Source organism: Enterobacter cloacae complex sp. ECL72, assembly GCF_019056635.1.
Taxonomy (GTDB): Bacteria; Pseudomonadota; Gammaproteobacteria; order Enterobacterales; family Enterobacteriaceae; genus Enterobacter; species Enterobacter hormaechei_C.
This window is the reverse complement of sequence record NZ_CP077659.1, coordinates 3788837-3845581: the sequence shown is the minus strand read 5'-3', so window position 1 is coordinate 3845581 and position 56745 is coordinate 3788837. Positions and strand designations below refer to the sequence as shown.

Here is a 56745-nt window from a genome sequence, read left to right as displayed (position 1 = left end):
CGTCGATCTTCGGATTGGCCGCCAGCAGGGAGGTCATGACCTCCAGTCCGCCTTCGCGGCTGCCTTTGGCGTTCTGATTATCCGAGAGCACTTTGATATCCGGGTGGCGCCTGAACTCGGTCTGGCAGCCCTCCACGCGGTTTTGTACCGCAGAAACCGGCGGCCCGTTGATGATCACCACGTTGCCTTTACCTTTCAGACGGTCGGTTATGTACTTACAGGCCATCTCCCCCGCCTGGGTGTTATCAGAGGTGATGGTGGCATCGGCCCCTTCCGCCGCCACGTCAACCGCCACGACCACGATCCCCGCCTCTTTGGCGCGTTTTACCGCCGGGCCGATCCCTTTAGAATCCGCGGCGTTGAGGATGATCATGTCCACTTTCGCGGCAATGAAGTTATCGATCTGCGATACCTGCTGGCCCAGATCGTACCCGCTGGAGACCAGCGTCACCTTGACGTTATCTCCCGCCAGCTTGCGCGCTTCCAGCTCGGCACCTTTGGTGATCTGCACGAAGAACGGGTTAGCTAGGTCGCCCACCGTCACGCCGATGGACTTCAGATCTTTTGCCTGCGCAAACGGGGTTGCGGCCAGCAGCGCGCCAGCACAGAGCGCGGTCACTAAGGGCTTCAATCTCATGCTGTATTCCTCACGTAGGGTATTGTTGTTATGCACTTTGATGGTGTCGGGTACGGTATTTGTCGATCAGCACCGCTATGATGATCACCGCCCCTTTGATCACCAGCTGCCAGAAGTAGGAGACGCCCATCAGCGTCATGCCGTTGTTGAGGGTGGCGATGATCAATGCACCGACCAGCGTGCCGGTGATCGTGCCGATCCCGCCGACGAAGCTGGTTCCGCCGAGGATCACCGCCGCAATCGCATCCAGCTCGTACCCCGTGCCGAGGTTGCCGTTGGCGCTGTAGAGGCGCGAGGCGCTCATCACGCCGCCTAATCCCGAGAGCAGGCCGCTCATGCCGTAGACAAACAGCAGCACCAGCCAGACCTTGATGCCGGTTAAGCGTGCCGCCTGCATATTGCCGCCGACCGCATAGATGTGAACGCCGAGGGTTGTGCGACGCAGAATAAACCAGCACACCACAATCACCGCCAGGGCGATCACCACCAGCCACGGAATCGGGCCGAGGTAGTTGTTGCCGATCCACTCGAAGTTAATGTTGGAGTTAATGACCGTCGTGCCGTCCGCCAGCAGATACGCCGCGCCGCGCAGTGCCGTATAGGTGCCGAGGGTGACGATAAACGGCGGCAGCCCGGCAAAGGCCACCAGCGCGCCGTTGAACAGCCCCAGCACCATACCGAGCATCAGCGCCGCCGGAATGGAGAGCATCGCAAATTCCGGGATAAGCGAGACCACCATCGCCGCTACCGCCGTAGTGCCCAGAATCGAGCCCACAGAGAGGTCAATCCCGCCGGTCAGGATGATGAAGGTCATCCCCGCCGCCAGCACGATGTTGATCGACGCCTGCCGGGTAATATTCAGCAGGTTGCTCTCGGTGAAAAAGTTCGGGGCGATAAAGCCAAATACCGCCACAATCAGGATTAAAATTGGCAAAATGCCGATCGTTTGCATCAGATCGCTCATCAGCATTTTTTTGGCGGAGGCGGATTTCGCCACCTGCTGCGGATGGGTTGGAGTTGTCATAATTACACCGCCTGATGATGTGTGTCGTTCACGCCGGTTGCCAGCGTCATAATGTTTTCCTGAGAGATGTCGCGTCCGTGGAGTTCACCCGCGATGCTGCCTTCCCGCATCACGTACACCCGGTCGCTCATGCCCACCACTTCCGGCAGCTCGCTGGAGATCATCAGAATCGCCACCCCTTTGCGCGCCATCTGGTTCATGATGCGGTAGATCTCGCTTTTCGCGCCGACGTCCACGCCGCGCGTAGGTTCGTCCAGAATCAGAATGCGCGGGCCAATCGCCACCCAGCGGGAGATCAGCAGCTTTTGCTGGTTGCCGCCGGAGAGCCCGCCCGCGCGCACCTGAGAATGCGGCACGCGGATATTGAGCAGGGCGATGGCGTCATCGGAAATAGACTGCGCTTTTTTGCGGTTCAGCCAGCCGAAGGTGGCGTCGCGCTCCAGCGTCGCCATGGTGATGTTCTCCTGCGCCGCCAGCTCCAGAAACAGCCCCTGCTCCTTGCGGTTCTCGGTAAGAAAACCGATGCCGTTTTCAATGGCCGCGCGCGGGGAGTGGATCACCACCGGTTCGCCGTCGACCTCGATCATGCCGCCGGTGGCTTTGCGCACGCCGAAGATCAGCTGCGCCAGCTCGGAGCGACCGGCCCCGACCAGCCCCGCCAGCCCGACGATTTCACCGGAGCGAACCTGCAAACTGCACGGCAGCACTTTTTTGCCATCTGTCAGGTGGTGCACGTTCAGACGCGGGCTGCCGAGCGGAATATCGCGCTCTTTGTTAAACAGATCGCTGAGCGGGCGGCCCACCATCATGCGCACCAACTCAGAGGCATTCAGCTTGTCGCGCGTCAGGCTGCCGACGTACTGCCCGTCGCGCAGGACGCTGACGCGATCGGAAAGCTCATACACTTCCGCCATGCGGTGGCTGATGTAGATAATCGCCATCCCTTCATCGCGCAGGCGCAAAATCAGTTCAAACAGGCGGTGCGTTTCGCGCGAAGAGAGGGCGGCGGTGGGTTCATCCATCACCAGAATGCGGCTGTTGCGGTGCAGCGCGCGGGCGATCTCCACCTGCTGCTGCTCGGCGATGGTCAGCTTCATCACCAGGTCGGTGGCGCTGAACTGCGCGCCGAGACGGTCAATCACCGCCTGCGCCTGGGCGGCCATCTCTTTGCGCTGCACCAGCCCGCCGCGCGACAGCTCGCTGCCGAGAAAAATGTTTTCCGCCACGGTCAGGTTAGGAGCAAGCTGCATCTCCTGATAAATCAGGGTAATGCCTGCGGCCAGCGCATCCTTCGGACCTTTGATGTGAAACGGCTGACCGTCGATGAGGATGTCGCCGCTGCTGGCGGTATAAGCGCCTGCGAGGATCTTCATCAGCGTGCTTTTTCCGGCGCCGTTTTCCCCCATCAGCGCGTGGATCTCACCGGGGAAAACCGTCAAATCCACACCCTTGAGCGCGTGGAAATTGCCAAAGGTTTTGGCAATGTGGCGCATCTCTAAAACCGGGGTTCTGCTCATGGCGGATCTCCTGTGAATGTCGATATCTGTACTTCATCACAGGCGCGTAAATGCAAAATGTCAGAAGCTGTTCATATTTGTCATAGTTATGAATAGCTAATCGCCATCACATTTTCCTTTTCCCTCTCCCGGCGGGAGAGGGTCAGGGTGAGGGCACCAAACCGCAGAGGAGCCCAAACCCATGTCTTCACGCCCCCCGTTCTTCACCAGCGCCCGCGGTCGCCTGCTGATATTTAACCTGCTGGTGGTGGCGGTAACGCTGATGGTAAGCGGCGTGGCGGTGCTCGGCTTTCGTCATGCCAGCCAGATCCAGGAGCAGGTGCAGCAGCAAACGCTGGATGATATGACTGGCAGCATGAACCTCGCGCGCGACACGGCCAACGTGGCAACGGCGGCGGTGCGGCTGTCGCAGGTGGTCGGTGCGCTGGAGTACAAAGGCGAAGCTGAACGGCTTAAACAGACGCAGATGGCGCTGCGCCACTCGCTGGAGCAGCTTGCCGATGCGCCGCTGGCGCAGCAGGAGCCCGCGCTGGTGGCGCGTATTATTCGCAGGAGCAATGAGTTACAGCAGAGCGTGACGGGAATGCTGGAGCGCGGGCAAAAACGGCATCTGGAGCGTAACGCGCTGCTCAGCGCGCTGTATCAAAGCCAAAGCTATCTGCGTCATTTGCAGGATATCAACCGCCGTTACGCGAGCAATGTGCCAGACGCCCGGCAGCTTGCAGAGATGGACAGGCTGATCGTTGCCGCCATTGATACCCCTTCACCGCGCGCCACGGTGCAGCAGCTGGATGCAGTAACCGTGATGTTACCCGCGAGCGCCCTGCAACCGGTGGTCAACCTGGTGCTCCCGGATTTTAATGATGAGCTGCGCAAGCTCGCGCCACTGTCAAAGCAGCTGGAGGAGAGCGATCTGTCCATCAGCTGGTACATGTTCCACATCAAGGCGCTGGTGGCGATATTAAACCGCGACATCAATCAGTACGTTGAACAGGTGGCGCAGGCCTCCCGGCTGCGTACCGCCCAAAGCCACCAGGAGCTGCGCTCCATCAGCGTGTTTATCAGCGTCTTCGCGGTGCTGGCGCTGATCATCACCGGCTGCGCCTGCTGGTATATTTACCGCAATCTGGGCTCCAACCTGACGGCTATCTCAAGGGCAATGTCGCGCCTCGCTCACGGCGAGCAGGATGTGTCGGTGCCCGCGCTACAGCGGCGTGATGAGCTGGGGGAACTGGCGCGCGCGTTTAACGTTTTTGCCCGCAATACCGCTTCGCTGGAGCACACCACGCGGCTACTGAAGGAGAAGACCTCGCAGATGGAGGTCGACCGCATCGAACGTCAGGGGCTGGAGGAGGCGCTGCTGCACAGCCAGAAAATGAAGGCGGTTGGGCAACTGACGGGCGGGCTGGCGCATGATTTTAATAACCTGCTGGCGGTGATTATCGGCAGTCTGGAGCTGACCGATTCAGCGTCACCGGACGCGCCGCGCATCACTCGTGCGCTCAAAGCCGCGGAACGCGGGGCCATGCTCACCCAGCGTCTGCTGGCCTTCTCGCGCAAGCAATCCCTGCAACCCCATGCGGTAGAGATGAAGCCGCTGCTGGAGAACCTGAGCGAGCTGATGCGGCACTCGCTTCCCGCCACGCTGACGCTGGATATTGAAGCGCAAACCCCGGCCTGGCCCGCATGGATTGACGTCAGCCAGCTGGAAAACGCCATTATCAACCTGGTGATGAACGCCCGTGATGCAATGGAGGGGCAAAATGGTGTGATCAAAATCCGCACCTGGAACCAGCGTGTGACCCGCAGCGACGGGCGCAGGCAGGATATGGTCGCGCTGGAGGTGATTGACCACGGCTGCGGGATGTCGCAGGAGGTGAAATCGCAGGTCTTTGAACCGTTCTTCACCACCAAACAGACCGGCAGCGGCAGCGGGTTAGGGCTGTCGATGGTGTACGGCTTTGTGCGTCAGTCCGGGGGGCGCGTTGAGATCGAAAGCGCGCCGGGGCAGGGAACCACCGTGCGGCTCCAGCTGCCGCGCTCGACGCTGCCCGCGTTCTCCGATGATGCCGCGCTGGCGACCACGGCCCCGGCAGAAAGTGAGCTGCTTGTGCTGGTCCTGGAAGATGAGGCGGGCGTGCGGCAGACCCTGTGCGAGCAACTGCACCAGCTTGGCTACCTGACGCTTGAAGCCGAAAACGGCGAGCAGGCGCTGAACATGCTGGACGCATCACCGGATATCGGCATGTTTATCAGCGACCTGATGTTGCCGGGCGGCCTGAGTGGTGCGGAGGTGATCGGCCATGTACGCAGCCACTATCCGCAGTTGCCGGTGCTGCTGATCAGCGGGCAGGATTTGCGCCCGGCGCATAACCCGCAGCTGCCGGACGTTCAGTTACTGCGAAAACCTTTCACCCGCGCACAGCTGGCGCAGGCGCTGCGCAAGGTGATGGTAGGAACCGGCAGCGAGCCAGGGTAGCGGCCCCCTGAGCGCCGTTAAAAGACGACGACGAGGCAGGGATAAATTTCACGGACTCATGCGGCAGCGGGCGGCGCAAATGCTGCTTTATCCCGACAATCAGCGCTTCGCGCGGAAAGCCAGGCATATCCATTACGCCGCCTCCGAGGATCACCGCATCCGGATCGAACAGATTTACACTGGTGGCAATGGCGCGGGCTGCATGATTCAGGAGTTGCTGTACGAAGGGGTCATCGGGTACGGCTGAAAAGATATCTCCCATCGCATACTCGCGGGGCTGCTGTTCGTACCACTGTTTCAATACGATACCGGAACAAACCGTTTCCAGACATCCCGGGTTGCCACAACCACAGTGCCGCGTCATATCCCCCTGTGGAATATGCCCGAGCTCGCCCGCTACGCCGTGCGCGCCCGTCCATGGAGCACCGTTTAGCCAGATGGCAAATCCCATGCCGGTGCCAAGGTAGGCCGCCAGAACCTCTTGCTGCTGGAGATTGTGTTGCACCACGTCAAACGAAAGCTGAAGGTTAACGTCGCGGGAAAATTCGACCGGGCAGCCTAGCGCATCTTCAAGTTTTCCCGCCAGATCGCGGAGCTCATTCGCCTGCAAAGGCAGATTTGGCGTCGAAATAATGGTGCGTTTGTCTTTGCCGACCAGTGCCGGAAAGCCCATGACCAGACCGCGACAGTGAACCTGTAAATGACGCAGCTGAGCCGTGATCATTTCCGTCACGCCGCACACCACACCAGAGCGGATAACCTCCGCGGTGCGCTGTTTTTCACAATGCAACACCGCACCGTCGGCCGTTTGCAGGCAAAAACGGATATGAGTGGCCCCCATATCCACTCCGGCGACGACATCAGGCTGTTTTTGCATGAGGAACAACCTCGTTTCGTGCCGACAGGATCTGCCCGGCCATAAGCTGCCATGCATTCCCGATATTCTCTGCATGGTTGAACAGACCAGACGTTCCGACGATAAAGACATCTGCGCCGGCGGCCATCAGTTTTTTATAGGTGGCCTGATTGCATGAGCCATCGATCTCAATCTCATAGCTCAGCCCTTCGCGTTCGCGCCAGGCTTTCAGCTCGGCAATTTTCTCCAGCATTTCCGGAATGAACGGCTGCCCGGCAAAGCCTGGATCGACGGTCATCACGGTGATTTTGTCCGCCTTATGAATATAGTATTTCATTGCCTCAACCGGGGTTTCCGGGTTGAGGATGAGTCCCACCTTCATACCGTGACGACGGATCTCTTCAATCAGGCGGAAAGCCTGACCGTTGATGGTCTCCGGGTGCAGTGTGATGAAGTCTGCTCCGGCCTGCGCCAGCTGGCTTATGTAGTCCTGCGGGCGAGTCACCATCAGGTGACAGTCCAGTGGTTTGGTGGCGAGCTTCTTCACCTGGCCGACAAAGAACGGAGACAGCGTCAGATTAGGCACAAAGTGGCCGTCCATGATGTCGATATGGAAGTAGTCCGCGTGCTGGTCAATAAATTCGATCTGTTCTTTGAATTTCAGCAGATCCATACACATCAGGGAGGGTGAAATTTTCATAGTGATTTCCTTACTTACTGATCAATCTGTCGAGGGCAACAGCGGCGATAATCAACCCGCCCATTACCACCAGCTGGTAGTAGGTTTGTACCTGTAAGATATTGAGTCCGTTATTGATGGTGCCGATGATGAGACCACCAATCACGACCGAGAAGATGCGGCCTTTACCGCCGAAGAAGCTGGTTCCGCCGATGATGGCGCTGGCGATGGCGTATGTTTCAAATCCCATCCCGGCCAGCGGCTCCGCTGCGCCCAGACGCGCAGTCGACACCACGCCCGCCAGCCCGGCGCATACGCCAGAAATAATGAACACCACCAGAATATGAAACTTCACGTCGATGCCGGAGTAGAACGCCGAGTTTTTGTTACCGCCCAGGGCGTAGATATTGCGCCCTAGCCGCATACGGGTGGTGAGGAACCAGAGGATCACCGCGACGATCAGCGAGAAGATGACCGGTACGGGTATCCCGAGGACGCTGGCAGCGAAGAAGTTTACAAAGTCGAACGAGAAGCCATAGACGGAATTAGCGTCGGAAATCACCAGCGTGATGCCGCGAAAAATGGCGTTAGTACCGAGAGTGATAATGAACGGATGTAGCCCGGTCCAGTTGACCAGACAGCCATTGATCGCCCCCAGCGCGCCGCCGACCAGTACGCCGCCAATCAGTGCTGCAAAAAACGGGTCGACACCAGCCAGCATCAGTTTGGCAGTCACCATGCCGGAGAGTGCCAGAATGGCTCCGACGGACAGATCAATACCCGCGACAAGGATGGCAAAGAATTCGCCCATCCCGATCAGCACCGTTACCGAGCTCTGGACAAAAATCTGCGTGATGTTGTTGGTGGTGAGGAAGTACTCCGATGACAGCGTGCCAAAGATGGCGACTATAATCGCGAGGATAAAAAAGGTACCGTACTTGTCCCAGAACAGCGCGAAGTTAAATGGCTTTTTCTCCGCCATATCGCCTTTCACTCTTGTGGTAATGCCCATGCCATGATCTCCTCTTCGCTCATGTCGTCGCGATTGGTCAGGATTTGCGTCAGCCGCCCTTCGCAGAACACGGCGATGCGGTCGCAGACGGCGATAATTTCAGGTAATTCAGATGACACCATCAGGATGACCTTGCCTTCGTCAGCCAGCTGGCGCATCACCTTGTAGATTTCGGCCTTTGCGCCGACGTCGATGCCTCGCGTGGGTTCATCAAAAATGATGACGTCCGGGTTGCAACACAGCCATTTAGAAATCAGCACCTTTTGCTGATTGCCGCCGGAGAGTTCGGTGATGTTTTGCTCTACGCTTTGGCACTTCAACGCCAGCAACTGGCGCTGTGCTTCGGCGGTCTTGCGTTCTTCATGCTCGCGAAAGAGCCCCATGGCCCCTTTATAGCCACCGTTTTTCAGGCTCTGGCTGACGGCCATGTTTTGGGCGATAGAGAAATTAGGGAAAAAGCCATTTTCGCGGCGGCTTTCGGTGATGTAGGCCATCCCTTTTTTCAACGCATCCAGAGGCGAATGCGGGGAGATGGTTTTGCCGTTGAGGCGAATTTCACCGCTCGCGCGTTTATCCACGCCGAAGAGACAGTCCATCAGTTCGGTACGTCCCGAGCCGACCAGACCCGCAAAACCCAGTATTTCGCCGCGGTTCACGCTGAACGAAATATCACGCACTTTTTTCTTGTCCCGGCTGGTGACGTTGTTCACCTCAAACACCGTGTCGCGTTCGATGTTGCCGGTGCTCTCTTTCATGGCGTTAAAGCTGTTTTGCAGTTCGCGGCCGACCATCAGGCGCACAATGTCGTCGTTTGAAACGTCACTCACCAGGCCACTGCATACGCTGGAACCGTCTTTCATTACCGTGTAGCGGTCGCAGATGCGGCGGATTTCCGCGAGCTTATGCGAGATATAGACAATGGCGGTGCCTTCTTTACGCAGCTGATTCATGATCAAGAAAAGATAATCCACCTCTTTATTGGTTAATGAAGATGTGGGTTCATCCATAATGATCACTTTGGCATCGAGCATTAAGGTTTTCGCGATTTCCAGCATCTGTTTATGGCTGATGGATAAATTCGCTACTTTTTCATCTAAATCGACTTTTAATCCGACGCGTAAGAGCATCATCGCACCGCGAATGCGCATCTCTTTCCAGTCAATAATCCTGATGCCACAAACCTTTTTAGTCAGGTGACGGCCTATATATAGATTTTCCAGCACGGTTAATTCATCAATAACGCTGAGTTCCTGATATATAATGCCGATGCCCAGTCTTGCTGCCAGTTTATGATCCAATTTGTCGTAATTCTTTTCATTAATAATAATGGAGCCTTTGGTCGGTTCATGAATTCCCGACAATACTTTCATTAAGGTTGATTTACCGGCACCATTTTCCCCTAATAACGCGTGGATCTCATGAGGGTATATAGTTAAATCAACCGATTTTAATGCGTGAACCGGACCAAAGGATTTGCCGATCCCCGCCATCGAGATATATGGCGTGACCATGTTTATTTCCTTCTCTGTTCACCCTCTCCCTGTGGGAGAGGGCCGGAGTGAGGGCATCAAGCCGCACAGTTCTGCGTTATTTTGTCACCAGAATCGAATCCACCAACTTGAATTCAGGCGTTTTTTCCAGCGGGATGACTTTCCCGGTTTTCGCGGCATCCACCATTAATTTCAGGCCGGTCGCCCCGATGTCCGCCGGGTTTTGTGCGACGGTTGCCGTCATCTGACCGGCTTCGACCATCTTACGCGCCTCTGGGATACCATCGGTGCCGACCACCAGCACTTTGCCGATTTTACCGGCGTTTGCCACCGCCTGTGCCACGCCCATTGCCATGGTATCGTTCGCGCAGTAGAAGGCTTTCAGATTCGGGTTTCGTTGCAGCACGTTGGTTGCCACATCCAGAGCTTTAATGCGATCCCAGTCAGCGGGCTGGCTGGCAACCAGCTTAATTTGGTTTGCTTTTTTGAAGGCTTCTGTTGCGCCATTGCGGCGCGCCTCGCCCGATGCGTTACCGGCTTTACCCTCAATGATTGCGACTTCGCCCCCCTCCGCACCAAGTTTATTGATAATAAAATCGGCCCCTTTTGCGCCGACGGCCACGTTGTCCGTTGTGACAAACCCCTCTACATTGCCACCTGCTTTTTTCAGGTTATCCATATCGATTTTTTCATCGAGATTCACCAGATAGAGACCTTTCTGCCAGGCGCGCGCGACGGGCATGACCAGATTCACGGAGGAGAGTGGGGCAAAAGCGATACCCTTGTATTTTTTATTACTCAGATCTTCGAACAGCTGTAGCTGGGACTGAAAATCCCCTTCTGACGGCGAGGCAAAAATATCAACGCTTACTCCCAGGGTTTTGGCTTCATCTTCAATCCCTTTCTTCATATCCACCCAGAATGGATTGGAGAGCGTTTTTAATACCACCGCATATTCCGCAGCAGCAAACGCGCTGGTGGATAACATTAAGCCCATAGCGGCGCCGCTGAAATATTTCAGATATTTATTCATAGCAGTGTTCTCAATGTAGGGTATGTTGTTGTTAATCCCGCCTGAGCAGGATTAACCTTTTAATTTACTTCAGTGCGCCAGGAGAGAAGAAATCCACAATAGCGCCGGTTTTTTGCATATTAAGTGTGGCCTGTTCGATGTTTTGTTGTGCAACGGAAACAAATAACGCATCTAATAATGTAAGCTGTAATATACGCGCGGAGGCGTTGCGCCCTAATAACGGGGTCTCTGGTGCTGGCGAACAAATAATATAATCAGCAAGTTTAGCAATCGGTGAATGGTAGCTATGAGTAATACAGATAATTTTGGCGCCGTTCTTTTTTGCTAACTCAACTGCTGCTTTCACATCACTGGTGCGGCCGGAATGGGAGACCACCAGTACCACATCCCCTTCCTTCAGCAGCGATGCCGACATCATCATAATGTGCGCGTCCTGATACGACTGGCAGCGCACGCCGATGCGTAGAAACTTATGCTGGATGTCGGCGCAAATAGCGTTAGAACCACCCACACCGTACAGATCGCGCTGGTTGGCCTGGGCGAAGAAACGTGCCGCGCGGTGAATTTCATCCACGTTCACTATCGACTGGCCTTCCATAATGGTGCGCAGCGTAATATTGAACACTTTGTTAACCACATCCTGTGGTGCTTCATCAAAAGCGAGTTCCGCAGGTAATACTTGTTCGGATTGCGAGAAGTAGTCGACCAGCGCCGCACGCAGGTTACGGAAACCGCTAAAGCCGAGCAGTTTGGCCACTTTCACGATCATCGCTTCCGACACCATCAGCGTTTCGGCAACGTCTTTAATCGCAGGCGCGCCGCTCAGGTTACCCGGCTGGAGCAGCCAGTCGACGATACGGCTTTCGTTGTCGGTCATGCCTTCCTGCTTCATGCGCAGGTACGGTGCAAGGCCAATGCCGTTAGGCAGCTCTTTTTTAAATTCTGACTGACTCATCGCTCTCTTTTGTCCTTAAAAATGAAGACGACACTATATCACCACACTCTGGCATGAAAATATGCTGGCAACTTCACAATGTTTGAAAATTCATAAAGTTTTATTGTCTGTGAAGTTTTGATGGGCGGTTGCTTTAGGATGACCTTAAAAATCAATAATATAATTATGACACGTTAACGGATTTTAATGCATGCCGTAAGAAATATACCGTCATGAGAGAGTTGAAATGTCAAAGTCAGGGGTGTAGAACACGCGCAGAACTCGATGGTTTTGAGGTTTTATTGCACAACTGACCGGTCTTAAATCACAACTCCATCGAGTTCGTAAAGTTAACCCACGATGAGGTTTATTATGAAAAAGATTGCATTTGGCTGCGATCACGTAGGTTTTATGCTGAAAGAGGATATTCTGGCCCATCTGCGCGCGCGTGGCATCGACGTGGTGGATAAAGGCACCTGTTCTCCGGAGCGTACTGACTACCCGTATTATGCCAGCGCGGTTGCACAGGCTATTATCGATAAGGAGGTGGATGGCGGCATCCTGATCTGCGGAACGGGGGTAGGGATCTCCATTACGGCCAATAAGTTCCCGGGCATCCGCGCAGTGGTCTGTAGCGAACCTTATTCAGCTCAGCTTTCAAGGCAGCATAACAACACGAATGTGCTGGCATTTGGTTCGCGCGTGGTCGGACTGGAGCTGGCAAAAATGATCGTCGATGCCTGGCTAAATGCACCGTTTGAAGGGGGACGACATCAGGCGCGAGTCGATGCGATAGGGGCGATTGAACAGGCCAGGAATTGAGATTCCTCCGCTACCCCGGTTCCCTGCCATTCATTACCGTAAGGCCAGTTCACCTGCGAGTCTGGCCTTATGAAACGTTACTCTACCGCTCTGTTATTGGGTCTGCTGACTTTAACCAGCCAACTGGCGCATGCCGATGTGATTGATGATGCCATTGGCAATATTCAGCAGGCGATCAACGACGCCTATAACCCCGGCAGCAGCCGTAATGATGACGACGACGATCGTTACGATCGCAGCCGTCAAACCGACAGCCGCCAGTACGACGATCGTCGTCGACAGTTAGAAGATCGACGCCAGCGTTTAGACGAGCGTCAGCGGCAGCTGGATGACGATCGGCGTCGGTTAGAAGAGGATGAGCGCCGGTTAGAGGATGATTACGATCGGTGGTAACCCTGGTATTGCAACGCGTAGGCCGGGTAAGGCGCAGCCGCCACCCGGCAAAATTTAATCCAACACCAGCACCATCCCGTCATACCCCGCTTCAATGCCGGACGGCAGCGGGTTATTCATCATCCACACGTCAAACTGATGGCTGATATGCGTCAGGATCACCTGCGGACAGCCAATCACCTCGTTCAGCGCAATCACCGTATTCAAGTCACAATGGTTGCGCGGCGTCTCCGGGCGCGGTTCATGGCTACAGTCGATAATCATCGCCTGCGGCTGATTGTTTAGCAGAAACGTCACCGTTTTATCCGGTAGCCCGGCGGTATCAGAAAGCCACGCCACGCGGCTGTGGGCGGACTCCAGCAGATAGCCAAACGTGAGTTTTGAATGGTTGAGCGGCAGCGGCGTGACCCGCAAGCCCTGAAGTTCAAACATCACAAACGGCTCCACCGTGTGGCTGAAATCGAGAAGGCCCGGATGCCTGAACAGGTCGTCACAGCCTGCGTCGTCCGGCGGACCGTAAACCGGAATGGTCGCTCCCACGCCCCAGCGCAGAGGAAAAAGCCCCTGAACGTGATCCATATGATAATGGGTAAGCAAAATCTGCCTGAAACTCCCCGCGGGCCAGTCGTCCATCAGGTGTGGAATACCCGCGTCCAGCAAGGTGACCGAATCGTTGAATTTCACCGCCGCGCTACAGGGGCGACGGCGATAATTTTCCTGTAAACGCGCCCGTCGGCACGCCGCGCAGTCGCAGCCAAACACCGGCACCAGCTGAGCCCCTCCGGTTCCTGTCAGCGTGATCGTCAGACTCATAACGCACCTCTACAGCGGTTTGGTGAAGCGGAAATGGCTTTGCGTATATCCTTCACGAACATAAAAACGGTGCGCGTCCACGCGCTTCACGCTGGTGGAAAGCTCGGTCAGCTCGGCGCCTGCCTGTCGCGCGACGTCCTCTGCCCAGGCCAGCAGCTGGCTGCCCACTTTTAATCCGCGCGCCTGCGGCATCACCACCAGCTCCTGGATCTCGCCGATCCAGCGGGCGTGATGCAGGTGAAACTGCATATGCAGGCCGATCATACCGATGATCTGCCCGTCCAGCTCGGCCAGCTGGTAACGCATATTGTGATCCTGCAAGTTGGCCAGATACCCGGCGTGAAACGCCTGATGATCGAACTCGGCCTGCTTAAGTTCGCAGATCAGCGCGTAAACGATCGGCGCATCGTCGGCGGTGGCGGGGCGAAGCTGGCAGTCAGGCATGCTGTTTCTCCTTCTGGCGAATAAGCGATAGCAAGGTCTCGACTGACTGTAGCAAACTTCCGTCGTTATTGAGGAGATGGCAACCCGACGGGGTGTAGCGCGCCGCCCGTTCCAGCCGCTGGTCGATCTCGCGCGCGTTTTCGCGCCCCCGCTTTTGCAGCCGGCTACGGAGAACGTCCGGGGAAACCTGCAAACAGACCGGGAGCAGCGCCGCTTCGTACCGGGCGCGAGCCTGCGGGAGATGCGCCCGCGAGCCGTTAACCAGTACGTCGAACCCCGCATGCAGCCAGAGGTCAATCTCAATACCGACGCCATAGTAGTAACCGTTGGCATGCCAGCTCAGCGCCAGCAGGTTTTGTCCGGCGCGGGTAAAAAACTCCTGCTCGCTCAGGGCGATATGGTTCTCGCTTCCGGCGTTGGCATCGCGCGTGATATAGCGGTGCGCGACCAGCAGCTGTGAATGTTCCCGCTGCCGTAACGCCGACAGCAGGCTGTCCTTCCCGGAGCCGGACGGGCCCATTAACCAGATGAGTCTTCCCATCAGAACACCCTTTTTCCCTGACGCCAGACGTGGTCGATATGAATGTGCTCGCCCTTACGGTGGGCGAGCACCAGATCGGCCCGTTTCCCCTCGGCAATTTCACCGCGATCGTGAAGATTAAGCGCGCTGGCCGGGTTTTTCGTCACCAGGCGAATCGCCTGTGGCAGCGTGAAGCTGTTGTTCTCGTCGTCCGCGACGCGGAAGGCCGCGTCCAGCAGGCTGGCGGGGTAATAGTCAGAGGAGAGGATATCCAGCAGGCCGAGCGAGGCGAGCCTGCTTGCCGCCACGTTGCCGGAGTGCGATCCGCCGCGCACGATATTTGGCGCGCCCATCAGGACGTTCATGCCGTGCTTACGCGATGCCTCTGCCGCTTCAAACGTGGTGGGAAATTCAGCTATCACGCTGCCAAGCTGGTGGGATTCGCGCACGTGATCGTGCGTGGCGTCGTCATGGCTGGCCAGGGCAATATTCCGGTCCCGGCACATCGCGGCAATGGAGAGGCGATTCGGCTGCGACCACTGGGCCGCAAGCTGGAGCTGCTCTTCTTCGTAGCGCGCCATCTCCGCGTCGTTGAGCGAATATTTGCCCTGATAGTATTCGCGATACTTTTCAATGTTGGCGAACTGGCGCTGCCCCGGCGAGTGATCCATCAGGGAAACCAGCGAGACCGGCTCGCGGCCCACCAGCTTCTCAAACAGCGGCAGGGTGGTGTGGTGCGGCAGCTCGCAGCGCAGGTGCAGGCGGTGCTCGGCGCGGTTGAGGCCGCGCTTTTGCGTCTCCTCCACGGCGTTGATCATCTTCTCCAGGTTCTCCAGGCGATCGCCGCCGTCGCGCACGTCGCCAATCGCCACCGCGTCCAGCACCGTGGTGATGCCGCTGGCGACCATCAGCGCGTCGTGGCTGCTCATCGCTGAATGAGCAGGCCAGTCCACCTTTGGGCGCGGGGTGAAGAATTTATCGAGATTATCGGTATGCAGCTCAATCAGCCCCGGCAGCAGCCAGCCGCCTTCGCCGTCCATCGCTTCAGGAGTGCGGCTCCGGGTTTCGGCAAAGGCGCGGATGACACCGTCCCGCACCTCAACCGAGCCGTTCACGACCTCATTTTCCAGCACCAGCCTGACATTATTGATAATCATACGTTTGTCCCCATCGGGTGCAGTCTGTCCGCCACGCGTTGGCGTACGGCGTCGTCGTGGAAGATCCCGACGATCGCCGCGCCGCGCGCTTTGGCCTGTTCGATCAGTTCCATCACCGCTGCGCTGTTCTTACTGTCGAGCGAGGCGGTGGGTTCATCCAGGAGTAAAATCGGGTAATCGACGATAAAGCCGCGGGCGATGTTGACGCGCTGCTGCTCGCCGCCGGAAAAGGTCGACGGGGCGAGGTGCCACAGACGCTCCGGTACGTTGAGGCGCGTCAGCAGGCTGGCGGCTTTAGCGGCGCAGGTTTCGCGCGGCACGCCGAGATCCAGCAGGGGTTGCATGACCACGTCCAGGGCGGAGATCCGCGGGATCACCCGCAGGAACTGGCTGACCCAGCCGATCGTCGAGCGGCGCACTTCCAGCACTTTGCGCGCGGGAGCCTGAACCAGATCGACCCATTCATTGTTATGGCGAATATGAATATGGCCTTCGTCCGGCAGGTAGTTGGCATACAGGGAGCGCAGCAGGGTGGATTTTCCGCTGCCGGAATGGCCATGCAGCACCACGCATTCGCCGTTGCTGACCTCTAACGAGGCATTTTGCAGTACCGGCAGGCGGACGCCGTTTTGCTGGTGGAGCACAAAGGTTTTACTGACATTTTCAACGTGGATCATTTTGGCCTCGCGATTCGTTTTGCCGGGTGGCGGCTTCGCCTTACCCGGCCTACGGGTGCGGTGTTCGTTTTGCCGGGTGGCGGCTTCGCCTTACCCGGCCTACGGGTGCGGTGTTCGTTTTGCCGGGTGGCGGCTTCGCCTTACCCGGCCTACAAGGTGCGGTGTTCGTAGGCCGGGTAAGCGCAGCGCCACCCGGCAACCGCGCCCTCAGTTCTGCAATACGGACGACACCAGCAGCTGGGTATACGGATGATGGGGATCGTCGAGCACGCGGTCGGTTAACCCACTTTCCACCACCTGACCCTGCTTCATCACCAGCAAGCGGTCTGCCAGCAGGCGCGCGACGCCTAAATCGTGGGTGACAATCACCACCGCCAGGTTTAGCTCCACCACCAGGCCGCGCAGCAGGTCGAGCAGGCGAGCCTGTACAGAGACGTCCAGCCCGCCGGTCGGTTCATCCATAAACACCAGCTTCGGATGGGTGACGAGATTGCGGGCAATCTGTAAACGCTGCTGCATGCCGCCGGAGAAGGTGGTCGGCAGGTCGTCGATGCGCGAGGCGGGAATTTCAACCTCTTCCAGCCAGTGCTGCGCCGTGGCGCGGATGTTGCCGTAGTGGCGCGCGCCGGTGGCCATCAGCCGTTCGCCGATGTTGCCCCCCGCCGACACCTGGCGGCGCAGGCCATCCATCGGGTGCTGGTGCACCACGCCCCACTCGGTGCGCAGCAGGCGGCGGCGATCGGCTTCACTCATGCCATACAGCGACACGCCCTCATACAAAATGTCGCCATTCTGCGGCGTCAGGCGCGCGGAGATGGACTTCAGCAGGGTGGTTTTACCGGAGCCGGACTCGCCGACAATGCCCAGCACTTCGCCCGGCCACAGCTCAAACGACACGTCGCTAAAGCCTTTGCCCGGCGCATAAAGGTGAGTCAGGTTATTAACCGAAAGCAGCGGTTTCATTGGCTGTTCGCCTCGCTCTGTTGGCGGCAGTAATCGGTGTCGGAGCAGACAAACATCCGTTTGCCCGTGTCGTCCAGCACCACTTCATCCAGATAGCTATGCTTCGAACCGCAGATGGCGCACGGCTCGTCCCACTCCTGCACCGTAAACGGGTGATCGTCAAAATCCAGGCTCTCCACACGGGTGTACGGCGGTACGGCGTAGATGCGTTTTTCACGTCCGGCGCCAAAAAGTTGCAGGGCGGGCATCATGTCCATCTTCGGGTTATCGAATTTCGGGATCGGCGACGGGTCCATCACGTAGCGGCCGTTCACCTTCACCGGGTAGGCGTAGGTGGTGGCGATATGGCCGAAGCGGGCGATGTCCTCATACAGTTTGACCTGCATGATCCCGTACTCTTCCAGGGCGTGCATGGTGCGGGTTTCGGTTTCCCGCGGCTCAATAAAACGCAGCGGCTCCGGGATCGGCACCTGGAAAATCAAAATCTGATCTTCAGTCAGCGGGGTCTCCGGAATGCGGTGACGGGTCTGGATCAGCGTCGCGTCTTCGGTTTTTTCGGTAGTATTAACGCCCGTTACGCGCTTAAAGAAGTTGCGGATCGACACGGCGTTGGTGGTGTCGTCTGCCCCCTGGTCGATGACCTTAAGCACGTCCGCTTCGCCGATCACGCTGGCGGTGATCTGAATACCGCCCGTGCCCCAGCCGTAGGGCATTGGCATTTCGCGGCCGCCGAATGGCACCTGGTAGCCGGGGATCGCCACTGCCTTAAGGATGGCGCGGCGGATCATGCGTTTAGTTTGTTCGTCCAGATAGGCAAAGTTGTAGCCGCTTAAGTTAGCCATTGGCGCGCTCCCGTTGCAGGCGTTTCAGCAGTTCCAGTTCGGCCTGGAAATCGACGTAGTGCGGCAGCTTGAGGTGCGAGACAAAGCCGGCGGCCTCAACGTTATCCGCGTGGGCCAGCACGAACTCTTCGTCCTGTGCCGGGCCTGCAATATGCTCGCCGTAGTCCGGCGCCTGGAGCGCACGGTCAACCAGCGCCATCGCCATCGCCTTGCGCTCGCTCAGGCCATACACCAGCCCGTAGCCGCGGGTAAAGTGCGGATCTTCATTCTCTGGCGCGACAAAACCGTTGACCATTTCGCACTCGGTCATCAGCAGTTCGCCGATGTTCACCGCAAAACCCAGCTCTTCCGGCACGATTTCAATGTCGATATAACCGCTGCGGATCTCTGCCGCGAAGGGGTGGTTGCGCCCATAGCCGCGCTGAGTGGAGTAGGCCAGCGCCAGCAGATACCCTTCGTCACCGCGCATCAGCTGTTGCAGGCGGGACGAGCGCGAACAGGGATAGACCGGCGGCGTGCGGGTGATGTCATCCGGTGTGCTGCCGGTGTCCTCCTCCGCCTTCGCCAGCCCCTGGTTTGCCAGCAGGCTAAAGACGTGCGGGGAGGCGTCTTGTTCAGCGTCAGAGACGCTGAGCTGCGGTGTTTCACCGTTCGCCAGCAGAGTGAAGTCCAGCAGGCGATGGGTGTAGTCGTAGGTCGGACCAAGCAGCTGGCCGCCAGGAATATCTTTGTACACCGCAGAAATACGGCGCTCTAATCGCATTTCCGCCGTATTCACCGGCTCGCTAACCGCCAGCTTCGCAAGCGTAGTGCGGTAAGCGCGCAGCAGGAAGATGGCTTCCACGTTATCGCCGCTGGCCTGTTTCAGCGCCAGCGCCGCCAGTTCGCGGTCCGCGATGCCGCCTTCGGTCATCACGCGGTCGACGGCCAGGTTTAACTGCTGTTCAATCTGGGCGACGCTCAGCTCGGGAAGGGCGTCATCCCCCCGGCGTCTGTGCGCCTGCAAGGCATGGGCGGCGGCGATCGCCTTCTCGCCCCCTTTGACGGCAACGTACATCAGCACACCTCCACGTGAGTGGTTCTCGGGATCGCCAGCAGGCGCTCGCCGCAGGTCAGGATCAGGTCGATACCGAGCGGGAACGGATGCGGGCGCTCGGTCAGCTCATGAATGATGCACTCCGGCAGCTGGGGGGCGACCATCCGCTCGTCGGCAATCCCTGCACCCGTCAGGCGCAGCATGCGGCCACCGCTCAGGCTGGAGACCTGCAAAATCAGCGTAGCGCTGGTTTCTGGTGCGACGGCGCTGCCTTCGCTCAGGGCGTTAAGCTGTTCGTGGCTGATTTGCTCGTCGGCCACGGCGAAGACCGCCTGCTGGGGCTGCTCGACCAGCGGCGCGTTGGTGTGAAAGCGCAGGTTCTGGCTGGCGATATCGTTCAGCAATGCGCCTGACAGCCATACCGGGGTGTCGTTGTCCGCCAGGGTCAGCAGCACGCTGGTCGAGGCGAGGTTCAGCGGCAGCCAGCCCTGGGAGAGCTGGTGCAGCGAGACAATGACGCCCGGCTCGCTCATGGCTTTCAGCAGGCGACGGAAACTCTGTTGGGCATCCTGGACGGCCAGGGTAAAAGCAGGTTGAAGCGTCATGCGTTGTCTCCGCGAACGAGCGTAAAGAAGTCGACCCGGCTGGTATTCACTTCGGCCTGACGCGCGGCAAGGCGTGCGGCGCGGTCGGCTTCCAGCGGGGCAATAAGGGTTTCCATTAACGTCTGAAAATGCGGCTGTTCCTGTAAAAGCGCGTCGATCGCTGCGCAGCGCTCGGCGTGCGTTTTGTCGCGCCCAAGTACGTAGCCGTAGCCCAGCGTGCCGCTTTTCAGGCGGATCACCGCGCGGGTGAGGGTGGCATCGCCGGCGAAGAAGCGCTCGCCGGTGCCGCCCATGCGTGCCTGGATCTGCACCAGGCCGATCTCCGGCGCGCGGATCGTGTCGTAGTCCGGCGTCAGGCCGAGCGTGCTCATGCGGGCAGCCAGCGCATTAGGCTGGCTGTGGGCCAGCACGCGCATCCAGCGCTGACGAGTGGAGGTGTCGAAGTGCATTCAGTGCTCCATGGTAAATTCAATCATGTCGGCGCGGGTCAGGCTGACGGAGTATTCCGTTGCGTTGACGTCGCCGTCACGGTGGTTGAGGGTGCGCACGCAGAGCAGCGGGGCCATGTTGGGGATCTCCAGCACCTTGCTCTCTTTCGCCTGCGCGCGGCGGGCGCTGATGCGCGTCTGGGTGCGTTTGAGCGCGATACCCGTCGCGTCCTGAAGAAAATCATGCAGGGAACCGCTGGCGAAATGTTGCAGCACGGGCCAGAGGGTGAGGTCCGCGAAGTAGTGGTCGATCTGACAGACCGCCACGCCGTTCACCCGGCGCAACGTGCGCAGGTGAACGACGTTGTCGCCCTCCTGAATCCCCAGCGCGTCCGCCACGTGGCGGGAGGCGGGGCGCAGGACTGACAGCAGCTTTTCGCTGGTGGGGTGGCTGCCCTGATCGAGCAGGTTCTGGCTAAAACGCGCCTGGGCATTGAGCGGGTAGTCGAACGGACGCATCAGCACCAGTACGCCGACGCCCTGACGGCGCTGGACCCAGCCGCGCTCCACCAGTTGATCGATGGCGCGACGCAGGGTGTGGCGATTCACTTCGTAGCGGTCGGCAAGCTGCTGCTCAGCGGGCAGGTAGTCTCCGCAGCGGTAGTGCGTGCGCAGCTCCACTTCGAGCTTTGCCGCAATCTCTTGCCAGCGGGTGGGGTAACTGGTCGGATGTCTGGATAAGTGCATACAAATCAAAGCCTCGCTTCTCAGATGAAGTGCTTACGCAAACGTTGAGAGAGGAAATCCAGCAGGCTCACGGTGACGATGATGAGCACCATCAGGGCGCAGGTTTGCTGGAACTGGAAACCACGAATGGCTTCCCACAGGGTGACGCCAATGCCGCCTGCGCCCACCATGCCGACCACGGTGGCGGAGCGAACGTTGGACTCGAAGCGGTACAGGGAGTAGGAGATGAGCAGCGGCATCACCTGCGGCAGGACGCCGTACAGGATCTCTTCGATTTTGTTCGCTCCGGTTGCGCGGATGCCTTCCACCGGGCCGGGCTCGATGGCTTCAACCGCTTCGGAGAGCAGCTTGGAGAGCACGCCGGTGGTGTGGATGAACAGCGCCATCACGCCCGCGAACGGACCCAGGCCGACGGCGACCACGAACAGCATCGCAAAGACCATTTCGTTGATGGCGCGACAGGCGTCCATCAGGCGACGCATCGGCTGGTAAACCCACCACGGCACGATGTTTTCGGCGCTCATCAGGCCAAACGGAATGGAGAGGATCACGGCGAGGGCGGTGCCCCAGACGGCAATTTGCAGGGTGATCGCCATTTCACCGAGGTAGTCCTGCCACTGGCTGAAGTCCGGCGGGAAGAAGTCGGCGGCGAAGGTCGCCATGTTGCCGGAATCTTTGAAGAGCAGCAGCGGATCCATCTCCGCGCCCTTCCAGGAGATAACGAGCACCGCCAGCAGAACGGCCCAGCTTATGAGCGAGAACCAGCTGCGCTTTGGCGGCGGGAGGGTGATGGTTTGCATGTTGGCTCCTTTGGGTTTAGTCCCCTCTCCCTGTGGGAGAGGGTTAGGGTGAGGGGGAAATGTGCGTGCTGATGCCCTCACCCCGGCCCTCTCCCACAGGGAGAGGGAGAAAAGCGTTACTGCACCGCTTTATTCACGCTGGTCATGGCGCCGAGCGCGGCGGTCAGGCGGTCGAGATCGTCCAGCTGCGCCTGAATTTCCGACACTTTGCTGGTCTTCTCTTCTTCCTTCAGACCCTTGTTGTCCTTCACGCCCTGCATCTGCTTGAACAGCGCCAGCTGGCGAATCGGCACCAGCTGCAAATCGCTGGACGCGCGGAACGGCGCCCAGCCCAGACGCGCCAGAACCGCTTTCTCTTCCGGCGTTTTGCCGTAGTTCATAAAGAAGTCGTAGACCTTGTCCTTGGTATTCTCAGAGAGGTTTTTGCGCCACACGATCGGGTCGCCCGGGATCAGCGGCGATTTCCAGATAACCTTGATTTCCTTCAGCTTGTCCGGCGCGGAGGTCTTCAGCTTGTCGAGGTTTTCAGTGTTGTTGGTGGCGACGTCAACCTGCTTATTCGCCACGGCCAGGGCGTTGGTTTCGTGGCTGGCGTTGACCGTGCGCTTAAAGTCGCTGGCGGAGACGTTGTTTTTCGCGAAGACGTAATAGCCAGGGACGAGGAAGCCGGAAGTGGAGTTCGGGTCGCCGTTACCAAAGGTCAGCTCTTTGCGTTTGGCGAGCATGTCGTTGAGATTGTTGATCGGGCTGTCTTTGTTAACGATCAGCACGCTCCAGTAGCCCGGGGAGCCGTCTGCCGCAACGGTCTGGGCGAAGACTTGGCCGTTCGCGCGATCTACCGCTTCCATAGCAGAGAGGTTGCCATACCAGGCGATGTCGACTTTGTTGAAGCGCATTCCCTGAATGATGCCCGCGTAGTCCGGGGCGAAGAAGGCGTTTACTTTGATCCCCAGTTTGGTTTCCATATCTTTCAGGAACGGTTCCCACTGCGGCTTCAGGTTTTGCTGTGATTCCGTTGAAATGATGCCAAAGTTCAGCGCTTTTTCCTGTTCCTCAGCGTAAGCAGGGCTTAGCAGGGTGCTGATGCTGAACATGCTGGTGAAGGCCAGCGCGGCAACGGCTTTGTAGTTCATGTCCATTCCTCGTTATGGGGACGTTAAGCAGCCTGCGCGCGCTCTTCGACGCGGTTTACGCTGCGGTAGAGATGATCGAAACGTTCGTTATCAAACTGGTGGCTTGCGCCATCGAAGAACACATGGCCCTGACGCAGGGCGACGATGCGCTCGCAGTAGCGCAGGGCGTAATCCACCTGATGCAGCGTCACCACCACGGTGATGCCGTCGTTCTGGTTGATGTCGCGCAGGGTTTCCATCACGATGCGGGCCGATTCCGGGTCCAGCGAGGCGATAGGTTCATCGGCCAGAATGATTTTGGCTTTCTGCATCAGGGCGCGGGCGATGGCGACGCGCTGCTGCTGTCCGCCGGAGAGCGTGGAGACGCGCTGGTGGGCGAAATGCGCCATGCCGACGCGGGTCAGCGCCTGTAGGGCTTCTTGCTTCTGGGATGGGGAGAACCAGCGCAGGCAGGTGCGCCAGAACGGGGTGCTGCCGAGCGCGCCAATCAGCACGTTCTCGAGCACGGTCAGGCGGTTCACCAGGTTGAACTGCTGAAAGATATAGCCCGTCTGGGCGCGGCTTTTGCGAATATCGCTCGCCAGACGCCCCGCATGTTGCACGGTGTTACCCAGCAGTTCGACGCGGCTTTCCGGCGTTTTGTCACAGGTAATCAGGCCGCTCAAGTGACGAAGAAGGGTTGATTTACCTGAACCAGACGGCCCCAACAGCGCCACCATTTCGCCCTGCTGGACGGTCAGATCAACGGCATGCAGCGCCTTGTTGTGATGGAAGGTTTTGCTCAGTTTCTCGACGCGAATGACAGTTTGCATGTGCCGGGCCTCACGATAAATGTGGCCTCATGCTGGCGCATCAATATGACATTTGGGTTAAGTCTCGGTTGCGGGAATTTGAAGAGTTGAGGGGAGTTTGATGACAATCACCGCAGGCCCGGTCAGCGCAGCGTCTCCGGGCGCTGTTGCCGGATGCGCTGCGCTTATGTGGCCTACGATTTAACGACGTTAATCATCCACGGCACGCCGTATTTATCGGTGACTTTCCCGAATCCGTGCGCCCAGAAAGTCTCCTGCCAGGCCATTTCGACATTGCCGCCATCAGAGAGGTTGTCGAACCAGCGTTTGCCTTCATCCACGTCCTGCGTGTCGAGCACCAGCGTAAATCCGGCGTACTGCGTGTTGCTACCGGGTGGCAGACCATCGCTCATCATGATATCGCTGCCGGCAATGCGGACATTAGAGTGGGCGATGGCGGTATCCGGGAAGTTCATGCCTGACGGACAGCCTTCTTCGCTGTTTTCGTCTTTGGGCATTTCGCCGAAGGTGATTTTGTAGAGGAGTTCTGCGCCGATGGCCTGCTGATAGAAGGCGGTCGCCTCCGCACAGTTGCCGGCGAAAGAGATGTAGGGACTTAACGGCATAATCTTTACCTCACGTAAGAAAAGCCCGTTAAGTCTAGTTCCCGAACGCCCGGTAAGCGAAGCGTCACCGGGCGGGACAATCAGTTCTTTTTCACGAACTCAGATTTCAGTTTCATCGGACCGAAGCCGTCAATTTTGCAGTCGATATTATGATCGCCTTCAACCAGACGGATATTTTTGACTTTAGTGCCGATCTTCAGCATGGAGGAACTGCCTTTTACCTTCAGATCTTTCACAACGGTAACGCTGTCGCCGTCTGCCAGCAGGTTGCCGTTCGCGTCTTTCACGATCAGCGCATCGCTGTCCTGTGCAGGCTCCGCATCGTTCCATTCATGGGCGCATTCCGGGCAAACGAACATGCCATTGTCTTCATAGGTGTATTCAGAATTGCATTTCGGGCAGTGTGGAAGTTGCATGTTGGTATCCTCAAAAGTGTTAACACGCTGGAAAACGCCAGCTAAATGACGGCAGTGTGCCGAAAAAGGCAGCGAGTATAACGCAAATCCCCACTTTTGTCGGTGATATTGTTTTATAAAAATAGCGCATAAATGCGCAAGCGATGACACGAAATGTCAGTGAATTAAGGGAATCTTAATCCCTGTACGGCAGAGATCGTAATCATGCAAAATGTATCGAATATTTTATTACAGCAAATTGCTACGCTGTGCCATTTCGGATAAGGTGAAGGAACAAGCCGTTATTTATCTATCCTCTTCTGACGCCATACATCTTTTGGCGCCAGGGAATACCTCTCTTTTTTGGTGGGTAAATAACGATGATATATCCTGATGTTTCCTGAAAATGCGTTTTGTCTATTCACTTTTGGCTTTCTGGCCAGGGGATGTTTTACACGTATTACGAGGGTGGTTTTTAAATTCTCATTATCTTCAGTTAGTTGTATTAAATGAACATGTTTTCCATACGTGATCATATAAGCCTGAAAAGTATAATTAAAACATCGTGGCTTAATAAAAGTAATAAATTTGCGTTAAGGGAAGGCTTTTATCATGCACACACAGACCATATTTGAATTAAGCCAGGAAGCTGAACGATTGTTACAGCTCGCTCTGAACAATCTTGATTCATTAAAATCTATGCCGATTGCAAAGCTGGATAGCACAGCCGCTGCGATGAGCGGCGTTAATAACAACGTTTTGCCGTTACATTTTAGCGCACGGGGTGTCGACGCTCAGCAGGCGATGCTGAATAACGAATTACGCAAAATAACCCGCCTCGAAATGGTGCTGGCGATTGTGGGTACCATGAAAGCGGGAAAATCGACCACCATTAATGCGATTGTGGGCACGGAAGTGCTGCCGAACCGCAATCGTCCGATGACGGCACTTCCCACGCTGATCCGCCATACGCCGGGCCAGAAGGAGCCGGTACTGCATTTTTTGCACGTTTCGCCCATCGATACCCTGATTACCCAGTTGCAGAAAAAACTGTGCGATAAAGATCGCGGCAAGCTGGCGCGGCGTCTGGAAATCGACAAGGACATGAATACGCTGCTGGAGCGCATAGAAAGAGGTGAGGCGTTTGAAAAACATCACCTGGGCGCGGAGCCCATCTTTCATTGTCTGAAAAGCCTGAACGATCTGGTGCGGCTGTCTCAGGCGCTGGGCGTGGAGTTTCCGTTCTCTGAGTATGCCGCGATAGAACATATTCCGGTGATTGAGGTGGAGTTTGTGCATCTCGCCGGTCTGGATGCGCACCTGGGGCAACTGACGCTGCTCGACACGCCGGGGCCGAACGAGGCCGGTCAGCCGCACCTGCAAAAAATGCTCAGCGAGCAGCTGGCGCGCGCCTCCGCCGTGCTGGCGGTGATGGACTATACACAGCTTAAATCTATTTCTGATGCGGAGGTTCGTCAGGCAATTTCGGCTGCCGGCAAATCCGTGCCGCTTTACGCCCTGGTCAACAAATTCGATCAGAAAGATCGTAACAGCGACGATGAAGAGCAGGTGCGGGCGATGATTTCCGGCACGCTGATGAAAGGAAATATTTCTCCGGGGCAAATTTATCCGGTCTCTTCCATGTGGGCCTATCTGGCAAACCGCGCCCGCTATGAGATGAACGTTCATGGGCGCCTTCCCGATCATCAGGATCAGCGTTGGGTACAGGATTTTGCCGAGGCCGCGCTGGGCCGCCGCTGGCGAACGGCCGACCTGGACGATATTGACCATATTCGCCATGCGGCGGATCTGCTGTGGGAGGATTCGCTGTTCGAACAGCCCATCCGCAAACTGATTTACGCGGCTTACGCCAACGCCTCGCTGTTCGCTTTGCGGTCGGCATCGCATAAGCTGCTGAACTATGCGCAAAATGCCAGAGAATACCTGGATTTTCGCCATCAGGGACTGACGGTCGCTTTTGATGAGCTGGAGCTGAATATTGCGCGTCTGGAAGAGGATATGACGTTGCTGCGTCAGCGGCAGAGCGTGGTGAGCGATGAGGTCCAGCATGAAGTTGAAGAGGCGCTCAACACAACGGATGCATTCCTGCTTCGCCAGAAAGGTGAACTTCACCAGGCGCTGGGCGACATTTTTAGCCGCCCGTCTATTCTTGATTTAGCAGGGCGCGAGCCATCCAGTTTGCGTGCAGACGACGCGGATGCAATCCAGCAGCTGGTGCTTGACGATGAAGGGCAGGCGCAGATTGTCCTGAGCAAGATTCGATCGTCATGCGAGCAGATTATGCTGAATGCGCAGAGCAGAATTGGCCGGGAGCTGGCGTTACGCTTCGATCAGCTGGAGTCTACGCTTGCCCGATCGTTGAATGAGGCGATGCGCCCTATCGAGACGCGAATCAAGGAACAGCTCAGTCATGCCGGATTTCGGGCGCGGATTAGCTTCCCGGCGTTTCAGGCAAACCAGCTTAATTTCAATACGCGCGGCTTATTTAATGATGCCATTGTGCAGGACACCCCTCCCGCCAGTCAGCCAGCCGGGGCAGGCAGCGTACGTAATACCGTCTCGCGCTGGCTCAATAATCCCGGCTGGGGCTGGGAAGAGTATGTCGTGACGCGCACACGCTATGTCATCGACATCGTTCAGCTTCATGGCAAATTTACGCAACATATCGATCAGTTTTGCGATCAAATACGTAAAGCTTTGGCCGCGCAGGTCGATGTCTCTGTTACGGCAGGTATGGCAACGTTCTTTGCAGAGTTTTCGTTGTGCCTGACCGGGTTACAGGAAAGCTTGCGTGATAGCCTTGCCGTGCGGCAGCAGAATGAACATTCAACCCGGGCGCTTAGCCAGTTGTTGAAGCAAAGTATGACTACTGCGGCGTGGATTCAGGAAGATACCCGACTGTTACGCGATGATATTCAAACCTTATTCGCGGCAGAGCAACCATGACAACACAGCTACTGGACGGTCCCGGGCGGACGCTGGAGTGTATTCACCCAAAATTTATGGTCGATTTGGTCCAGGGGGCGGACGCTGCACGTCACTCCCTCCTGGGGCCACAGCAACTGCAATTTCGTGAGCGTTTGACGCAGGAGATCATTACGCAGACCCGGCTGCGGCCGTGGGCAATGGCGGGAATGCTCAACGAAAATGCAGCGCTGCGGCTGGGTCTGGCGGAGAAACTGGCCGGTATGCTCGACCCCGGACACCTTGCGCTGACCCGTATGTCCGACAGGCTGGTAGCCCTGCGCCAGCAGGTGAATCCACGCCTCCCTCAACCGCCCGGATTGTTGCAACAGTACGAAGAGCTCTCCTCACATTTCAACCAGCGTGCCGCCTATAAAGAGAAAGCGCTCGCGCAGCGCGGCCTTACGGTTCAGGCGGGTGAGCACAGTGAGCAAATTTTTACCCGCTGGCGAGCCGGGCAGTATGACGGCTGGTCGCTGGCTGGCCGCTGCTTTATCGTGCTGGAAGAGTTGCGCTGGGGGGCGTTTGGCGATGCCTGTCGTCTGGCGAATAGCGATGTGGCGGCCATGCTGAAAGATAATCTGCGCAGCATGGCCGCAAACTATCTGGCACAGGGAATTAATGCTTCTCCCACCACCCGGCATTTTTACCATCAGTGGCTGACGACGCCCGCTTCTCCCGGTCTGATTGATTATAAAGATATGCTGGGCTGGCTGGGGGACTGGTGTCAGGCGGATAAACATCCGGTGAGCTGGTCAGTGACGCAGAGCTGGCAAACGGTCGCGCTGGGAATGCCGAGACTCTGTTCGGCAAAACGGCTGGTGGATGGCATGGTGGAAGAGATATTTGGTACGTGATTGCCCCTCTTTTTAAGGAGGGGGCGAAAGGGTTAGTGGTGCATTTCTACCGCTTCAGGTTCTGTCCGGGACTCAGGCACATGCCCAAAGCGTCTGGCATACAGTGCCGTGATGACAGGGACCAGAATTGCCGTCACAATCACGCTGGCGGCAACCAGAGCCGTGGCGGAAGCGGCCACGGGTTCAAAGGCCGGGTTAATCTGGGCGATAATCACCGGGTTGGCTACCGCAGCGCCTGCGGCCGAAGAGGCGGCCACGCCCGCGGTTCCGTTGCCGCCTCCGATGACGCGGTCTGCAATAATCAGTGGAATACCCGTGATGACGATGACGGCAACACCCAGCACAATGCCCAGCAGGCCGGTTTCCAGAATCACGTTCAGGTTGATGGTATTGCCCAACGCGAAGCCGAAGAACGGGATCAGTACCGGGGTGGCTTTGCTGAAGAAATCACGCAGATCGTGATCGAGGTTGCCCAGCGCAAAACCAATCAGGAACGGCAGGATCGCCCCGACAAAATGGTGTGGTTCAAAAGAGGCAAGGCCGGCAGAACCCAGAATCAACATCGTCATCAGCGGACCCGACTCCAGGGACATCAGCACGAACGCGCCCGATTCTTCTTTGGTGCCATATTGATTCATCAGGCTGGCATAGAGACCGCCGTTGGTCATATCCATTGCTGAGACTATGGCCAGAACAGATAATCCGGCGAAGAAGCCGGTCTGAATTCCATTCTCCGGAATGAACATCGCACAGATCATCGCAACAACCCAGGCGACCGCAATTTTAGTAATGACCAGCGTCCCTGATTTACGTAATACCGTACCTGTTGCACGCAAGTTAATAGATGCGCCGATGCAAAAGAACCAGACTGCCAGAATCGGTACCGTTCCGGTAATCATACCTTTTGTAAAACCGCCAAAATAAGCACCGGTATTCGGGGCTAGCGTATTTAATATCGCGCCAAGTACCAGCGGGACCAGCATCATCCCGCCCGGGATGCGTTCTATTGTTGCTTTAATCTTCATCATTAACCCTCACATCTCGTCCGCATGGCTGGCGGAAAGCTCAAAAAATAGATCAACAAATTCAAACGATTGCCTTTTTTGGGACCAATCGATTCGTTATTTATGCTGTAGAGCGAAACTCAGGTGTTCAGCATTCCTTCATTTGAAAGCTGCTGGGATATCGTGTTCGGATTTATCATGCGATCTTTGGAATTGTGATTCAACTAAAATAAAACGATGTTTTAGTTATCTTCGTCACATATTGAATGTAAACAGGATTGCCCACTGTTAATAATTGAATTTTGTGTAAATTTGCTGTGAAGAAATGTGCTTGCATTTTGTTTGGGGAAGAATAATAACGGGCGTTAAGATCTGTTTGATAAGGGGGTTTAGAATGACCTTATTTATCGTGAATTGACAAAAGCTGAAGGCAACTTACGAACAGGAAAAATATGTGTGAAGTTGATCACATATATAAACGCTGGTAGGGTAAAAAGGTCTTTAACTGCCCAGACAGGCGTCAACAGGTTCGGTTGTATTGAGGTAAAACGTCAATGTAAGTAAACCTGCTACGCTTGAATAAGGAGATTCGCATGGAGCGGGTCTCTGGTTCACAGCTTGCAAAATGCGCTGTGAAACGGACGGGGCTGAGTCTACGAGGAAAGCTATGCTTAGAAGGAAAAAAGTAAAACCCATCACGCTGCGCGATGTCACCATTATTGATGACGCGAAACTGCGCAAAGCGATTACAGCGGCCTCGCTCGGTAATGCGATGGAGTGGTTCGATTTTGGTGTTTACGGCTTTGTGGCCTATGCACTTGGTAAAGTGTTCTTCCCTGGTGCCGATCCCAGCTTGCAGATGATTGCTGCGCTGGGTACGTTCTCCGTTCCCTTCCTGATTCGTCCTCTCGGTGGCCTTTTCTTCGGCATGCTGGGTGATAAATATGGTCGCCAGAAGATCCTGGCTATTACCATTGTCATCATGTCGATAAGTACATTCTGTATCGGCCTTATTCCGTCGTATGCAACTATTGGTATATGGGCGCCGATTCTGCTGTTGATCTGTAAGATGGCGCAGGGCTTCTCCGTTGGTGGCGAATATACCGGCGCATCGATTTTTGTCGCTGAATATTCTCCGGACCGTAAACGTGGCTTTATGGGCAGCTGGCTGGACTTTGGTTCGATTGCCGGTTTTGTCATGGGCGCGGGGGTTGTGGTTCTGATCTCAACCGTAGTGGGTGAAGAGAACTTCCTTGACTGGGGCTGGCGTATTCCGTTCTTCCTGGCGCTGCCGCTGGGCATCATTGGGCTTTATCTGCGTCACGCCCTGGAAGAGACGCCTGCGTTCCAGCAGCACGTTGAAAAGCTGGAGCAGGGTGACCGTGAAGGGTTACAGGATGGCCCGAAAGTGTCGTTCAAGGAGATTGCGACCAAACACTGGCGCAGCCTGCTGACCTGTATTGGTCTGGTGATTTCCACCAACGTCACCTATTACATGCTGTTGACCTACATGCCGAGCTACCTGTCGCATAACCTGCACTACTCGGAAGACCACGGTGTGCTGATTATTATCGCCATCATGGTGGGTATGCTGTTTGTGCAGCCGATTATGGGTCTGCTGAGCGACCGCTTTGGCCGTAAGCCATTCATTATTCTCGGCAGCGTCGCCCTGTTCGCACTGGCAATCCCGGCCTTTATTCTGATTAACAGCAATGTGCTGGGGCTGATTTTCGCCGGTCTGCTGATGCTGGCGGTGATCCTCAACTGCTTCATCGGGGTGATGGCTTCTACGCTGCCGGCAATGTTCCCGACGCATATTCGCTACAGTGCGCTGGCGGCAGCCTTTAATATCTCCGTTCTGATTGCGGGCCTGACGCCGACGCTTGCTGCTTCACTGGTGGAGAGCACGCAGAACCTGATGATGCCTGCTTACTATCTGATGGTCATTGCGGTGATCGGCCTGATTACCGGTATTACCATGAAGGAGACGGCGAATCGTCCGTTGAAAGGGGCAACGCCTGCGGCGTCTGATATTCAGGAAGCGAAAGAGATCCTGCGTGAGCACTACGATAATGTAGAGCAGAAGATTGAAGATATTGACGCAGAGATTGAGGCGCTCCAGACAAAACGCTCTCGCCTTGTCGATCAGCATCCGCGAATTAACGAGTGATAAAAAAACCCGCCGCTGGCGGGTTTTCTTTTATTAGCATCCTGCGGCAATATAGTCGCCGCCGGCGCTGACGGGGATCACCGTAAGGAACAGGATCGTCGCGAACAGTATCAGAACAACCCCTCCGGCAATTTTGACCATCGGCATTACCCAGTTCAGGGACGTGCCGCCGCCAAACCAGGTTACTGTGCGTTCACGCGCGTAACGTACTGCCAGCGACAGCCCCATAATCGACAGCGCCGTGCCCAGCGACATTGTCATCACAGCAGCAATCCCCCAGCTAATAATACCGAGCGCATTCGAGAACATCAGGATCATAATTGCCCCGCTGCACGGGCGTGCGCCAATGGCCAGCACCACGCCCAGACGGGTTTTCCAGTCGCTTTTAGTCAGATCCACCCCTACGCCGTGATGGCAGCAGCCACAGCGTTCATTATGCTGTTGAAGCGGCTTGATGGCGCTAATCGCCATTTTGCGCGGACGCAGGCTGCTGAGCGCCTGATAAATGATAAACGCACCGAAGACGGCAATCAGCACGGCGCTGATTTTCTCGACGTACCAACGGCTGGTGCTGATATCTCCTGACGCGAGGTTCAATCCAACCGCCAGGATAAAGACAAAGACGATCGCGCTGACGCCCTGCATCATGCTACCGATAAACGGTACGACGCGCGCCGCGAGCTGGCTCTCTTTATTGGTGGTGAGATACGTGGTGACGATAAATTTGCCGTGCCCAGGTCCAACGGCATGGAGTACACCATAAAGAAACGCACCGGTTAACAACCATAGCCCACCGCTGTACTGATGATTATTAAGTTGCAGCAGATACATCACCAGATATCGGTGCAGGGTGATCTGGGTGGCGAGGCACCACTGAATAAAAGCATTCCAGTGCGTATGCAGTGCAAAACCTGCCATAAGTAACACCAGCACGGCGAGCCCGGCGGTTGGGATACGCCAGTCACGTTGAAGTCGTTGTGTCGTCATGAGGTTGGCCCGCGAGAGAAATATTTGCCGCTAGTATAGTGTTCAAATCGCTGGATCACACCGGGATCGTCAATGGATTGTGGATAAGTCTGTGTGTAAAAAGGTATAAGGCGGGGTTTTGCTGGGGAATACAGCAGTCAGTCATTTTTTTGCAACTTTTCTGTTGCGGTCGCTCGGGAACTCCCTATAATGCGCCTCCATCGACACGGCGGATGTGAATCACTTCACAGATAACCCGGTCGGCTGAAGAGAAAAAATCCTGAAATAACGGGTTGACTCTGAAAGAGGAAAGCGTAATATACGCCACCTCGCGACAGCGCGCTGAAGCGCGTCGCAACTGCTCTTTAACAATTTATCAGACAATCTGTGTGGGCACTCAAAGTGACATGGATTCTTAATGTCCTCGGACACTAAATGAATACCAAGTCTCAACGAGTGAACACGTAATTCATTACGAAGTTTAATTCATTGAGCATCAAACTTTTAAATTGAAGAGTTTGATCATGGCTCAGATTGAACGCTGGCGGCAGGCCTAACACATGCAAGTCGAACGGTAACAGGAAGCAGCTTGCTGCTTTGCTGACGAGTGGCGGACGGGTGAGTAATGTCTGGGAAACTGCCTGATGGAGGGGGGATAACTACTGGAAACGGTAGCTAATACCGCATAATGTCGCAAGACCAAAGAGGGGGGACCTTCGGGCCTCTTGCCATCGGATGTGCCCAGATGGGATTAGCTAGTAGGTGGGGTAACGGCTCACCTAGGCGACGATCCCTAGCTGGTCTGAGAGGATGACCAGCCACACTGGAACTGAGACACGGTCCAGACTCCTACGGGAGGCAGCAGTGGGGAATATTGCACAATGGGCGCAAGCCTGATGCAGCCATGCCGCGTGTATGAAGAAGGCCTTCGGGTTGTAAAGTACTTTCAGCGGGGAGGAAGGCGATAAGGTTAATAACCTTGTCGATTGACGTTACCCGCAGAAGAAGCACCGGCTAACTCCGTGCCAGCAGCCGCGGTAATACGGAGGGTGCAAGCGTTAATCGGAATTACTGGGCGTAAAGCGCACGCAGGCGGTCTGTCAAGTCGGATGTGAAATCCCCGGGCTCAACCTGGGAACTGCATTCGAAACTGGCAGGCTAGAGTCTTGTAGAGGGGGGTAGAATTCCAGGTGTAGCGGTGAAATGCGTAGAGATCTGGAGGAATACCGGTGGCGAAGGCGGCCCCCTGGACAAAGACTGACGCTCAGGTGCGAAAGCGTGGGGAGCAAACAGGATTAGATACCTGGTAGTCCACGCCGTAAACGATGTCGACTTGGAGGTTGTGCCCTTGAGGCGTGGCTTCCGGAGCTAACGCGTTAAGTCGACCGCCTGGGAGTACGGCCGCAAGGTTAAAACTCAAATGAATTGACGGGGCCCGCACAAGCGGTGGAGCATGTGGTTTAATTCGATGCAACGCGAAGAACCTTACCTACTCTTGACATCCAGAGAACTTAGCAGAGATGCTTTGGTGCCTTCGGGAACTCTGAGACAGGTGCTGCATGGCTGTCGTCAGCTCGTGTTGTGAAATGTTGGGTTAAGTCCCGCAACGAGCGCAACCCTTATCCTTTGTTGCCAGCGGTTAGGCCGGGAACTCAAAGGAGACTGCCAGTGATAAACTGGAGGAAGGTGGGGATGACGTCAAGTCATCATGGCCCTTACGAGTAGGGCTACACACGTGCTACAATGGCGCATACAAAGAGAAGCGACCTCGCGAGAGCAAGCGGACCTCATAAAGTGCGTCGTAGTCCGGATTGGAGTCTGCAACTCGACTCCATGAAGTCGGAATCGCTAGTAATCGTGGATCAGAATGCCACGGTGAATACGTTCCGGGCCTTGTACACACCGCCCGTCACACCATGGGAGTGGGTTGCAAAGAAGTAGGTAGCTTAACCTTCGGGAGGGCGCTTACCACTTTGTGATTCATGACTGGGGTGAAGTCGTAACAAGGTAACCGTAGGGGAACCTGCGGTTGGATCACCTCCTTACCTTAAAGAACCTGCCTTTGTAGTGTCCACACAGATTGTCTGATGAAAAGTAAATAGCAAGGCGTCTTGCGATTGAAACTGTACGTCCCCTTCGTCTAGAGGCCCAGGACACCGCCCTTTCACGGCGGTAACAGGGGTTCGAATCCCCTAGGGGACGCCACTTGCTGGTTCGTGAGTGAAAGTCACCTGCCGTCATATCTCAAAACTGACTTGCGAGTCATGTTTGAGATATTTGCTCTTTAAAAATCTGGATCAAGCTGAAAATTGAAACGACACACAGCTCATGTGTGTTCGAGTCTCTCAAATTTTCGCAATCAGAAGTGAAACATCTTCGGGTTGTGAGGTTAAGCGACTAAGCGTACACGGTGGATGCCCTGGCAGTCAGAGGCGATGAAGGACGTGCTAATCTGCGAAAAGCGCCGGCGAGGTGATATGAACCTTTGACCCGGCGATGTCCGAATGGGGAAACCCAGTGCAATCCGTTGCACTATCGTTAACTGAATACATAGGTTAACGAGGCGAACCGGGGGAACTGAAACATCTAAGTACCCCGAGGAAAAGAAATCAACCGAGATTCCCCCAGTAGCGGCGAGCGAACGGGGAGCAGCCCGGAGTCTGAATCAGCTTGTGTGTTAGTGGAACGGTCTGGAAAGTCCGACGGTACAGGGTGATAGTCCCGTACACGAAAGCACACTTGCTGTGAACTCGAAGAGTAGGGCGGGACACGTGGTATCCTGTCTGAATATGGGGGGACCATCCTCCAAGGCTAAATACTCCTGACTGACCGATAGTGAACCAGTACCGTGAGGGAAAGGCGAAAAGAACCCCGGCGAGGGGAGTGAAAAAGAACCTGAAACCGTGTACGTACAAGCAGTGGGAGCCTCTTTATGGGGTGACTGCGTACCTTTTGTATAATGGGTCAGCGACTTATATTCTGTAGCAAGGTTAACCGTATAGGGGAGCCGAAGGGAAACCGAGTCTTAACTGGGCGTTAAGTTGCAGGGTATAGACCCGAAACCCGGTGATCTAGCCATGGGCAGGTTGAAGGTTGGGTAACACTAACTGGAGGACCGAACCGACTAATGTTGAAAAATTAGCGGATGACCTGTGGCTGGGGGTGAAAGGCCAATCAAACCGGGAGATAGCTGGTTCTCCCCGAAAGCTATTTAGGTAGCGCCTCGTGAACTCATCTTCGGGGGTAGAGCACTGTTTCGGCTAGGGGGCCATCCCGGCTTACCAACCCGATGCAAACTACGAATACCGAAGAATGTTATCACGGGAGACACACGGCGGGTGCTAACGTCCGTCGTGAAGAGGGAAACAACCCAGACCGCCAGCTAAGGTCCCAAAGTCATGGTTAAGTGGGAAACGATGTGGGAAGGCACAGACAGCCAGGATGTTGGCTTAGAAGCAGCCATCATTTAAAGAAAGCGTAATAGCTCACTGGTCGAGTCGGCCTGCGCGGAAGATGTAACGGGGCTAAACCATGCACCGAAGCTGCGGCAGCGACACTATGTGTTGTTGGGTAGGGGAGCGTTCTGTAAGCCGTTGAAGGTGTGCTGTGAGGCATGCTGGAGGTATCAGAAGTGCGAATGCTGACATAAGTAACGATAAAGCGGGTGAAAAGCCCGCTCGCCGGAAGACCAAGGGTTCCTGTCCAACGTTAATCGGGGCAGGGTGAGTCGACCCTAAGGCGAGGCCGAAAGGCGTAGTCGATGGGAAACAGGTTAATATTCCTGTACTTGGTGTTACTGCGAAGGGGGGACGGAGAAGGCTATGTCAGCCGGGCGACGGTTGTCCCGGTTTAAGCATGTAGGCGGAGGTTCCAGGTAAATCCGGTACCTTTTAACGCTGAGGTGTGATGACGAGGCACTACGGTGCTGAAGTGATAAATGCCCTGCTTCCAGGAAAAGCCTCTAAGCATCAGGTAACACGAAATCGTACCCCAAACCGACACAGGTGGTCAGGTAGAGAATACCAAGGCGCTTGAGAGAACTCGGGTGAAGGAACTAGGCAAAATGGTGCCGTAACTTCGGGAGAAGGCACGCTGATGTGTAGGTGAAGCCCCTGCGGGTGGAGCTGAAATCAGTCGAAGATACCAGCTGGCTGCAACTGTTTATTAAAAACACAGCACTGTGCAAACACGAAAGTGGACGTATACGGTGTGACGCCTGCCCGGTGCCGGAAGGTTAATTGATGGGGTTAGCGGCAACGCGAAGCTCTTGATCGAAGCCCCGGTAAACGGCGGCCGTAACTATAACGGTCCTAAGGTAGCGAAATTCCTTGTCGGGTAAGTTCCGACCTGCACGAATGGCGTAATGATGGCCAGGCTGTCTCCACCCGAGACTCAGTGAAATTGAACTCGCTGTGAAGATGCAGTGTACCCGCGGCAAGACGGAAAGACCCCGTGAACCTTTACTATAGCTTGACACTGAACACTGGTCCTTGATGTGTAGGATAGGTGGGAGGCTTTGAAGCGTGGACGCCAGTCTGCGTGGAGCCAACCTTGAAATACCACCCTTTAATGGCTGGTGTTCTAACGTAGACCCGTAATCCGGGTTGCGGACAGTGTCTGGTGGGTAGTTTGACTGGGGCGGTCTCCTCCCAAAGAGTAACGGAGGAGCACGAAGGTTGGCTAATCCTGGTCGGACATCAGGAGGTTAGTGCAATGGCATAAGCCAGCTTGACTGCGAGCGTGACGGCGCGAGCAGGTGCGAAAGCAGGTCATAGTGATCCGGTGGTTCTGAATGGAAGGGCCATCGCTCAACGGATAAAAGGTACTCCGGGGATAACAGGCTGATACCGCCCAAGAGTTCATATCGACGGCGGTGTTTGGCACCTCGATGTCGGCTCATCACATCCTGGGGCTGAAGTAGGTCCCAAGGGTATGGCTGTTCGCCATTTAAAGTGGTACGCGAGCTGGGTTTAGAACGTCGTGAGACAGTTCGGTCCCTATCTGCCGTGGGCGCTGGAGAATTGAGGGGGGCTGCTCCTAGTACGAGAGGACCGGAGTGGACGCATCACTGGTGTTCGGGTTGTCATGCCAATGGCACTGCCCGGTAGCTAAATGCGGAAGAGATAAGTGCTGAAAGCATCTAAGCACGAAACTTGCCCCGAGATGAGTTCTCCCTGAGACCTTGAGTCTCCTGAAGGAACGTTGAAGACGACGACGTTGATAGGTCGGGTGTGTAAGCGCAGCGATGCGTTGAGCTAACCGATACTAATGAACCGTGAGGCTTAACCTTACAACGCCGAAGGTGTTTTGGCGAAGAGACAGACAATCAAATTTCAGCCTGATACAGATTAACAGAATTTGCCTGGCGGCTTTAGCGCGGTGGTCCCACCTGACCCCATGCCGAACTCAGAAGTGAAACGCCGTAGCGCCGATGGTAGTGTGGGGTCTCCCCATGTGAGAGTAGGGAACTGCCAGGCATCAAATTTAGCGTGCTGATATGGCTCAGTTGGTAGAGCGCACCCTTGGTAAGGGTGAGGTCCCCAGTTCGACTCTGGGTATCAGCACCACTTTATACTTAGGTTAAAGTTCGGCAAGAAGTAAAAGAATTTGTCTGGCGGCTTTAGCGCGGTGGTCCCACCTGACCCCATGCCGAACTCAGAAGTGAAACGCCGTAGCGCCGATGGTAGTGTGGGGTCTCCCCATGTGAGAGTAGGGAACTGCCAGACATCAAACAAGTAGAAAGGCCATCCGAAAGGATGGCCTTTTTGCGTTATCGCTCCAGCCAAACCAATTCCCTCATTCGATATTCCTGCTGTCGCCATTAATACCTTACGGACGTATTAAAGCGTTTTACCCTACTGAAACTGAAGTTGTGGAATGCATTATGCTGGCTCGCAGCAGCGTTAAATCAATTAAATGTTATGTACAGGTATGGGGTATAGCGGGGAGTAAGGTAGCGTATTGAATTTAATTAATATCTGATGCTATTCGTGATGAGGAATATACGTTCCTTATATCAGGGAAAAATAAAAGCGCGGCGATGGCCGCGCTTTTAGAAGCCTTATTTAGTCAGGGCGACAATACCGAGTGTCAGGCCAGCGATTGCCGCGGCGCCACCAGCAATCGCACCTGCTGTTTCCCAGTTATCCTGGGTAGTGCCCTTCATACAGGTATTGGTGTGAACCAGTCGCCCCTGATCGTCGTATACCGGTACACATGGAGAGTCGTGCGCGCAACCAGCAAGCAGCGCAGCGAGAAGTGCAACGGAAAGGAATCTTTTCATGATGTTACCTCAATATGATCGCTTATTCGCTAAAGAGCCGATACAGCAATTAACGAACTGATGATTATTTTACCACCGCACTAATACCATGCAGCACGGGGAATAATCTCAATTTGTGTGGATTGTAAAAATTATGAAGAAAAAAGCGCGGGCACTGATTATTAATGGAGGAAATGTGAAGAGGGGAAGTGTTTTTACATTGTTTTCAGGAAATAAAAAAGGCACCAGAGGTGCCTTTATGGTTTTCATTAATCCTTGTGCTTTGTAAACCGTCTCCGGACAACCACAAAGAAAACAGGAACAAAGAAAATGGCCAACAGGGTGGCTGACAGCATCCCGCCCATCACGCCCGTCCCGACCGCATTTTGTGCCCCACTACCTGCACCGCTGCTGATGACCAGAGGCATAACACCAAGGATGAATGCCAGGGAAGTCATCAGGATAGGACGCAGACGCATACGCGAGGCTTCAAGCGTGGCTTCGATAATCCCTTTGCCTTCTTTATCCATGAGATCCTTGGCGAACTCAACGATCAGTATGGCGTTCTTGGCTGATAAACCAATTGTCGTAAGCAGACCAACCTGGAAGTAAACGTCATTGTTCAGCCCTCGCATTGATGCAGCCAGAAGCGCGCCGATCACCCCCAGCGGCACAACCAGCATGACCGAGAAGGGAATTGACCAACTTTCATAGAGGGCCGCCAGACACAGGAACACCACAATCAGTGAGATGGCGTACAGCGCCGGAGCCTGATTCCCGGAAAGTCGTTCCTGATAAGACATCCCCGTCCAGTCGTAGCCGATGCCGGAAGGCAGTTTTGACGCAAGGCTTTCCATCAACGCCATTGCCTCACCGGTACTTTTGCCAGGGGCAGACTCACCGAGGATCTCCATTGATGGCATCCCATTGTAACGTTCCAGACGCGGTGAACCGTACACCCAGTGAGAGCTGCTAAAGGCAGAGAAAGGCACCATTTCGCCGTTAGCGCTACGCACATACAGGCCGTTAATGTCTCCGGGTAGCATACGGAAGCGAGCATCAGCCTGGACATAAACTTTTTTCACCCGTCCGTGATCGATAAAGTCGTTCACATAGGTGCCACCCAGCGCTGTTGAAATCGTCTGATTGACGTCAGACACGCTCACACCCAGCGCCTGTGCCTTCTCCTGATCGACGTCCAGCTTGAACTGTGGCGTATCTTCCAGTCCATTAGGACGCACGCGAACCAGTAAGTCAGGATGTTCTCTCACCATGCCCAGCAGCTGGTTACGCGCCTGGGTTAACTGCGTATGCCCCAGGTTTGCCTGGTCAATCAGTTCAAAGTCAAAGCCTGTTGCGGTACCCAGTTCAATAATGGCAGGCAGGTTAAACGGAAATACAAGACCGTCTTTGATCTGGCTGAACGCTTTCGTCGCGCGGCTGACAATCGCCTCAACGCCGTTTTCCTTGCCCGGACGTTCTTCCCATGGCTTCAGGCTGACGAAAGCGATACCGGAGTTCTGCCCCTGTCCGCTAAAGCTAAAACCGTTTACGGTAAAGACCGATTCAACGTTCGCTTTCTCTTTCGTCAGGTAATAATCCTGAACCTGATCGAGTACCTGCTGAGTACGCATTTGCGTCGCCCCTGCCGGCAACTGAACCATCGTCATAAACACCCCCTGATCCTCTTCCGGCAGGAAGGAGGAAGGCAGGCGCAGGAACAGAACTGCCATGCCGCCGACGATGATGACGTAAACCAGCAGATAGCGGCCGGTCTTACGTAAAATGCCGCTTACGCTGTTGCTGTAGTGCTCCACACTCTTATCAAAGAGCGCGTTAAACCAGCCGAAGAAACCACCTTTCTTTTCATGATGTTCGCTGGAAACCGGTTTGAGCAGCGTGGCACAAAGAGCAGGCGTTAATATCAACGCCACCAGTACCGACAAGGCCATCGCGGAGACAATGGTCAGCGAGAACTGACGATAGATAGCCCCGGTTGAACCACCAAAGAATGCCATCGGAATAAATACCGCCGAAAGCACCATGGCAATGCCCACCAGAGCGCCCTGGATTTGCTCCATCGACTTCTGCGTCGCCTCTTTTGGCGGCAGCTTGTCCTCAACCATGACGCGTTCTACGTTCTCGACCACCACGATGGCGTCATCGACGAGCAGACCTATCGCCAATACCATCCCGAACATCGTCAGGGTGTTAATGGAGAACCCGAACGCAGCCAGTACCGCAAAGGTGCCCAGTAACACCACGGGCACGGCGATCGTCGGAATAAGCGTTGCCCGCAGGTTTTGCAGGAACAAGTACATCACCAGGAACACGAGAACAATCGCTTCAAACAGTGTCTTCACCACTTCATGGATTGAGATCTTCACGAAAGGTGTAGTGTCGTACGGATACACGACTTTCAGGCCTTGAGGGAAGAAGGGCTGCAACTGCGCCAGTTTACTCTTGATGGCGGCAGCGGTATCCAGCGCGTTTGCGCCAGTCGCCAGCTTGATCCCCAGCCCCGTTGCTGCCTGGCCATTGATTTTGGTGACCATATTGTAGTTTTCGCCACCCAGCTCAATGCGGGCCACATCTTTCAGGTGGACCATTGAACCGTCCTGGTTCACCTTCAGCGTCACACGACCAAACTCCTCCGGCGATTTCAGACGCGTTTGAGCAATAATTGAGGCGTTCAGTTGCTGCCCAGGTACGGACGGTGTTCCGCCCAACTGGCCCGCAGCAATCTGGTCGTTCTGCGTTTTTAGCTGGTTAATGATATCCAGCGGCGTGAGCTGATATTTGTTCATCGCGTTGCTGTCCAGCCAGATGCGCATTGCATACTGGGCACCGAACAGCTGCACGTCACCGACGCCGGAAGTACGGCTGATCGCATCTTTTACGTTAGAAGCGACATAGTCGGAGATATCATCCTGCGTGAGGTTTTTATTGTCCGACACAAAGCCTGCAACCAGCAGGAAGCTGCTGCTGGATTTCTCCACGCCGATCCCCTGCTGCTGCACTTCTTGTGGCAGCAGCGGCATGGCGAGCTGAAGTTTGTTCTGAACCTGCACCTGCGCAATATCAGGATCCGTACCCGACTCGAACGTCAGGGTGATGGTGACGTTACCAGCGGAATCACTGGTGGACGACATGTACATCAAATTATCGATACCGTTCATGTTCTGTTCGATAACCTGAGTGACGGTGTCCTGTACCGTCTGGGCATCAGCGCCCGGGTAGGTTGCTGTCACCGCAACCGCCGGCGGCGCAATGGTCGGATATTGCGCGACCGGTAGTTTTAAAATGGCCAGCCCGCCCGCAATCATCAGAATGATGGCGAGTACCCAGGCGAAAACAGGCCGTTGAATAAAGAAATTAGCCATGTCGTTATTCCTTAACTGGCTGGAGTCGCTGCGGTATCAGGAATAGCCACGACGGTGACGCCAGGGCGAACTTTTTGCAGGCCGCTGATAATGACGCGGTCGCCGTTTTTGAGGCCTTCCGTGATCAGCCAGCGATCGCCAATCGCCTGCGGTGCAACGACAGTGCGTGATTCCACCTGGTTTTTCTCATTTACCACAAGCACGGTGGCATCTCCGCGTGGTGTACGGGTTACCCCCTGCTGAGGAACCAGAATGGCATCAGGTTGCGTACCTTCATCGATGCGCGCACGGACAAACATACCCGGTAACAGCATATGCTGTGGGTTAGGGAAGAGGGCGCGAAGGGTGATTGAGCCGGTACTTTCATCTACCGTGACATCAGAGAACTGGAGCGTCCCTTTCAGCGGATAAGGCTGGCCATTTTCCATCAGCAACTCGACGCTGCTGGTGTCTCCCTTTTGCAGGCTCGTCTGCTGCTTCAGGCGCATAAAATCGCTGCTGGATTGCGTCACATCGACATAAATGGGATCGAGTTGCTGAACCGTCGCCAGTGCAGTTGCCTGGCCATTAGTGACTAACGCCCCTTCGGTGACGCTGGATTTACCTATACGCCCGTTGATTGGGGATGTGACTTTCGTATAGGCCAGGTTGATCCGCGCGCTTTCAACGCCAGCCTTCGCGGCAACCACGCTCGCATCCGCCTGCTGGGCAGTTGCCACCGCCTGATCGTACTCCTGCTTGCTCACATATTGCGTACCAACCAGCGGAACGTAACGTTTCACCGTCAGATGGGCGATATTCGCCGCCGCCTGTGCTTTTACCAGTTCACCTTTCGCATTGTCGTAGGCTGCCTGATAGGTGGCCGGATCGATTTGATAAAGGGATTCACCCGCTTTAACGTCGCTGCCTTCGGTAAAATTACGGTGCAGAATGATACCACTTACCTGAGGACGAACCTCCGCAACACGATACGCGTCAGTTCTGCCGGGCAATTCTGTCGTTACGGCCAGTGGCGCGCTTTTAACAATATGAACACTGACCTGAGGAGCTTGCGCATGCTGCTGTGGGTTTTCTTGCCCATCGCACCCGGTGAGCAGCGCGGCACAGACAATGAAACCGGATAAGGGTAAGCATCTGAAGTGATTCGTCATTACTGTTCCTTAAACTACCCTTGAGCCGATATTTGCCATGAATCGGTGAAAGGGTGTGAGGCAAAAAATAGAAATGTAGCCGCGTATAATAATGAGGGTGTTTAATGTTTTTTAATTTATAAGTGCTGATGGAGCTTTTAAAAGTAAAAATCGGAATCTGACACAGTGCATTCGGTATTCTTTTTCTGTCAGGATAATCAACGAAATGTTTTCGGTGAATGCTATTTATATATTTTATGAATTTTATGTGTTCGATTTATTCACGTGAATTATAAATTAAATGAATTGACTTTTTTTGTGCAAAATTAACACGGATTTTGGTTAATACTTTGACTACACGACCACGGCAATATCCTTTGATAACGTATCAATCTTATGAGTAATGAGTAGCAGGTTATGGCGCGCAAAAAGAAAGAAGAGGCTCAAAAGACCCGCCAGCAGCTGATTGAAGCCGCTATCGGGCTATTCGCGACGCGTGGCGTGTCCAGCACCACGCTTACCGACATCGCCGATGCTGCTCAACTCACTCGCGGGGCGGTTTACTGGCATTTCTCGAGTAAAGCGGAAATATTTAATGCAATATGGGATCAGCAATTGCCGATGCGTGAGATGATTCGTGACAGGTTAATACTTTCCGAAAATGACGACCCTTTGTTAATGCTTCGTGAACAATTTATTGTCGCACTGCAATATATTGCGAGCGAGCCGCGGCAATATGCGCTTTTACAAATTTTGTATCATAAGTGTGAATTTCATGACGATGTGATTTCAGAATGTGAAATACGCAAGCGGATCGGTTTAAACGATGATTATCTTCGCAAGACGCTAAAGCGATGCATTGCTCGTAACGTTATCTCTTCGCAAACCAATATTGAACTGGCGCTGATTGTTTTCCACGCCTTTTTTAGCGGTGTCATTAAAAACTGGTTAATGGATAGCAACAATTTTAATCTGTACAAACAAGCACCGGCGCTGGTGGATAATATTCTGGCGACACTAAATATCACCCGAGTGGCACCAGTGGTTTACGATACAGCCTCATGACCGCGTCCGGGGTGGCGACATCTCCCCGTGCTGGCACTGTTCCATAATAGCTTGCGCGGTAATCGGTTTGCCCAGCAGGTAACCCTATAGCGTATTGCATCCCAGTTCTGTCAGAAAGGTTTGCTGCGCTGCGGTTTCGACCCCTTCCGCCACGACCTTCAGATTCAGCGTTTTTGCCAGGGCGACAATCGCCGAGACAATCGTCGCATCTTCGCTCTCACCACTTAACTCTTTCACAAAAGCACGATCGATTTTCAACTCGCAGGCGGGAAGTCGCTTAAGATACAGAAGGCTTGAGTAACCGGTGCCAAAATCGTCTATCGAGGCTTTTACTCCCGCATCCGTCAGCGCTGTCAGGACACGAACGCTTTCGTCCGGATTGTTCATTGCCGTGGTTTCGGTCACCTCCAGGATCAACATGCCGGGTGGTACGCTATGGCGCGTCAGACAATCGAGAACTGTTTTAACCAGCGACGGCTGTTCGAACTGCAATGTAGAAAGATTCACCGCCATTGACCAGTCCGTGTGGCCCTGAAGATGCCATTCACGCAGCTGGCGGCAGGCCTCGTCGATTACCCAGTTTCCAATCGGAATAATCAGCCCCGTTTTCTCTGCCAGCGGTAGAAAAAGATCGGGTGGGAGTAACCCCTGTTTGGGATGCTGCCAGCGTAACAGCGCTTCGAATCCGAGGACTGGCCCGGCAGGGGCGTGAAATTTAGGTTGATAAAGCAGGCGTAACTCATTACGGTCGATGGCCTGCCACAGATCATTCATCAGCTGTAGATGCGTCTGTGCCAGCGTATTCATTGACGGCTGGAAGAAGTGATAGCCGTTGCGACCCATATGTTTCGTGTGGTACATCGCAGCATCAGCGTTAAACATCAGTTCACGATCGGTTTTGCCATCGTGTGGATAGAGCGCAATGCCAATGCTCAGGGTGACCATCAGTTCATAAGGATCGAGATGGAACGGGCTATCAATGACGCGCACCAGTGAATTTGCCAGTGAGGCAGCATCATCCGGAGTGGCGGTTTCGGCCAGCAGGACGAATTCATCCCCACCGATACGCGCCAGCGTATACTGACCTTTCAACTGCAACAGCAAACGCTGAGTCACCGCAACCAGAAGCTTGTCACCGACATCATGACCATAGGCATCGTTGACGGTTTTAAAGCCGTCGAGATCCATAAACATCAGCGCGAAAGGGCTTCCTTCGCGATCGGCCTTGCTGATGGCCTGATCGAGGCGATCCTCAAGCAGAATACGATTGGGTAATCGCGTCAGCGTATCATGTAACGCCAGCTGTGCGAGTTCACGATTAGCTTCTGCCAGTGATGAGGCCAGCAGCGAGGTACGAGCCTGAAGGCGGGCATCGAACATCGACACCAGCAGCGTAATCCCCAGAATAGCGAGCGCGACCACGCTAACCAGTATCGCCAGCCAGCTCCCGTTAATGCCATGATGGTGGACCATCGTCGACATTGGAAATTGTGCTGCTTCCATGCCGGCGTAATGCATGCCAGCGATAGCGATGCCCATGGTGATCGCCGCCCCCAGCCGCATCAACGCCATTCGTGCGGCTTCCTGACGTAAACGGAACGTCAGCCAAAGAGCGGCCAGTGAAGCGGCAAGGGCAATGACCACGGAGATAGCCACCCACTTTTTATCCCAGACAATACCCGGTGTGACCTCCAGGGCTGCCATACCAGTGTAGTGCATGGCAACAATGCCCGTTCCCATCACGACGGCGCCAGGCAGCAGCCGGCGCAAACGTAGCTGCTCGCCGCTAACGAGCCACAGGGCAAACATTGACGAGCTGATGGCGATAACCATCGAAAGCACGGTCAGGACCGCGTTGTAACTCATGCTCATGGAAAGATCCATCGCCAGCATACCGATGAAATGCATCGCCCACACGCCAATCCCCATCGAAACACCGCCACCTGCCAGCCAGACGCGTGCAGCGACGCCCTGGCTTCCGGCAACGCGCGCAGCCATATTCAGCGCGGTATAGGCGGCAAGAATGGCAACAACAAAGGAGATGACTACGAGGATTTGGTTGTATTGGCTAACCAGCATGGTCTGTTCACTCGTTGTGAGACGTTAAGCAAGAGCGGTTGGAAAGGGCACAGACATTATCATCGTCAGGAAATGACGAAAAGTGATTTAAATCCCTGTTTTTATGGAGTGATAACAGGGGGTTTACAGGATGGAAGCGGTTAGTCCAGCTCTGAGCAGTTGACCAGTTTAAGCGGGTTCACGGAATTCATATTGCGACATTTATCGGTTTCGGTGCTCATCAGTTCAATCCACTGCATCAGCAGCGCATCGAAAATGAAAACAGAGACAGCAAAAACGACCAGCCACCAGTATTTACGAATCATGTGTCATTCCGCGAAAAGAGAGCCTGTAAGTTGGTGGAAATATACACGAAAAGCGGGCATTGAAAAGTGGGGAAAGAGAAGGTTTACAAAGCGTTGACGGTTGCCCGGCCGGACGATAAAAAAGGCGCTTCCCCATGCCGAAGAGCGCCTTTTTAAACAAGCAGTTAGCTAATCGAAATTAGTTCATGCCGTACTGTCAGATTAGCTGTTTTCATGCTTTGAGGTGGTTTTTATATTTTATTTAAAATCAATTAGTTATATGAAATTATGGCTGTATATTGTTCCAGTGCTTTTTGTTGTTTATGCTATTATGCAAGCAATTCTGTATAAACATTTGTATAAACACTTTGGGCTGGGTGGTGGTCTATGGCTGGCGAACTTAACAAACTGAGCGACAGGAAGTTAAAGGGATTACATGGCATCCCGGCCAGTAAGATTGAGTTTTATGCTGATGGTGCCGGGTTGAGCGCTAAGGTAACGAAAGCTGGTGGCATTAGCTGGGTGTTTACTTACCGACTCGACGGGCAGAAGCTGCATCGGCTGACTCTGGGGCGCTACCCTGATATGAGTCTCAGAGAGGCCCGTTCTTCGCGTGATAAATGTCGTCAGTGGTTGGCCTCTGGTAAAGACCCAAAGCACCAGTTGGCGCTCACTACTCAGGAAACGCTTAAACCAGTCACGGTGCAGGAAGCTATCGAATACTGGATACGCGAATATGCGGAAGAAAACCGTGCGAACGTTGAGCGGCATAAAGCGGAGCTACGCAAACATATTTACCCTTACATTGGGAAAATGGCGCTCGCTGACTGCGAAACCCGATACTGGCTTGACTGCTTTGACAGAATGAAAAAGAAGACGCCAGTTGCTGCGGGTTATGTATTCCAGATGTGTAAGCAGGCTCTGAAATTCTGCCGCGTTCGCCGTTACGCCGTCAGTACCGCCCTTGAAGATTTGAGTATTCCCGATGTTGGTAAAAAGCAGGCGAAAAAAGATCGGGTATTGAAAGATAAAGAGGTTGGGGGATTGTGGGCTGCTATATCTTCCGGCGATGTTTTTCTGCCTTACTACACAAACTTGCTCAGGATCACCACTTTGTTTGGTTGCCGCACCCAGGAGGCCAGATTATCCGAGTGGGCCGAATGGGATATGGAGGCATGGGTATGGACGGTTCCGAAAGCGCATAGTAAAGGCGGTGAAAAGATTGTGCGGCCAGTTCCAGAAGCGATGCGTTCATTTATTGAAATTCTCCACGATGAAACAAAATCATCCGGCTACCTTCTCGGAGTTGTGAAGAATAGCGAGGCGGTTAGCCAGTGGGGCCGTAGCGTTTATAAAAAACTGGGGCATTCTGAACCGTGGACATTGCATGATCTACGGCGAACGCTTGCAACGCATATGAATAATATGGGTATCGCTCCGCACGTTGTTGAACAGTTGCTGGGCCACTCAATGCCGGGAGTTATGGCAATTTATAACCGTAGTCTGTACTTGCCGGAGAAGCTGGACGCGCTGAACAAGTGGTATGACCGCTTAGAACTTCTTGCGGGTAATCATCAAAATGTGGTTCTGTTACCTGTAGCGAATAGAGATTAAACTGATATTGCGGGTCTAGGTCGGCCAACCGAAAAGCGGGAAACCCTACCCGCCTGGCTCGCAAGTTATTAGGGGCGTTGAGGGTGACGATATGTTAATTAACAAGAAAAGCGATTTGCCGGAGTATTTCGATATAGGGAAATATAAAACTTTTGAATCATTAGATGATAGAGAGTTTTTTAATCAGTTATTAATGCGTCATTATATGGTCGCAGATTATGATAAATGGATAGATGAAGATGATTTGAAAATAATAATGTCTAATCCAATAGCTGACAGAAAATATAGTGAGGATGCCTTTGCAGGTGTTGATTACGTGCAATCCGATATGCAGGAAAATAACTCAAATGCAGGTAAGCGGCTTGGTTCGTCAATGCTGATTGAGCCTTTACAACGTCACGATATATTCAAAATAATGCACTCTAAAAAAGTAGTTGATGAATATGATGATACTGATACTTTGGGGCTGTTTGACTGCATTAATCTGATTGATAACTTCGGGGATGATTTTTTTGTTAAATTGGACTTACGTTATCCTGATGAATTTTTAATTGAAGATTTATCATCTTTGCTTTCATCATGGCGAAATTCCTTAAATATTCCAGACCCAAATAATGAACTATCAATAAATTCTTGGGAAGTAGCCAGAAGGAAGATAATAAGTTATGGAATCTTCCCCTATGCTGACCTGTTCTGCTGGCAAAAAATTACAGGAAACAGGATAAGCAGTAGTGTAATTGCCGGTTCGATTTTCCCTGATCTATCAGTCGGAGAAAAGAAACTCTGTGAAACTATTCGGCCTTTTTTCGAAAAAAATCTTGCAAATTTTTCGTTGGAAAAGTTTGAGAGAGAAATCCGGGAGAGGTTGATTGAGCAAAAAAATAGGCGTAGGAAATGATTTTTTTTCTTCTGTATCAGTAAGATGATGTAGATATCAATATTCCTCCACAACACAAGAACAGTTAGGAAAGTGTCCTTCTGAATGTGTGAAGTGGAGGAAGCATGTCAAATACTCTTTTTACCCCGCCAACACCTGAGCAACGCCGCAACATTCTGGCAGAGTACGGAATTAAGTTTGATCGTCGTATTCGTGAAAATGAATGTTTTGAAATAACCAGCCTTTCCCGTTCCACCCGCTGGTATATGGAGAACGAAGGTAAATTCCCGCCACGCTGCCACTTTGGCCGTAATAGTTGCGCCTGGCTTTTGTCAGATGTTCTTTGGTGGGTTCGCAATCCGCCTGCTGTTGAGAACGTCAACACCCCTTACAACCGTAAATCCGCGTAAAGGGGGTGCTATGCAAAAATTAAATGAGTTGGTTCCGGTTAACCCCGGAAATATTGGCGGCGTGGCGGTATCGCTGGTCAGTGCTAAAAAACTCCATGCGTTTCTCGGCGTTGGGCGTGATTTCACTAACTGGATTAAAGGGCGTATTAGCCAGTACGGCTTCACTACTGGAGTCGATTACATCATTGTTGAAAGTTTGAGCACGCCAAAACGGGCGAGCGCAAAATCTCGGCAGCAGATGGAACATGACTACCTGATCACTATTGATATGGGTAAAGAGCTGGCAATGGTTGAGCGCAACGAAAAAGGGCGGGAGGTGCGCCGCTACTTCATCAACTGCGAACGCCAGGCAAAAGCCGCCGCTAATATCCCCCAGACGTTACCGGAAGCCCTGCGCCTTGCTGCTGACCTGGCAGAAAAGGCAAGCGAACTTGAAAACCGGCTGGTGGCCGCTGCGCCAAAGGTTGATTTCGCTGATCGCGTGGCGGAGATCAACAAGGGTATTTCCATTCCCAACTATGCCAAAGCCTTAGGGCTTGGCCCCATCAAATTATTCGGCTGGATGAGGCAACAGGGGATTCTCATCAATGGCGGCCAGCGCCACAACCTGCCTATGCAGCGTTATATCGATAGCGGTTATTTTGCCGTTCGCCATGGAACGTATGAAACGAATGGCGAGGTAAGAGCCTCATTCACAACGATGCTGACGGGGAAGGGTGAGCAGTGGTTAACGAAGAAACTGATCGCTGGTGGTGTATTGCCGGAGGTGCCGAATGCTGACGCTGAATAAAACAAAGGCAGCTTTGCAGAGCTGCCAATGTCACTACGAAAAACCGAAACAAATTAAGCATACCAGGGTTAACGCTGGTGGTCAAAGAATGAGCCAGCGCAATTCTGCGCCCGCTGATTTTATTCAGCCTTTTGGCTCAATACCTTTCTTTCGGAGGGCTTCCCGGCCTAATTCCTTCATCCAATTTGCGAGGCTAACACTCTCTGCTTGGGCTTCTTTTTCAAATTGCTCTTTAAGTTCGGGGGGGATTCGAATCTGGAACGCTGGTGCTTTCCCCGCTCCTTTTGGTTGCCGATCTCGTTTAATGGGTGTTGACATGTGCGTACCTATTGGCGTACTGTTTTCTTTAATAGGTACACACCTTAACACGGTGCTATCTAAAAAAACAACGCCCCGGACTGTTCGAGCAGTACCGAGGCGTCTCACCAAACCGTTAAGTGAGGTAACAGTTATGGCTGACAATCAGTCTACCCAAACTCGTCCGGAATTTACATGGTTATTCCTGGCAACCCCAGATCACACTCCCGAATGCACCCCAGTAGTGCTTCGCTTTGATGCTGACACGGAAGATAAAGCCCGCGCTGCTTTTCCCGGCTGGGATTTAGTTTTTGCCGCCAAAATTCGCGCTCAGGCTCCTTGCCGCGTTGCGTTCTTCGATTACACCACCCGCCGTGGCTGGGAGTTCGACAGTGCCGCGATTCAGGAGGTGCGCCATGCGTGAGTTAACGGATAAAACCACGTCGATAGCGTGTGAACTGGCAGCTTTATTAATGGTTGTCGAAGAATGCGACGTTGATCATGTTGAGCGGGAAAACCTTATCAGCCTGGCTAGACGAGTATCGGATCAGCTGGCGGCAAGCATGGTCGAGCAGAACTCAACGGGGGTGCTAAATGGGTAACTTTTACACCTACCGCAGCAAAAAAGATTTGCTGTTACTGGCGCAAGAGGTTGCTGCGCTTCTGTCATGTGCTGCTTACCTTGCGACTATCAGGGGCGAGGAAGAGCGTATCCATGTAATGAGTTTAACTGGCCTGGCTCAACGCCTTTCTGACGAACTGGCAAATTCACTGGATATTTCTACTTTTTCAGACCCTGAATCGCAGGGGGCAAAACAATGATCAGCAATGTGAAGTTTATCGAACTGGAAAAACGTGTCGATTTGCTGGTTAACCGAGTCTTGGAGCTAGAACAGCAGGTGCGCACACTCACCGAAAGCCAGGGGGGCGATATTCCCCCCGGTATGGCTCCGGTCGCTACGCTGGCGGCTGAGTTCGGCATATCGACGAAAAAAGCCGAAGAGTTGGCAAAAAACACGGGCGTGATGCTGGTCAGAATGAAAGCTGGTGGCTTTATCGCGCCGGATAACAAGTTCAGAGAGGTGGCGAGGCAGGTTCTGCGCAGCGCAAAGCGCAAATATGGATCGGCGTACTGGTATCACCCATTACTTGGCAAATTTCAGATGAGCGGAGGTATCCCGCAATGACCGATATTTTTGAAGTGATAGGCCCATTGTTCCGCAAACTGACCGAAACCTGTATTGCTCACCAGATAGCGGAAACCGGTTCGGCAACCTTGCTGGTGGAAAGCGATAAGTATATGGCCCGCTATCGCTTCACGCTGGAGCCGCGCGTAACTGAAAACGTATTGATGAAGTATATGATTTTTGGCTGCTTTGAAGAGTTCGGGCGCGATGAGGGGTTAAGGCGTTTGCGGGATATTCTGCTGACCTGCTTTACCGACGATGGCGATATTAACGAAATGGGGTTGCAGATAGTGAAAAGCTGCCACCTTGAGTACCTGCATGAAGACCTGGGCGCGGATATGTCCAATAAGGTGTTGCACTGATGAAGATGAAGAATGCCCCGAATATTAAATTCCTGCCGAAAGACAAATTTACCGAGGCGATTATTTTTGCGGGTGAAGATGCCTATTCACATGTGCAGCACTGGATCGAGAGCGAAGGTAAAAGGGCATGGGATGATGTACCGCCTGTTTATCTGGGCAAAAGGCAACTGGCAGAACTGGAACGATTAAACATCGTTGATAACGGCCGTCGCAGTGTTCGTGTGATCCGCGCTGGCGAGCTTTCCGAAATGCAGATAAGCACTATCGCAACCAAACTGGCGCTGGCGGATGTGAAAGAGGCCCGGCTGTTTAATGGCATGTTTGAGCCTCAGCCGAAGGAGGACTGGACGGGCAGGCTTCCACGTCTCAAAGAAGAGGCCGAACGCGGGGAAAGTATTGTGGTGAACTTGCCTGTGAAAAAACGGGAGCCAAAGCCTGAACCGGGTGATGAACTTAAACCCCGTGTGGAGAGTCGCAGCGATGGCCTGTACTGGATCACGCCAAAGGTGGACAAGGATAGTGGCGAGATCATCAATAACGAAACGTGGCTGTGCTCGCCTCTTGAGGTGGTCGGCTCCGGTAGTGACGGGACAGAGCGCTATCTTGTTTTGCGCTGGCGTTCGCCGCGTGGCCATGAAGATACTACTAGGGCGATCCCCTGTGCTGATATCGGTGAGCGCGACGGCTGGCGCTCACTTAAAGCTGGTGGGGTGAATGTGACCACTAAAAGCACCTTCCGGGCGATTCTGGCCGACTGGTTGCAGCAAAGCGGCACTGATCGGGAATGGATTATCACCCATACCACTGGCTGGCATCATGGCGCATATATCATGCCTGATGGTGAAGTGATTGGTGATCCAGAGACGCCCATTCTCTTTAACGGTCGCAGCGCTGCATCTTCCGGGTATGCCATTGCTGGTACTGCTGCCACCTGGCGGGATTCCGTCGCCCGTCTGGCCGGGGGCAATCCTTCCATGATGCTGGGCGTGGCAGCGGCACTATCCGCTCCGCTTATCGGCCTGGTGGGTGCTGACGGTTTCGGTGTCCATTTGTTCGAGCAGTCGAGCGCCGGTAAGACCACTACCGCCAATATTGCGAGCAGCCTGTGGGGTGAGCCTGATGCGTTGCGGCTTACCTGGTACGGTACTGCGCTTGGCATAGCAAACGAAGCGGAGGCGCACAACGACAGCCTGTTACCGCTTGATGAGGTAGGACAGGGCAGCAGTGCCAAAGATGTTGCCACGTCTGCTTATACCCTGTTTAACGGTGCCGGGAAGTTGCAGGGAGCCAAAGAAGGCGGCAACCGGGAGCTTAAACGCTGGCGCACGGTGGCGATCAGTACCGGGGAAATGGATATTGAAACCTTCCTGGCTGCTGGTGGGCTGAAAGTGAAAGCGGGCCAACTGGTGCGCTTGCTCAACATCCCTATGGAGAAATCGACGGCCTTTAACGGTCTGCCAAACGGCAAGGCTCATGCTGACGCACTGAAAGAAGCCTGGATTGATAACCACGGGGCGGCGGGGCGTGAGTGGGTTAAATGGCTGGCAGCTAACCAGCAGGAGGCTAAACAGGCGGTGCGTGACGCGCAAGCGCGCTGGCGCGGCCTCATCCCGGCCGATTACGGGGAGCAGGTACACCGCGTGGCCGAACGCTTTGCAATCCTCGAAGCCGCGCTGGTAACTGGTGCATCAATCACCGGATGGGGCGAACAGGCCAGCCGTGACGCTATCCAGCATAGCTTTAACGCCTGGGTGAAAGAGTTCGGCACGGGTAACAAAGAGCACCAACAGATCATCGAGCAGTGCGAGGCGTTCCTGAATGCCTACGGTTTAAGCCGCTTTGCACCGTTGCCCTATGATCCGTCCAGTATGCCGATTCGCGATCTGGCCGGGTATCGAAAGCGCAAAAGCAGCCATGATGATGCGCCGCTGGTGTTCTATACGTTCCCCGCAACGTTTGAGAAGGAGATAGCTCAGGGCTTTAACGCCAGGCAGTTTGCCCGCGTGCTTGCCGCTGCTGGCTTGCTTTCTGAGCCGTCCAGCGGGCGTGGATACCAGCAGAAATCCCCGCGTATTGATGGGCGTCAAATCAACGTTTATGTGCTTCACCAGGTTGCGGAAGATGGAGAAGAATAAATTACACATGTGAGGGTTATTAAAGTTGGTTCAGTTGGTTCAGTGTCTATTGGTTATGTTCATGTGGCTGTTTTATATGGGTTTAATGTCAAAAAAATGAACCAACACTGAACCAACAAATAGCAGTTTTGAACCAACAAACAGGCAGTTTGAACCAACATTTTAGAACCTCATGGACTGAACCAACATGAAAATACCCAATGTTGGTTCAAATCGGGGCTTTGTTGGTTCACTCAACGGAAAATAATCCTTATAAAACAAACATCTTTACAAATTGAACCAACTGAACTAACTGAACCAACATAGTTTTGTATATATACGTGAAAAATAAAGAGGTCATTAATGAAACTGATTGGCAAAGATAACGGGCATATGAGCGATCTTAAGTTTCTCTACAGCGCCGTTGATGAGCTTTCAAATAAAGATGAGATTACGGTGACGGATTTTCTGGCTCTGAGCGCTTTTGTCACTTCTGAAAAACTTGATCTGGAATCGTACCAGTCTGGGTTGGAAGAAGAGGGGCAAGAGTTGTCGAAAGACGCCAGCGCTTACCTCGATCTTCTACAGAGGATGGCGGCTGATTTGTCGTACCCAACCTCTGGCCTTGAGAACGCTATCCATAGCGCACAATCAACGGCAAGCTGGGCTTTCTATCAGTGGGGGCTGGATAAAGAATAATCATCCTGCCATGTAGGCTAGTGGCCTGGTTTTCCCAGGCCATATTTTAAAGCAGACCTAACAGCGCGGAAGCGCCAGCGCCAACGATACTGGCAACGGTGCTATTTCCCAGTAACTGTTTCAACATTGATTTGGCCTGTGGATCGCCAGATTTAGCTACTTTCTCGACAAGTTCAGTAATACTGATATTCACCAGCATATGATTACTTTCACCTATTTGAACTTGCTCACCACTGACGGAGCCAATATTAAAAGTATTCATGCTCTTTGCTGTCCTGTGTGCGTCGGAAGAAAGGTTCTCTACGGATAACGTAAGTAAGTGAGGATGCGTTGTACCCACGTTCAACGTTCCATTCTTTGATATTGAAAGATCGACAACTTTAAGGCTTAACTCGCGGCTTCCAATCTTCTGAATCAGAATATCTCCCAATTCAATTTGCGGTTCGTCAGTAAACGGGATATCTACCTGATTTTTTCCTGTGTTCCGGCTTCCTTTAAACTCCTCGCCGGAAATTAAAAAAATATCCGGGTATGCCATATCATCAAAATCGAAGTCCATAAAATCCCCCAGAAGTGGTGTTTTTCCCGTTCATATTATCAAACTTTGTAAATTATTTGTTCTCCTGTTTTCGCTGCTGTTTGCGACAACATAGAGGTGTTTACTCATTGATTATTATGTATATCTTGAAGAGTGGCACTCAGACGTGAGCCGCCACTGTCCACCTGGTTTTTTCCCGTTCTGCGACGGTTTCCTTTCCAGGTGGACATCCCTCCAAGCGCTGGTTTCACGTCTCAACGTTAATTGTTACGGAAACCACTCCATGAAGAAATTACTTGAATTACGCCAGCAGAAAGCCGCACTCAAAACCCAGATGCGTTCCATGCTGGAAAAAGCTGACAGCGAAAAGCGAAGCCTCAACGATGAAGAAGGCAAAAAGTTCGACGAACTCCGCGCCCAGGCTGATGCGCTTGAAGTTGAAATTAACCGCCTTGAAGCCGTCGCCGACGATCAGCGCAATCTGCCTGGTACTTCCGTCGAAGGTGAGCCAGTAAGCAACGACGAGCTGCGCCACTACATCATGACAGGTGATACCCGTTCTCTCTCCACGCTGGTGCAGGCTGACGGCGGTTATACCGTTATCCCTGAGCTGGACAAAGAGATTATGCGCCAGTTGCAGGATGATAGCGTGATGCGCTCCATCGCAACGGTGAAGACCACCAAAACCAACGAATACCAGAAGCTGGTATCTGTGGGCGGCACTACCGTTAATCGTGGTACCGAAGGTGAGGCACGTACCGAAACCAGTACGCCGAAGATGGAGCGCGTTGATATCAAACTCAACCCAATCTACGCCTA

At 54.2% G+C, this 56745-nt stretch carries 52 protein-coding genes, 2 tRNA genes, 4 rRNA genes and 1 pseudogene (2 of these 59 only partly in view); 25 read left to right on the top strand and 34 right to left on the bottom strand.

The genetic code is table 11. The features are described from left to right. The 3 genes in view from KTH07_RS18585 to KTH07_RS18575 are tightly spaced (at most 28 nt apart) and all read right to left on the bottom strand, a layout consistent with a single transcriptional unit that may run on beyond the window. Positions 1-637, bottom strand: partial view of an ABC transporter substrate-binding protein gene (locus KTH07_RS18585; RefSeq protein ID WP_003860240.1) — the 5' portion only. Its footprint begins 305 nt before the window's first position; 637 of the gene's 942 nt are visible here — the first part of the coding sequence; its start codon is at positions 635-637; the stop codon falls past the left edge of the window. 28 nt (positions 638-665) lie between these two features. After that, positions 666-1661, bottom strand: a complete 996-nt coding sequence (locus tag KTH07_RS18580) for a ribose ABC transporter permease (protein ID WP_003860239.1) — start codon at positions 1659-1661, stop codon at positions 666-668. Between the two features lie 2 nt (positions 1662-1663). Beyond that, positions 1664-3178, bottom strand: a complete 1515-nt coding sequence (locus KTH07_RS18575; RefSeq protein WP_023302933.1) for a sugar ABC transporter ATP-binding protein — start codon at positions 3176-3178, stop codon at positions 1664-1666. Between the two features lie 181 nt (positions 3179-3359). On the opposite strand from KTH07_RS18575, the gene KTH07_RS18570 reads away from it, so the two are divergent. Next, positions 3360-5657 carry a hybrid sensor histidine kinase/response regulator gene (locus KTH07_RS18570; protein ID WP_217310837.1) on the top strand — a complete coding sequence of 766 codons (2298 nt, stop codon included), beginning with the start codon at positions 3360-3362 and terminating at the stop codon, positions 5655-5657. Here the strand turns inward: KTH07_RS18570 and alsK are convergent. The 6 genes from alsK to alsR all read right to left on the bottom strand — a co-directional run bounded on the left by alsK (position 5590) and on the right by alsR (position 11682). Then, a complete protein-coding gene (gene alsK / locus KTH07_RS18565; RefSeq protein WP_032620751.1) occupies positions 5590-6534 on the bottom strand; it encodes an allose kinase in 945 nt (314 codons plus the stop codon). The genes KTH07_RS18570 and alsK overlap by 68 nt on opposite strands. Further along, positions 6518-7213 carry a D-allulose 6-phosphate 3-epimerase gene (gene alsE, locus KTH07_RS18560; protein WP_032620753.1) on the bottom strand — a complete coding sequence of 232 codons (696 nt, stop codon included), beginning with the start codon at positions 7211-7213 and terminating at the stop codon, positions 6518-6520. The genes alsK and alsE overlap by 17 nt, the downstream gene beginning before the upstream one ends. A 10-nt stretch (positions 7214-7223) precedes the next feature. Beyond that, positions 7224-8204, bottom strand: coding sequence for a D-allose ABC transporter permease (gene alsC / locus KTH07_RS18555; protein WP_017382644.1), 981 nt, complete (start codon positions 8202-8204; stop codon positions 7224-7226). Then, positions 8183-9715 carry a D-allose ABC transporter ATP-binding protein AlsA gene (gene alsA / locus KTH07_RS18550; RefSeq protein ID WP_032620755.1) on the bottom strand — a complete coding sequence of 511 codons (1533 nt, stop codon included), beginning with the start codon at positions 9713-9715 and terminating at the stop codon, positions 8183-8185. The genes alsC and alsA overlap by 22 nt, the downstream gene beginning before the upstream one ends. Positions 9716-9791: 76 nt before the next feature. Then, positions 9792-10727, bottom strand: coding sequence for a D-allose transporter substrate-binding protein (gene alsB / locus KTH07_RS18545; protein ID WP_015570212.1), 936 nt, complete (start codon positions 10725-10727; stop codon positions 9792-9794). A gap of 64 nt (positions 10728-10791) precedes the next feature. Beyond that, a complete protein-coding gene (gene alsR, locus KTH07_RS18540) occupies positions 10792-11682 on the bottom strand; it encodes a D-allose utilization transcriptional regulator AlsR (RefSeq protein WP_015570213.1) in 891 nt (296 codons plus the stop codon). A gap of 351 nt (positions 11683-12033) precedes the next feature. Here alsR and rpiB point away from each other — a divergent pair, with 351 nt between their 5' ends. Both rpiB and yjdP read left to right on the top strand, forming a co-directional pair. Then, positions 12034-12483, top strand: a complete 450-nt coding sequence (gene rpiB, locus KTH07_RS18535) for a bifunctional allose-6-phosphate isomerase/ribose-5-phosphate isomerase RpiB (protein ID WP_023295775.1) — start codon at positions 12034-12036, stop codon at positions 12481-12483. A 69-nt stretch (positions 12484-12552) separates the two neighbouring features. Then, the gene (gene yjdP, locus KTH07_RS18530; protein WP_017382647.1) at positions 12553-12876 is read left to right on the top strand and encodes a DDRRRQL repeat protein YjdP; all 324 of its coding nucleotides are present in this window, start codon (positions 12553-12555) and stop codon (positions 12874-12876) included. A 54-nt stretch (positions 12877-12930) separates the two neighbouring features. Here the strand turns inward: yjdP and phnP are convergent, their stop codons facing one another. The 16 genes from phnP to KTH07_RS18450 all read right to left on the bottom strand — a co-directional run bounded on the left by phnP (position 12931) and on the right by KTH07_RS18450 (position 24874). Next, a complete protein-coding gene (gene phnP, locus KTH07_RS18525) occupies positions 12931-13689 on the bottom strand; it encodes a phosphonate metabolism protein PhnP (RefSeq protein WP_032620756.1) in 759 nt (252 codons plus the stop codon). 9 nt (positions 13690-13698) lie between these two features. Next, entirely contained in the window at positions 13699-14133 is a 435-nt protein-coding gene (gene phnO, locus KTH07_RS18520) for an aminoalkylphosphonate N-acetyltransferase (protein WP_015570217.1), read from the bottom strand. Continuing rightward, positions 14126-14677: a ribose 1,5-bisphosphokinase gene (phnN, locus tag KTH07_RS18515; protein ID WP_032104477.1), complete on the bottom strand. Its 552-nt coding sequence runs from the start codon at positions 14675-14677 to the stop codon at positions 14126-14128. The genes phnO and phnN overlap by 8 nt, the downstream gene beginning before the upstream one ends. After that, positions 14674-15810 carry an alpha-D-ribose 1-methylphosphonate 5-triphosphate diphosphatase gene (gene phnM, locus KTH07_RS18510; protein WP_015570219.1) on the bottom strand — a complete coding sequence of 379 codons (1137 nt, stop codon included), beginning with the start codon at positions 15808-15810 and terminating at the stop codon, positions 14674-14676. The genes phnN and phnM overlap by 4 nt, the downstream gene beginning before the upstream one ends. Beyond that, complete coding sequence (gene phnL / locus KTH07_RS18505) at positions 15807-16487, bottom strand: phosphonate C-P lyase system protein PhnL (protein WP_015570220.1); 681 nt, start codon at positions 16485-16487, stop codon at positions 15807-15809. Before phnL ends, phnM begins: the two co-directional genes overlap by 4 nt. A 207-nt stretch (positions 16488-16694) precedes the next feature. Next, entirely contained in the window at positions 16695-17450 is a 756-nt protein-coding gene (phnK, locus tag KTH07_RS18500; protein ID WP_015570221.1) for a phosphonate C-P lyase system protein PhnK, read from the bottom strand. Next, the gene (gene phnJ, locus KTH07_RS18495; RefSeq protein ID WP_006810438.1) at positions 17447-18292 is read right to left on the bottom strand and encodes an alpha-D-ribose 1-methylphosphonate 5-phosphate C-P-lyase PhnJ; all 846 of its coding nucleotides are present in this window, start codon (positions 18290-18292) and stop codon (positions 17447-17449) included. The genes phnK and phnJ overlap by 4 nt, the downstream gene beginning before the upstream one ends. Continuing rightward, positions 18285-19349, bottom strand: coding sequence for a carbon-phosphorus lyase complex subunit PhnI (locus tag KTH07_RS18490; RefSeq protein WP_015570222.1), 1065 nt, complete (start codon positions 19347-19349; stop codon positions 18285-18287). The genes phnJ and KTH07_RS18490 overlap by 8 nt, the downstream gene beginning before the upstream one ends. After that, the gene (gene phnH, locus KTH07_RS18485) at positions 19349-19933 is read right to left on the bottom strand and encodes a phosphonate C-P lyase system protein PhnH (protein WP_003860219.1); all 585 of its coding nucleotides are present in this window, start codon (positions 19931-19933) and stop codon (positions 19349-19351) included. The genes KTH07_RS18490 and phnH overlap by 1 nt, the downstream gene beginning before the upstream one ends. After that, on the bottom strand, positions 19930-20382 hold the full coding sequence (phnG, locus tag KTH07_RS18480; protein ID WP_015570223.1) for a phosphonate C-P lyase system protein PhnG: 453 nt from the start codon (positions 20380-20382) through the stop codon (positions 19930-19932). The genes phnH and phnG overlap by 4 nt, the downstream gene beginning before the upstream one ends. Next, positions 20383-21108, bottom strand: a complete 726-nt coding sequence (phnF, locus tag KTH07_RS18475) for a phosphonate metabolism transcriptional regulator PhnF (protein WP_006810434.1) — start codon at positions 21106-21108, stop codon at positions 20383-20385. It abuts the gene before it with no gap. 20 nt (positions 21109-21128) lie between these two features. Beyond that, positions 21129-21908 (bottom strand): phosphonate ABC transporter, permease protein PhnE, encoded by a 780-nt coding sequence (gene phnE / locus KTH07_RS18470; protein WP_032620758.1) that lies wholly within the window; start codon positions 21906-21908, stop codon positions 21129-21131. 116 nt (positions 21909-22024) lie between these two features. Further along, positions 22025-23041, bottom strand: coding sequence for a phosphonate ABC transporter substrate-binding protein (phnD, locus tag KTH07_RS18465; RefSeq protein ID WP_032104778.1), 1017 nt, complete (start codon positions 23039-23041; stop codon positions 22025-22027). Between the two features lie 23 nt (positions 23042-23064). Next, positions 23065-23853 (bottom strand): phosphonate ABC transporter ATP-binding protein, encoded by a 789-nt coding sequence (gene phnC / locus KTH07_RS18460; protein WP_003860210.1) that lies wholly within the window; start codon positions 23851-23853, stop codon positions 23065-23067. A gap of 173 nt (positions 23854-24026) precedes the next feature. Further along, positions 24027-24458: a VOC family metalloprotein YjdN gene (gene yjdN, locus KTH07_RS18455; RefSeq protein WP_032620760.1), complete on the bottom strand. Its 432-nt coding sequence runs from the start codon at positions 24456-24458 to the stop codon at positions 24027-24029. Positions 24459-24538: 80 nt separating this feature from the next. Next, entirely contained in the window at positions 24539-24874 is a 336-nt protein-coding gene (locus KTH07_RS18450; RefSeq protein ID WP_003860206.1) for a zinc ribbon domain-containing protein YjdM, read from the bottom strand. Between the two features lie 591 nt (positions 24875-25465). On the opposite strand from KTH07_RS18450, the gene crfC reads away from it, so the two are divergent. Then, a complete protein-coding gene (gene crfC / locus KTH07_RS18445) occupies positions 25466-27820 on the top strand; it encodes a clamp-binding protein CrfC (protein WP_015570228.1) in 2355 nt (784 codons plus the stop codon). Next, the gene (locus KTH07_RS18440) at positions 27817-28695 is read left to right on the top strand and encodes a diguanylate cyclase regulator RdcB family protein (RefSeq protein WP_015570229.1); all 879 of its coding nucleotides are present in this window, start codon (positions 27817-27819) and stop codon (positions 28693-28695) included. The genes crfC and KTH07_RS18440 overlap by 4 nt, the downstream gene beginning before the upstream one ends. 32 nt (positions 28696-28727) lie before the next feature. On the opposite strand, the gene kdgT is transcribed toward KTH07_RS18440, so the two are convergent. Continuing rightward, positions 28728-29720: a 2-keto-3-deoxygluconate transporter gene (gene kdgT / locus KTH07_RS18435; protein ID WP_017382657.1), complete on the bottom strand. Its 993-nt coding sequence runs from the start codon at positions 29718-29720 to the stop codon at positions 28728-28730. A gap of 646 nt (positions 29721-30366) precedes the next feature. Between kdgT and proP the strand changes: the two genes are divergently transcribed. Next, positions 30367-31869 carry a glycine betaine/L-proline transporter ProP gene (gene proP, locus KTH07_RS18430; protein WP_015570231.1) on the top strand — a complete coding sequence of 501 codons (1503 nt, stop codon included), beginning with the start codon at positions 30367-30369 and terminating at the stop codon, positions 31867-31869. A gap of 33 nt (positions 31870-31902) precedes the next feature. Here proP and KTH07_RS18425 read toward each other — a convergent pair whose 3' ends face one another. Continuing rightward, complete coding sequence (locus tag KTH07_RS18425) at positions 31903-32856, bottom strand: nickel/cobalt transporter (protein WP_032620763.1); 954 nt, start codon at positions 32854-32856, stop codon at positions 31903-31905. Positions 32857-33341: 485 nt separating this feature from the next. Here KTH07_RS18425 and KTH07_RS18420 point away from each other — a divergent pair. The 6 genes from KTH07_RS18420 to rrf (KTH07_RS18395) all read left to right on the top strand — a co-directional run bounded on the left by KTH07_RS18420 (position 33342) and on the right by rrf (KTH07_RS18395) (position 38561). Next, a 16S ribosomal RNA gene (locus tag KTH07_RS18420) occupies positions 33342-34880 on the top strand. Positions 34881-34964: 84 nt separating this feature from the next. Next, positions 34965-35040: transfer RNA gene (locus KTH07_RS18415), tRNA-Glu, on the top strand. 182 nt (positions 35041-35222) lie between these two features. Continuing rightward, positions 35223-38125, top strand: a 23S ribosomal RNA gene (locus tag KTH07_RS18410). Positions 38126-38196: 71 nt separating this feature from the next. Further along, positions 38197-38312, top strand: a 5S ribosomal RNA gene (rrf, locus tag KTH07_RS18405). Between the two features lie 14 nt (positions 38313-38326). Beyond that, a tRNA-Thr gene (locus tag KTH07_RS18400) sits at positions 38327-38402 on the top strand. A gap of 43 nt (positions 38403-38445) precedes the next feature. Further along, positions 38446-38561: ribosomal RNA gene (rrf, locus tag KTH07_RS18395) — 5S ribosomal RNA — on the top strand. The 16S, 23S and 5S rRNA genes sit together here with 2 tRNA genes alongside, the layout of an rRNA operon. A 335-nt stretch (positions 38562-38896) precedes the next feature. Here rrf (KTH07_RS18395) and KTH07_RS18390 read toward each other — a convergent pair. From KTH07_RS18390 to KTH07_RS18380, 3 genes are all read right to left on the bottom strand, one after another. Next, positions 38897-39118: a lipoprotein gene (locus tag KTH07_RS18390; protein ID WP_003860364.1), complete on the bottom strand. Its 222-nt coding sequence runs from the start codon at positions 39116-39118 to the stop codon at positions 38897-38899. A gap of 248 nt (positions 39119-39366) precedes the next feature. Further along, positions 39367-42480 (bottom strand): efflux RND transporter permease subunit, encoded by a 3114-nt coding sequence (locus KTH07_RS18385; RefSeq protein WP_017693888.1) that lies wholly within the window; start codon positions 42478-42480, stop codon positions 39367-39369. A gap of 11 nt (positions 42481-42491) precedes the next feature. After that, complete coding sequence (locus tag KTH07_RS18380) at positions 42492-43631, bottom strand: efflux RND transporter periplasmic adaptor subunit (RefSeq protein WP_015572026.1); 1140 nt, start codon at positions 43629-43631, stop codon at positions 42492-42494. Positions 43632-44027: 396 nt separating this feature from the next. On the opposite strand from KTH07_RS18380, the gene envR reads away from it, so the two are divergent. Continuing rightward, on the top strand, positions 44028-44675 hold the full coding sequence (envR, locus tag KTH07_RS18375) for an acrEF/envCD operon transcriptional regulator (protein ID WP_015572025.1): 648 nt from the start codon (positions 44028-44030) through the stop codon (positions 44673-44675). Here envR and KTH07_RS18370 read toward each other — a convergent pair. Together KTH07_RS18370 and KTH07_RS18365 are read right to left on the bottom strand one after the other, a co-directional pair. Beyond that, positions 44670-46754, bottom strand: a pseudogene (locus KTH07_RS18370) (putative bifunctional diguanylate cyclase/phosphodiesterase). The gene envR and the pseudogene KTH07_RS18370 sit on opposite strands and share 6 nt — an antisense overlap. Positions 46755-46894: 140 nt before the next feature. Then, positions 46895-47059, bottom strand: coding sequence for a DUF2556 family protein (locus KTH07_RS18365; RefSeq protein WP_003860373.1), 165 nt, complete (start codon positions 47057-47059; stop codon positions 46895-46897). Positions 47060-47425: 366 nt separating this feature from the next. Here KTH07_RS18365 and KTH07_RS18360 point away from each other — a divergent pair, with 366 nt between their 5' ends. The 4 genes from KTH07_RS18360 to KTH07_RS18345 all read left to right on the top strand — a co-directional run bounded on the left by KTH07_RS18360 (position 47426) and on the right by KTH07_RS18345 (position 50729). After that, positions 47426-48652, top strand: coding sequence for a site-specific integrase (locus tag KTH07_RS18360; RefSeq protein WP_217310836.1), 1227 nt, complete (start codon positions 47426-47428; stop codon positions 48650-48652). 91 nt (positions 48653-48743) lie between these two features. Then, positions 48744-49550, top strand: a complete 807-nt coding sequence (locus tag KTH07_RS18355) for a DUF6387 family protein (RefSeq protein WP_217310835.1) — start codon at positions 48744-48746, stop codon at positions 49548-49550. Positions 49551-49654: 104 nt separating this feature from the next. Beyond that, entirely contained in the window at positions 49655-49939 is a 285-nt protein-coding gene (locus KTH07_RS18350; RefSeq protein ID WP_115615118.1) for an AlpA family transcriptional regulator, read from the top strand. Between the two features lie 10 nt (positions 49940-49949). Then, on the top strand, positions 49950-50729 hold the full coding sequence (locus KTH07_RS18345; RefSeq protein WP_217310834.1) for a phage antirepressor KilAC domain-containing protein: 780 nt from the start codon (positions 49950-49952) through the stop codon (positions 50727-50729). A gap of 123 nt (positions 50730-50852) precedes the next feature. Here the strand turns inward: KTH07_RS18345 and KTH07_RS23510 are convergent, their stop codons facing one another. After that, positions 50853-51047, bottom strand: a complete 195-nt coding sequence (locus tag KTH07_RS23510; protein WP_024194847.1) for a hypothetical protein — start codon at positions 51045-51047, stop codon at positions 50853-50855. On the opposite strand from KTH07_RS23510, the gene KTH07_RS23620 reads away from it, so the two are divergent. The 7 genes from KTH07_RS23620 (at position 51034) to KTH07_RS18310 (ending at position 55388) form a co-directional block, all read left to right on the top strand. Next, positions 51034-51450, top strand: coding sequence for a host cell division inhibitor Icd-like protein (locus KTH07_RS23620; RefSeq protein ID WP_310591349.1), 417 nt, complete (start codon positions 51034-51036; stop codon positions 51448-51450). The genes KTH07_RS23510 and KTH07_RS23620 overlap by 14 nt on opposite strands. Next, positions 51443-51628 (top strand): hypothetical protein, encoded by a 186-nt coding sequence (locus KTH07_RS18335; protein WP_023293263.1) that lies wholly within the window; start codon positions 51443-51445, stop codon positions 51626-51628. The genes KTH07_RS23620 and KTH07_RS18335 overlap by 8 nt, the downstream gene beginning before the upstream one ends. Further along, positions 51621-51848: an aminotransferase gene (locus KTH07_RS18330; RefSeq protein ID WP_217310831.1), complete on the top strand. Its 228-nt coding sequence runs from the start codon at positions 51621-51623 to the stop codon at positions 51846-51848. Before KTH07_RS18335 ends, KTH07_RS18330 begins: the two co-directional genes overlap by 8 nt. Continuing rightward, complete coding sequence (locus tag KTH07_RS18325) at positions 51845-52213, top strand: hypothetical protein (protein WP_217310829.1); 369 nt, start codon at positions 51845-51847, stop codon at positions 52211-52213. Before KTH07_RS18330 ends, KTH07_RS18325 begins: the two co-directional genes overlap by 4 nt. Continuing rightward, on the top strand, positions 52210-52575 hold the full coding sequence (locus tag KTH07_RS18320; protein WP_001549749.1) for a hypothetical protein: 366 nt from the start codon (positions 52210-52212) through the stop codon (positions 52573-52575). The genes KTH07_RS18325 and KTH07_RS18320 overlap by 4 nt, the downstream gene beginning before the upstream one ends. Beyond that, positions 52575-54710: a DUF927 domain-containing protein gene (locus KTH07_RS18315; RefSeq protein WP_217310824.1), complete on the top strand. Its 2136-nt coding sequence runs from the start codon at positions 52575-52577 to the stop codon at positions 54708-54710. Before KTH07_RS18320 ends, KTH07_RS18315 begins: the two co-directional genes overlap by 1 nt. 342 nt (positions 54711-55052) lie before the next feature. Further along, positions 55053-55388, top strand: a complete 336-nt coding sequence (locus KTH07_RS18310; RefSeq protein ID WP_217310819.1) for a hypothetical protein — start codon at positions 55053-55055, stop codon at positions 55386-55388. A gap of 46 nt (positions 55389-55434) precedes the next feature. Here KTH07_RS18310 and KTH07_RS18305 read toward each other — a convergent pair whose 3' ends face one another. Next, positions 55435-55947, bottom strand: a complete 513-nt coding sequence (locus tag KTH07_RS18305) for a hypothetical protein (protein WP_217310816.1) — start codon at positions 55945-55947, stop codon at positions 55435-55437. A 262-nt stretch (positions 55948-56209) separates the two neighbouring features. Between KTH07_RS18305 and KTH07_RS18300 the strand changes: the two genes are divergently transcribed. Continuing rightward, positions 56210-56745 carry the start of a phage major capsid protein gene (locus tag KTH07_RS18300; protein WP_217310814.1) on the top strand. Its footprint extends 631 nt past the window's final position, so only the first 536 of its 1167 coding nucleotides appear in the window; it begins with the start codon at positions 56210-56212; the stop codon falls past the right edge of the window.

Excerpts from the sequence above, each read along its gene's own strand:
- KTH07_RS18580 (WP_003860239.1), bottom strand. The coding sequence starts at position 1,661 with ATGACAACTCCAACCCATCCGCAGCAGGTGGCGAAATCCGCCTCCGCC.
- KTH07_RS18575 (WP_023302933.1), bottom strand. The coding sequence starts at position 3,178 with ATGAGCAGAACCCCGGTTTTAGAGATGCGCCACATTGCCAAAACCTTT.
- KTH07_RS18570 (WP_217310837.1), top strand. The coding sequence starts at position 3,360 with ATGTCTTCACGCCCCCCGTTCTTCACCAGCGCCCGCGGTCGCCTGCTG.
- alsK (WP_032620751.1), bottom strand. The coding sequence starts at position 6,534 with ATGCAAAAACAGCCTGATGTCGTCGCCGGAGTGGATATGGGGGCCACT.
- alsE (WP_032620753.1), bottom strand. The coding sequence starts at position 7,213 with ATGAAAATTTCACCCTCCCTGATGTGTATGGATCTGCTGAAATTCAAA.
- alsC (WP_017382644.1), bottom strand. The coding sequence starts at position 8,204 with ATGGGCATTACCACAAGAGTGAAAGGCGATATGGCGGAGAAAAAGCCA.
- alsA (WP_032620755.1), bottom strand. The coding sequence starts at position 9,715 with ATGGTCACGCCATATATCTCGATGGCGGGGATCGGCAAATCCTTTGGT.
- alsB (WP_015570212.1), bottom strand. The coding sequence starts at position 10,727 with ATGAATAAATATCTGAAATATTTCAGCGGCGCCGCTATGGGCTTAATG.
- alsR (WP_015570213.1), bottom strand. The coding sequence starts at position 11,682 with ATGAGTCAGTCAGAATTTAAAAAAGAGCTGCCTAACGGCATTGGCCTT.
- rpiB (WP_023295775.1), top strand. The coding sequence starts at position 12,034 with ATGAAAAAGATTGCATTTGGCTGCGATCACGTAGGTTTTATGCTGAAA.
- yjdP (WP_017382647.1), top strand. The coding sequence starts at position 12,553 with ATGAAACGTTACTCTACCGCTCTGTTATTGGGTCTGCTGACTTTAACC.
- phnP (WP_032620756.1), bottom strand. The coding sequence starts at position 13,689 with ATGAGTCTGACGATCACGCTGACAGGAACCGGAGGGGCTCAGCTGGTG.
- phnO (WP_015570217.1), bottom strand. The coding sequence starts at position 14,133 with ATGCCTGACTGCCAGCTTCGCCCCGCCACCGCCGACGATGCGCCGATC.
- phnM (WP_015570219.1), bottom strand. The coding sequence starts at position 15,810 with ATGATTATCAATAATGTCAGGCTGGTGCTGGAAAATGAGGTCGTGAAC.
- phnL (WP_015570220.1), bottom strand. The coding sequence starts at position 16,487 with ATGATCCACGTTGAAAATGTCAGTAAAACCTTTGTGCTCCACCAGCAA.
- phnK (WP_015570221.1), bottom strand. The coding sequence starts at position 17,450 with ATGAAACCGCTGCTTTCGGTTAATAACCTGACTCACCTTTATGCGCCG.
- phnJ (WP_006810438.1), bottom strand. The coding sequence starts at position 18,292 with ATGGCTAACTTAAGCGGCTACAACTTTGCCTATCTGGACGAACAAACT.
- KTH07_RS18490 (WP_015570222.1), bottom strand. The coding sequence starts at position 19,349 with ATGTACGTTGCCGTCAAAGGGGGCGAGAAGGCGATCGCCGCCGCCCAT.
- phnH (WP_003860219.1), bottom strand. The coding sequence starts at position 19,933 with ATGACGCTTCAACCTGCTTTTACCCTGGCCGTCCAGGATGCCCAACAG.
- phnG (WP_015570223.1), bottom strand. The coding sequence starts at position 20,382 with ATGCACTTCGACACCTCCACTCGTCAGCGCTGGATGCGCGTGCTGGCC.
- phnF (WP_006810434.1), bottom strand. The coding sequence starts at position 21,108 with ATGCACTTATCCAGACATCCGACCAGTTACCCCACCCGCTGGCAAGAG.
- phnE (WP_032620758.1), bottom strand. The coding sequence starts at position 21,908 with ATGCAAACCATCACCCTCCCGCCGCCAAAGCGCAGCTGGTTCTCGCTC.
- phnD (WP_032104778.1), bottom strand. The coding sequence starts at position 23,041 with ATGAACTACAAAGCCGTTGCCGCGCTGGCCTTCACCAGCATGTTCAGC.
- phnC (WP_003860210.1), bottom strand. The coding sequence starts at position 23,853 with ATGCAAACTGTCATTCGCGTCGAGAAACTGAGCAAAACCTTCCATCAC.
- yjdN (WP_032620760.1), bottom strand. The coding sequence starts at position 24,458 with ATGCCGTTAAGTCCCTACATCTCTTTCGCCGGCAACTGTGCGGAGGCG.
- KTH07_RS18450 (WP_003860206.1), bottom strand. The coding sequence starts at position 24,874 with ATGCAACTTCCACACTGCCCGAAATGCAATTCTGAATACACCTATGAA.
- crfC (WP_015570228.1), top strand. The coding sequence starts at position 25,466 with ATGCACACACAGACCATATTTGAATTAAGCCAGGAAGCTGAACGATTG.
- KTH07_RS18440 (WP_015570229.1), top strand. The coding sequence starts at position 27,817 with ATGACAACACAGCTACTGGACGGTCCCGGGCGGACGCTGGAGTGTATT.
- kdgT (WP_017382657.1), bottom strand. The coding sequence starts at position 29,720 with ATGAAGATTAAAGCAACAATAGAACGCATCCCGGGCGGGATGATGCTG.
- proP (WP_015570231.1), top strand. The coding sequence starts at position 30,367 with ATGCTTAGAAGGAAAAAAGTAAAACCCATCACGCTGCGCGATGTCACC.
- KTH07_RS18425 (WP_032620763.1), bottom strand. The coding sequence starts at position 32,856 with ATGACGACACAACGACTTCAACGTGACTGGCGTATCCCAACCGCCGGG.
- KTH07_RS18390 (WP_003860364.1), bottom strand. The coding sequence starts at position 39,118 with ATGAAAAGATTCCTTTCCGTTGCACTTCTCGCTGCGCTGCTTGCTGGT.
- KTH07_RS18385 (WP_017693888.1), bottom strand. The coding sequence starts at position 42,480 with ATGGCTAATTTCTTTATTCAACGGCCTGTTTTCGCCTGGGTACTCGCC.
- KTH07_RS18380 (WP_015572026.1), bottom strand. The coding sequence starts at position 43,631 with ATGACGAATCACTTCAGATGCTTACCCTTATCCGGTTTCATTGTCTGT.
- envR (WP_015572025.1), top strand. The coding sequence starts at position 44,028 with ATGGCGCGCAAAAAGAAAGAAGAGGCTCAAAAGACCCGCCAGCAGCTG.
- KTH07_RS18365 (WP_003860373.1), bottom strand. The coding sequence starts at position 47,059 with ATGATTCGTAAATACTGGTGGCTGGTCGTTTTTGCTGTCTCTGTTTTC.
- KTH07_RS18360 (WP_217310836.1), top strand. The coding sequence starts at position 47,426 with ATGGCTGGCGAACTTAACAAACTGAGCGACAGGAAGTTAAAGGGATTA.
- KTH07_RS18355 (WP_217310835.1), top strand. The coding sequence starts at position 48,744 with ATGTTAATTAACAAGAAAAGCGATTTGCCGGAGTATTTCGATATAGGG.
- KTH07_RS18350 (WP_115615118.1), top strand. The coding sequence starts at position 49,655 with ATGTCAAATACTCTTTTTACCCCGCCAACACCTGAGCAACGCCGCAAC.
- KTH07_RS18345 (WP_217310834.1), top strand. The coding sequence starts at position 49,950 with ATGCAAAAATTAAATGAGTTGGTTCCGGTTAACCCCGGAAATATTGGC.
- KTH07_RS23620 (WP_310591349.1), top strand. The coding sequence starts at position 51,034 with ATGGGTGTTGACATGTGCGTACCTATTGGCGTACTGTTTTCTTTAATA.
- KTH07_RS23510 (WP_024194847.1), bottom strand. The coding sequence starts at position 51,047 with ATGTCAACACCCATTAAACGAGATCGGCAACCAAAAGGAGCGGGGAAA.
- KTH07_RS18335 (WP_023293263.1), top strand. The coding sequence starts at position 51,443 with ATGCGTGAGTTAACGGATAAAACCACGTCGATAGCGTGTGAACTGGCA.
- KTH07_RS18330 (WP_217310831.1), top strand. The coding sequence starts at position 51,621 with ATGGGTAACTTTTACACCTACCGCAGCAAAAAAGATTTGCTGTTACTG.
- KTH07_RS18325 (WP_217310829.1), top strand. The coding sequence starts at position 51,845 with ATGATCAGCAATGTGAAGTTTATCGAACTGGAAAAACGTGTCGATTTG.
- KTH07_RS18320 (WP_001549749.1), top strand. The coding sequence starts at position 52,210 with ATGACCGATATTTTTGAAGTGATAGGCCCATTGTTCCGCAAACTGACC.
- KTH07_RS18315 (WP_217310824.1), top strand. The coding sequence starts at position 52,575 with ATGAAGATGAAGAATGCCCCGAATATTAAATTCCTGCCGAAAGACAAA.
- KTH07_RS18310 (WP_217310819.1), top strand. The coding sequence starts at position 55,053 with ATGAAACTGATTGGCAAAGATAACGGGCATATGAGCGATCTTAAGTTT.
- KTH07_RS18305 (WP_217310816.1), bottom strand. The coding sequence starts at position 55,947 with ATGGACTTCGATTTTGATGATATGGCATACCCGGATATTTTTTTAATT.